The sequence below is a fragment of the Spirillospora sp. NPDC029432 genome (genome assembly GCF_040703975.1).
GTDB lineage: Bacteria > Actinomycetota > Actinomycetes > Streptosporangiales > Streptosporangiaceae > Spirillospora.
The window spans coordinates 1-42,090 of the sequence record NZ_JBEZWH010000066.1 but is presented as its reverse complement, the minus strand read 5'-3'; the positions used below and the strand labels follow the sequence as shown (position 1 = coordinate 42,090).

The 42,090-nt window shown below is 72.1% G+C and carries 40 protein-coding genes; 17 read left to right on the top strand and 23 right to left on the bottom strand.

Features of this window, described 5'->3' with window-relative positions:
* Positions 1–43 precede the first annotated feature (43 nt).
* The 11 genes from AB0881_RS34080 to AB0881_RS34030 form a co-directional block, all read right to left on the bottom strand.
* On the bottom strand, positions 44–2,536 hold the full coding sequence (locus tag AB0881_RS34080; RefSeq protein WP_366623738.1) for a PQQ-dependent sugar dehydrogenase: 2,493 nt from the start codon (positions 2,534–2,536) through the stop codon (positions 44–46).
* 127 nt (positions 2,537–2,663) lie between these two features.
* Complete coding sequence (locus AB0881_RS34075) at positions 2,664–3,818, bottom strand: Gfo/Idh/MocA family oxidoreductase (protein ID WP_366623736.1); 1,155 nt, start codon at positions 3,816–3,818, stop codon at positions 2,664–2,666.
* Positions 3,819–3,873: 55 nt separating this feature from the next.
* Positions 3,874–4,932 (bottom strand): ABC transporter substrate-binding protein, encoded by a 1,059-nt coding sequence (locus AB0881_RS34070; RefSeq protein ID WP_366623734.1) that lies wholly within the window; start codon positions 4,930–4,932, stop codon positions 3,874–3,876.
* A gap of 100 nt (positions 4,933–5,032) precedes the next feature.
* Positions 5,033–6,103 carry an ABC transporter permease gene (locus AB0881_RS34065; RefSeq protein WP_366623732.1) on the bottom strand — a complete coding sequence of 357 codons (1,071 nt, stop codon included), beginning with the start codon at positions 6,101–6,103 and terminating at the stop codon, positions 5,033–5,035.
* Positions 6,100–7,644 (bottom strand): sugar ABC transporter ATP-binding protein, encoded by a 1,545-nt coding sequence (locus AB0881_RS34060; protein ID WP_366623730.1) that lies wholly within the window; start codon positions 7,642–7,644, stop codon positions 6,100–6,102. Before AB0881_RS34060 ends, AB0881_RS34065 begins: the two co-directional genes overlap by 4 nt.
* Before the next feature lie 25 nt (positions 7,645–7,669).
* Entirely contained in the window at positions 7,670–8,851 is a 1,182-nt protein-coding gene (locus AB0881_RS34055) for an ROK family transcriptional regulator (RefSeq protein ID WP_366623728.1), read from the bottom strand.
* Positions 8,852–9,113: 262 nt separating this feature from the next.
* The gene (locus AB0881_RS34050) at positions 9,114–9,722 is read right to left on the bottom strand and encodes an ATP/GTP-binding protein (RefSeq protein WP_366623726.1); all 609 of its coding nucleotides are present in this window, start codon (positions 9,720–9,722) and stop codon (positions 9,114–9,116) included.
* Complete coding sequence (locus AB0881_RS34045; protein WP_366623724.1) at positions 9,703–10,128, bottom strand: DUF742 domain-containing protein; 426 nt, start codon at positions 10,126–10,128, stop codon at positions 9,703–9,705. The genes AB0881_RS34050 and AB0881_RS34045 overlap by 20 nt, the downstream gene beginning before the upstream one ends.
* A gap of 1 nt (position 10,129) precedes the next feature.
* Positions 10,130–10,576: a roadblock/LC7 domain-containing protein gene (locus tag AB0881_RS34040; protein ID WP_366623722.1), complete on the bottom strand. Its 447-nt coding sequence runs from the start codon at positions 10,574–10,576 to the stop codon at positions 10,130–10,132.
* Positions 10,573–13,263, bottom strand: coding sequence for a nitrate- and nitrite sensing domain-containing protein (locus AB0881_RS34035; protein WP_366623720.1), 2,691 nt, complete (start codon positions 13,261–13,263; stop codon positions 10,573–10,575). The genes AB0881_RS34040 and AB0881_RS34035 overlap by 4 nt, the downstream gene beginning before the upstream one ends.
* A 152-nt stretch (positions 13,264–13,415) precedes the next feature.
* A complete protein-coding gene (locus tag AB0881_RS34030) occupies positions 13,416–13,832 on the bottom strand; it encodes a roadblock/LC7 domain-containing protein (protein ID WP_366623742.1) in 417 nt (138 codons plus the stop codon).
* Between the two features lie 356 nt (positions 13,833–14,188).
* Between AB0881_RS34030 and AB0881_RS34025 the strand changes: the two genes are divergently transcribed.
* Positions 14,189–15,031, top strand: coding sequence for a hypothetical protein (locus AB0881_RS34025; RefSeq protein ID WP_366623718.1), 843 nt, complete (start codon positions 14,189–14,191; stop codon positions 15,029–15,031).
* A gap of 156 nt (positions 15,032–15,187) precedes the next feature.
* On the opposite strand, the gene AB0881_RS34020 is transcribed toward AB0881_RS34025, so the two are convergent.
* The 3 genes from AB0881_RS34020 to AB0881_RS34010 all read right to left on the bottom strand — a co-directional run bounded on the left by AB0881_RS34020 (position 15,188) and on the right by AB0881_RS34010 (position 17,691).
* Complete coding sequence (locus tag AB0881_RS34020; RefSeq protein WP_366623716.1) at positions 15,188–15,922, bottom strand: tyrosine-protein phosphatase; 735 nt, start codon at positions 15,920–15,922, stop codon at positions 15,188–15,190.
* A 71-nt stretch (positions 15,923–15,993) separates the two neighbouring features.
* Positions 15,994–16,785 (bottom strand): enoyl-CoA hydratase-related protein, encoded by a 792-nt coding sequence (locus tag AB0881_RS34015; RefSeq protein ID WP_366623714.1) that lies wholly within the window; start codon positions 16,783–16,785, stop codon positions 15,994–15,996.
* 3 nt (positions 16,786–16,788) lie between these two features.
* On the bottom strand, positions 16,789–17,691 hold the full coding sequence (locus AB0881_RS34010) for an SDR family oxidoreductase (protein ID WP_366623712.1): 903 nt from the start codon (positions 17,689–17,691) through the stop codon (positions 16,789–16,791).
* 231 nt (positions 17,692–17,922) lie between these two features.
* On the opposite strand from AB0881_RS34010, the gene AB0881_RS34005 reads away from it, so the two are divergent.
* A complete protein-coding gene (locus tag AB0881_RS34005; RefSeq protein WP_366623710.1) occupies positions 17,923–18,981 on the top strand; it encodes a dihydrodipicolinate reductase in 1,059 nt (352 codons plus the stop codon).
* Positions 18,978–19,859 (top strand): glutathione S-transferase C-terminal domain-containing protein, encoded by an 882-nt coding sequence (locus AB0881_RS34000; protein ID WP_366623708.1) that lies wholly within the window; start codon positions 18,978–18,980, stop codon positions 19,857–19,859. The genes AB0881_RS34005 and AB0881_RS34000 overlap by 4 nt, the downstream gene beginning before the upstream one ends.
* Here AB0881_RS34000 and AB0881_RS33995 read toward each other — a convergent pair.
* Both AB0881_RS33995 and tnpA read right to left on the bottom strand, forming a co-directional pair.
* Entirely contained in the window at positions 19,846–20,892 is a 1,047-nt protein-coding gene (locus AB0881_RS33995; RefSeq protein ID WP_366623706.1) for a serine/threonine-protein kinase, read from the bottom strand. The two genes, AB0881_RS34000 and AB0881_RS33995, sit on opposite strands and share 14 nt — an antisense overlap.
* Before the next feature lie 95 nt (positions 20,893–20,987).
* Entirely contained in the window at positions 20,988–21,413 is a 426-nt protein-coding gene (tnpA, locus tag AB0881_RS33990; RefSeq protein ID WP_366623704.1) for an IS200/IS605 family transposase, read from the bottom strand.
* A gap of 33 nt (positions 21,414–21,446) precedes the next feature.
* Between tnpA and AB0881_RS33985 the strand changes: the two genes are divergently transcribed.
* The 6 genes from AB0881_RS33985 (at position 21,447) to AB0881_RS33960 (ending at position 29,058) form a co-directional block, all read left to right on the top strand.
* Positions 21,447–22,193 carry a transposase gene (locus tag AB0881_RS33985; protein ID WP_366623702.1) on the top strand — a complete coding sequence of 249 codons (747 nt, stop codon included), beginning with the start codon at positions 21,447–21,449 and terminating at the stop codon, positions 22,191–22,193.
* 101 nt (positions 22,194–22,294) lie between these two features.
* The gene (locus AB0881_RS33980) at positions 22,295–22,966 is read left to right on the top strand and encodes an AIM24 family protein (protein WP_366623700.1); all 672 of its coding nucleotides are present in this window, start codon (positions 22,295–22,297) and stop codon (positions 22,964–22,966) included.
* A gap of 423 nt (positions 22,967–23,389) precedes the next feature.
* Complete coding sequence (locus AB0881_RS33975; RefSeq protein WP_366623698.1) at positions 23,390–27,100, top strand: multifunctional oxoglutarate decarboxylase/oxoglutarate dehydrogenase thiamine pyrophosphate-binding subunit/dihydrolipoyllysine-residue succinyltransferase subunit; 3,711 nt, start codon at positions 23,390–23,392, stop codon at positions 27,098–27,100.
* A gap of 94 nt (positions 27,101–27,194) precedes the next feature.
* Complete coding sequence (locus AB0881_RS33970; RefSeq protein ID WP_366623696.1) at positions 27,195–27,377, top strand: DUF6104 family protein; 183 nt, start codon at positions 27,195–27,197, stop codon at positions 27,375–27,377.
* A gap of 144 nt (positions 27,378–27,521) precedes the next feature.
* A complete protein-coding gene (locus AB0881_RS33965; protein WP_366623694.1) occupies positions 27,522–28,340 on the top strand; it encodes a DUF4097 family beta strand repeat-containing protein in 819 nt (272 codons plus the stop codon).
* A gap of 1 nt (position 28,341) precedes the next feature.
* The gene (locus tag AB0881_RS33960; RefSeq protein ID WP_366623692.1) at positions 28,342–29,058 is read left to right on the top strand and encodes a helix-turn-helix transcriptional regulator; all 717 of its coding nucleotides are present in this window, start codon (positions 28,342–28,344) and stop codon (positions 29,056–29,058) included.
* 87 nt (positions 29,059–29,145) lie between these two features.
* Here the strand turns inward: AB0881_RS33960 and AB0881_RS33955 are convergent, their stop codons facing one another.
* Genes AB0881_RS33955 through AB0881_RS33940 form a run of 4 tightly spaced genes read right to left on the bottom strand, consistent with a single transcriptional unit; the run spans position 29,146 to position 32,893 of the window.
* Positions 29,146–30,114, bottom strand: coding sequence for a zinc-binding dehydrogenase (locus AB0881_RS33955; RefSeq protein WP_366623690.1), 969 nt, complete (start codon positions 30,112–30,114; stop codon positions 29,146–29,148).
* A gap of 55 nt (positions 30,115–30,169) precedes the next feature.
* Positions 30,170–30,922: an amino acid ABC transporter ATP-binding protein gene (locus AB0881_RS33950; RefSeq protein ID WP_366623740.1), complete on the bottom strand. Its 753-nt coding sequence runs from the start codon at positions 30,920–30,922 to the stop codon at positions 30,170–30,172.
* 50 nt (positions 30,923–30,972) lie between these two features.
* Positions 30,973–31,986 carry an amino acid ABC transporter permease gene (locus tag AB0881_RS33945; RefSeq protein ID WP_366623689.1) on the bottom strand — a complete coding sequence of 338 codons (1,014 nt, stop codon included), beginning with the start codon at positions 31,984–31,986 and terminating at the stop codon, positions 30,973–30,975.
* A 4-nt stretch (positions 31,987–31,990) separates the two neighbouring features.
* The gene (locus AB0881_RS33940) at positions 31,991–32,893 is read right to left on the bottom strand and encodes an ABC transporter substrate-binding protein (protein WP_366623687.1); all 903 of its coding nucleotides are present in this window, start codon (positions 32,891–32,893) and stop codon (positions 31,991–31,993) included.
* A gap of 359 nt (positions 32,894–33,252) precedes the next feature.
* Between AB0881_RS33940 and AB0881_RS33935 the strand changes: the two genes are divergently transcribed.
* Together AB0881_RS33935 and AB0881_RS33930 are read left to right on the top strand one after the other, a co-directional pair.
* Positions 33,253–34,443 (top strand): NADP-dependent malic enzyme, encoded by a 1,191-nt coding sequence (locus tag AB0881_RS33935; protein ID WP_366623685.1) that lies wholly within the window; start codon positions 33,253–33,255, stop codon positions 34,441–34,443.
* 264 nt (positions 34,444–34,707) lie between these two features.
* Complete coding sequence (locus AB0881_RS33930) at positions 34,708–35,346, top strand: CGNR zinc finger domain-containing protein (RefSeq protein ID WP_366623683.1); 639 nt, start codon at positions 34,708–34,710, stop codon at positions 35,344–35,346.
* Here the strand turns inward: AB0881_RS33930 and AB0881_RS33925 are convergent.
* Positions 35,289–35,639, bottom strand: coding sequence for a S24 family peptidase (locus tag AB0881_RS33925; protein ID WP_366623681.1), 351 nt, complete (start codon positions 35,637–35,639; stop codon positions 35,289–35,291). The genes AB0881_RS33930 and AB0881_RS33925 overlap by 58 nt on opposite strands.
* A 162-nt stretch (positions 35,640–35,801) precedes the next feature.
* Here AB0881_RS33925 and sodN point away from each other — a divergent pair, with 162 nt between their 5' ends.
* From sodN to AB0881_RS33905, 4 genes are all read left to right on the top strand, one after another.
* The gene (gene sodN, locus AB0881_RS33920) at positions 35,802–36,206 is read left to right on the top strand and encodes a superoxide dismutase, Ni (RefSeq protein ID WP_366623679.1); all 405 of its coding nucleotides are present in this window, start codon (positions 35,802–35,804) and stop codon (positions 36,204–36,206) included.
* Between the two features lie 66 nt (positions 36,207–36,272).
* Entirely contained in the window at positions 36,273–36,743 is a 471-nt protein-coding gene (locus AB0881_RS33915) for a GNAT family N-acetyltransferase (protein ID WP_366623677.1), read from the top strand.
* Between the two features lie 147 nt (positions 36,744–36,890).
* Positions 36,891–37,319, top strand: a complete 429-nt coding sequence (locus tag AB0881_RS33910; RefSeq protein WP_366623675.1) for an anti-sigma factor — start codon at positions 36,891–36,893, stop codon at positions 37,317–37,319.
* Between the two features lie 71 nt (positions 37,320–37,390).
* Positions 37,391–38,149, top strand: a complete 759-nt coding sequence (locus AB0881_RS33905) for an RNA polymerase sigma factor SigF (RefSeq protein WP_026401215.1) — start codon at positions 37,391–37,393, stop codon at positions 38,147–38,149.
* Between the two features lie 21 nt (positions 38,150–38,170).
* On the opposite strand, the gene AB0881_RS33900 is transcribed toward AB0881_RS33905, so the two are convergent.
* Entirely contained in the window at positions 38,171–38,704 is a 534-nt protein-coding gene (locus tag AB0881_RS33900; RefSeq protein WP_366623673.1) for a hypothetical protein, read from the bottom strand.
* 45 nt (positions 38,705–38,749) lie between these two features.
* On the opposite strand from AB0881_RS33900, the gene AB0881_RS33895 reads away from it, so the two are divergent.
* Complete coding sequence (locus tag AB0881_RS33895) at positions 38,750–39,691, top strand: diacylglycerol kinase family protein (RefSeq protein ID WP_366623671.1); 942 nt, start codon at positions 38,750–38,752, stop codon at positions 39,689–39,691.
* Between the two features lie 292 nt (positions 39,692–39,983).
* A complete protein-coding gene (locus AB0881_RS33890; RefSeq protein WP_366623669.1) occupies positions 39,984–40,250 on the top strand; it encodes a WhiB family transcriptional regulator in 267 nt (88 codons plus the stop codon).
* Between the two features lie 154 nt (positions 40,251–40,404).
* Here AB0881_RS33890 and AB0881_RS33885 read toward each other — a convergent pair whose 3' ends face one another.
* Positions 40,405–41,976 (bottom strand): histidine kinase N-terminal domain-containing protein, encoded by a 1,572-nt coding sequence (locus tag AB0881_RS33885; protein ID WP_366623667.1) that lies wholly within the window; start codon positions 41,974–41,976, stop codon positions 40,405–40,407.
* Positions 41,977–42,090 lie beyond the last annotated feature (114 nt).

The window sequence follows — 42,090 nt, the reverse complement described above, 5'->3', positions numbered from 1 at the left end:
CGGCCGGCGGCGGCGCCTGCCGCCGCCGGCCGGGGAGGGAGGGTCATCTCGTGGTGAAGGTGAAGTCGTCGAGGTCGAACAGGGATCCGGTCCCGCCCTTGAAGACCAGGTAGAGCGGGCCGGCCGTCGCGGGGGCGCCGGCGATGGCGCCCGTGACGTCCGCGTAGACGTCCCAGCCGCCGGTGGGGGCCACCTGGGCCGAGCCGATCAGGGTGCCGTCCGGTGCGCCGGCGCGCAGTTCGAGGGTGCCGCCGGCACCGCCCGAGCTGACCCGCGCGGTGAACGAGGCGGCGTCGTCCAGCCGGTACGGCTCGAACATGATCCAGTCGCCGTTGGACGCGTTCCCGACCCGCGCCGCGCCGTGCGCGCCCGCGGCCTGGACGCGGCTCACGCCGGAGCCGGTCTTGTAGTGCTCGGCCTGCCGGTTCTTCGGCTGGGTGTAGTTGATGTCGATGCCGCGGAGCGGGACCACGCCCTTCCTGCCGCCGGTGTCGGTGTACTCGGCCGCCCAGACGCCGTAGGTGTTCTCGGACGGGCCGTGGTCGCCGTCGCCGGGCGTCCGAAGCACGCCCTCGCAGCCGTACTGCTCGGCCAGCGCGTGCGAGTGCGTGGCGTGGCCGAGGAGGTAGGTCAGCTTCACCTTGGAGCAGTCGACCGGGTCGTCCTCGCGGTCGCGGACGGTGATCCGGTACGGCACCTCGGCGCCGAAGTCGACCAGCCGGCCGTGCTCGGGCAGGTCGAGCGTCACGACCGGGGCGGTGTTGCCGACCGTGACCAGCACGCTGTCGGTGGCGGTCTTGCCGCTGGCGTCGGTCACGGTGAGCGTGGCCGAGTACTGCCCGCGCTTGCCGTAGACGTGCCGCGGGTTCGCCCGGGTGGACGGCCTCCCGTCGCCGAAGTCCCACCGGTAGCTGATCGCCGTGCCCTCCGGGTCGTGCGTCCCGGCGGAGGAGAACCGCACCTTCAGCGGGCTGCGCCCGGAGGTGGGCTCGGCGGCGATCCGCACCTCGGGCCGCCGCCCGGTGGTGCCGATGTGCTCGAACCGGAACAGCCCGGCGTGGTCGTCGGTGGAGAAGTACTGCTCGCCGTACGTCAGCACGTACAGCGCGCCGTCCGGCCCGAACTCCAGGTCCATGACCTTGTAGCCGAGCGGCCAGGGGAACGGCGTCACCGTCCCGGCCGAGCCGTCGGCGTTCACCGCCGCGTGCCGGATCCAGCGCCGCTCGAACTCGCCGAGGAAGACCTGCCCGTCGTACTCGGCGGGGAACTTGACCTGCGACGGGTTCGCCTCGTCGTACCGGTAGACCGGCCCGGCCATCGGCGACTCGGAACTGGAGCAGCCCGACTCGGGGTTCATGGCGGGGTTGTCGCATCCGCTGTAGCGGATCCAGGCGGGGACCGGCTTCGGGAGCTGCGCGACGCCGGTGTTGCGCGGCGAGTCGTTGACCGGGCCGTTCTGGCAGTCGAACTTCGCGCCGACGGTGCCGGTGGCGAAGTCGTAGTCGGCGTAGGTGTCCTCGGGGGTGTTCTCGCCCGTGCAGTACGGCCAGCCGAAGTTGCCGGCGCCGGTCACCCGCGCGAACTCCACCTGCCCGGCGGGCCCCCGCGCGGGGTCGTTGTCGTCGCCCTTGTCGGGCCCGTAGTCGCCGACGTACACGGCGCCCGTCTCCGGATCCACGGAGATCTTGAACGGGTTGCGGAACCCCATCGCGTAGATCTCCGGCCGGGTCCGCTCCGTGCCGGGCGCGAACAGGTTCCCGGCCGGGCTCGTGTACGTGCCGTCCTCGGCCACCTTGATCCGCAGCAGCTTGCCGCGCAGGTCGTTGGAGTTGGCCGAGGTGCGCTGCGCGTCGAACGCCGGGTTGCGGTCCGCGCGCTCGTCCAGCGGGCTGTAGCCGTCCGACTGGAACGGGTTGGAGTCGTCGCCGGTGGACAGCAGCAGGTTGCCCTGCGGGTCGAACTCGATGTCACCGCCGACGTGGCAGCAGATCCCGCGCGTCGCCGGGACCTGGAGGATCTTCTGCTCGCTGGCCGTGTCCAGCTCGCCCGCGGCCGTCAGCTTGAACCGCGACAGCTGGTTGTGCCCCTCGTACGGGGCGAAGTCGGCCTCGGTCCCGGTCTCCGGCGCGTCCGTGCGGGGCGTGTCGAGCCGGGGCGCGTAGTACAGGTACACCCAGCGGTTCTCGGCGAAGCCCGGATCGGCGGCCACGCCTTGGAGGCCGTCCTCGTCGTGGGTGTAGACGTTCAGCTGCGCGGCGACCCTCGTCCGGCCGTTCTGGTCGGTGAGGCGCAGCACGCCGTCGCGCGCGGTGTGCAGCACGGAGCCGTCGGGCAGCGGCTCCATGGCCATCGGCTCGCCGACCTCGTCGGGTCCCTGGGCGAGCGAGTACGGGTAGAAGTGCTCGGGCGGCGCCGCCTGCGCGGCGCCCGCCGCCGGCGGGACCGCGACGGCCATCGCGGCGGCGGTCACCGCGGCGACCGCCGCGGCGACGATGGGCGGGATGGGGTTGGCTCTGGCTCGGGTCGACCTGAACACGATGGATCTCCTCCTCACCTGGGGGGTGGGGCGCGAGGATCGGGGCGGTTCGGGACGGGCACCTCCTTCCGGTGATCACGGGCGGGGCGGGGCCCGGCGCGTTCCCGGCCGGGCCCCGTTCCGGCGTTCAGCCGTCCTCCACCGCGGTCCAGGCGCCGTCGCCCGCCGCGCTGGCCTCCACGGCGGCGAGCACCCGCTGGACCTGGAGGCCGTCGGCGAACGAGGGGCTGGGGTCGGTGCCCTCGGCGATCGCGGTCAGCAGGTCGGCGAGCTGGTGGGTGAAGGTGTGCTCGTACCCGAGCAGGTGCCCGGGCGGCCACCACGCCCCGGCGTACGGATGCTCGGGCTCGGTGACCAGGATCCGGCGGAACCCGGCGGTCGCGGCGTCCTCGGTGTGGTCGTGGAACCACAGCTCGTTCAGCGCCTCCAGGTCGAACGCCAGGCTGCCGGCCGAGCCGTTCAGCTCGAACCGCAGCGCGTTCTTGCGCCCGGCGGCGAACCGGGTGGCCTCGAACGTCGCCAGCGCCCCGCCGTCGGTACGGCCCATGAACACCGCGGCGTCGTCCACGGTCACCGGGCCGGTGCCGTCGCCGCCGACCAGCGGCCGCTCCCCGACGAACGTCTCGGTCAGGCCGCTGACCCCGGTCAGCCGCTGCCCGGCGACGTGCTGCGCCACGTCGATGATGTGCGCGCCGATGTCGCCCAGCGCGCCCGACCCGGCGCGGTCCTTCTGCAGCCGCCACACCAGCGGCGCGCCGGGGTCGGCGAGCCAGTCCTGCAGGTACTGCGCCCGGACGTGGCGCAGCGTGCCGAGCCGGCCGTCGGCGACCATCCTGCGGGCCAGCGCGATCGCCGGGACCCGCCGGTAGTTGAACCCGACCATCGAGCGGACCCCGCGCTCGCGGGCCCGCTCGGCCGCGGCGACCATGGCCGCGGCCTCCTCCACGGTGTTGGCCAGCGGCTTCTCGCACAGCACGTGCTTGCCGGCGTCGAGGGCGGCGACCGCGATCTCGGCGTGGCTGTCGCCCGGCGTGCAGATGTCGACCAGCTGGACGTCGTCGCGGCGCAGCAGCTCCTTCCAGTCGGTCTCCACCGCCGCCCAGCCCAGCTCGCGCGCCGCGGCCGCGGTGCGGTCCCGCGACCGGCCCGCCAGCGCGGCCATCATCGGGGTGAGCGGCGGGTCGAAGAACGGCCCGACGCTGCGCCACGCCTGGGAGTGGGCGCGCCCCATGAAGGCGTGCCCCACCATCCCGACGCCGACCGTCGCCCTCTCGTTGGTCATGAAGTTCCCCCTCAGGAGTCGGAACGCCGCGTACTGCCCGCCGCCGGAAGCGGCCTCAGGACTCGAAGCCGAGCGGCATGTACGTGTCGACGTTGGCCTTGGTGATGGTCTCCGAGGCGAGCGTGATCGACTGCGGGACCTGCTGCTCGACCAGGTCGGCCATGCCCTTGCCCTGCGCGATCAGCCGGGCGATGCGGACCGCCGAGCCCGCCATCGTCGGGCTGTAGGTGACGGTCGCCTCCAGCACCGACGAGCCCGCCTTGATCTCGCGCATGGCGTTGGCCGAGCCGGCCCCGCCCACCATGAAGAACTCCTTGCGGCCGGCCTGCTTGATCGCGGCGAGCACGCCCACGCCCTGGTCGTCGTCGTGGTTCCACAGCGCGTCGATCTTCTTGTGGGCCTGGAGCAGGTTGCTGGCCACCTGGTTGCCGGTCTCGACGGTGAACTTGGCGTCCTGCTTGGCCGTCACCGTGAACCCGAACGTCTTGAGCGCGTCCGCGAAGCCCTTGCTGCGGTCCTGGGTCAGCGGCAGCGTGGCGATCCCCTGGATCTCGACGATGACCGGGTTGGCCACGCCCTTCTCCTTCAGGCGCCGGCCGACGTGGTGGCCGGCCGCGACGCCCATGCCGTAGTTGTCGCCGCCGATCCAGGTCCGGTACGAGAGCTTGTCGGGGAAGACCCGGTCCAGGTTGATGACCGGGATCCCGGCGTCCATCGCCTTGCGGGCGACCTGGTTGAGCTGCTCGCCGTCGTTGGGCAGCAGCACCAGCGCGCTCACCTTGGCCGAGATCAGCGACTCCACGGCGGAGATCTGCTGGTTGATGTCGTTGGTCGGCTCGACCGGCTTCCACGTCACGTCCGAGTACCGCTTGGCCTGCGCCTCGGCGTTCTTCGTGATCGCGGCGATCCAGCCGTGGTCGGCGGCGGGCGCGGAGAAGCCGATGGTGACCTTCTTGCCGGGCTTGTCGTTCTCGCCGCCGTTGTTGCCGGCCTGCGCGGCGGGCGCCGTCTCCTCCGGCTCGTTGCCGGTGCAGGCGGCGGCGAGGCCGCCGGCCGCGACGACGCCCGCGCCGAACAGCAGGTTGCGGCGGCTGGGTCGGGTGCTCTCGGTCATTGCGTGCTCCTGGAGGGGGGTGGGGTGCGGTACGGCGGGAGCGGGTGGAACGGCGGGTCGCGGGAACCTCGGGCGGGGCCGGGCGGGGGCTAGGTGGGGGCTAGGTGGGACTTCTGAGTCCGCGGCGCTGCAGCAGGACGGCGGCCACGATGATCACGCCCTTGGCGATCAGCTGGTCGCTGGTCTGCAGGCCGTTGAGGATGAACAGGTTGGTGATGAGCGTGAAGACGAGCACGCCGAGGATCGACCCGACGAGCGTGCCGCGCCCCCCGGTGAGCAGCGTGCCGCCGATGATGACGGCGGCGATCGCGTCCAGCTCGTACAGGTCGCCGTGTGTGCTGGAGCCGGTGGTGGTGCGGGCCATGATGATGATCGCGGCGATCCCGCAGCACAGGCCGGACAGGCCGTACAGCGCCACGGTCTGCCGGCGGACGTTGATGCCCGCCAGCCGGGCCGCCTCGGGGTTGCCGCCGATCGCGAACGTCCGGCGGCCGAACGTGGTGCGGTTCAGCAGCACCCAGCCGGCCGCCGCCACCGCGGCGAAGATGTACACCACAAGCGGCAGGCCCAGCACCTTGGTGGTGGACAGCGCCTCGATCGCGTTGTTCTCCGGCCGGACCAGCTGCGTCTTGCGGTCCGACATCCGCTGCGCGAGCCCGCGCGCGGCGACCAGCATCGCCAGCGTCGCGATGAACGGCACCAGCCGCCCGTACGCGATGAGGATCCCGTTCACGAGCCCGGCGCCGGTGCCGACGAGGACCGCGCACATCACCATCACGGCCGGCCCGTACGACTGGGTCGCCAGCGTGGTCGCCCACACCGACGCCAGCGCCATCAGCGCGCCCACCGACAGGTCGATCCCGCCACCGATGATCACGAACGTCATCCCGACCGTGATGACGCCGATCGTGGCGGCCAGCGCGAGGATGCCGACCAGGTTCCCCGAGGTGGCGAAGTTGTCGGGCTGGGTGACCACGCCGACCAGCGCCAGCAGCGCGAGCGCGGCGACCAGCCCCAGGTGCCGGATCTCCCCCGGCCCCCCGGCGGACCCGTTCGCCCCGTCCGGCCGCCGCCACGGCAGCCGGTTCCACGGCGGGCGCGGCGCGGTGCCGTCCCGCTTCTCGGGCGCCGGGCCGGCGGCCGCCTCGGGTCCCACTCCGGCCTCGGTCATAGGGCCCTCCCTTCCATGATCATGTTGAGTACGCGGCGCTCGTCCAGCTCCCCGCCGGCGGCGCTGTGGATCACCCGGCCCTCGCGGACCACCAGGACGCGGTCGGCCAGCCCGAGCACCTCGGGCACCTCGCTCGACACCAGCAGGACCGCGACGCCGCGGGCGGCCAGCCCGCGGATCACCGCGTACAGCTCGGCGCGGGCGCCGACGTCCACGCCGCGGGTGGGCTCGTCCAGGACCAGCAGCTTCAGCCCCTCGCCGTTCCCGCCGGACGCGGCGCCGACCAGCCAGCGGGCCAGCACGACCTTCTGCTGGTTGCCGCCCGACAGCGTCGCGACCGGGCGGCGCGGATCGCCGGGGCGGATGTCCAGCGCCTTGATCTGGCTCTGGACGTCGGCGTTCTCGCGTCTGCGGTCGAGCCAGCCGAGGCGCGAGTAGCGGCCGAGCCCGGCGAGCGTGATGTTGCCCGCGACGGACTCCGACAGCAGCAGCGCCTGGCTCTTGCGCTCCTCGGGCGCCATGCCCATGCCGCGCCGCACCGCCGAACCGGTGTCGCCGGGACGCACCGGGCGGCCCTCCAGGAGCACCCGGCCGGCGGTGGGGCGGCGGGTGCCGTACACCGTCTCCAGGATCTCCGAGCGGCCCGATCCGACCAGCCCGGCCAGGCCGACGATCTCGCCCGCGCGGACGCTGAACGAGACGTCCTCGAACGCCCCGGCCAGCGTCAGCCCCTCCACCCGGAGGACCTCGGGCCCCTCGCCGGCGTCCGGACGGTCCGGGAACGCGTACTCGACGTCGCGGCCGGTCATCAGCGAGACGACCCGGGCGGTCGGGGTGTCGCGGGCGGGCAGGCCGTTCGCGACGGTGCGGCCGTCCTTGAGGACGGTGACCCGGTCGCCGATCTCGCGGATCTCCTCCAGCCGGTGCGAGATGTAGACGACCGCGACGCCCGCGGCGGTCAGCTCGCGGATGATCCGGAAGAGGTTGCTCACCTCGTCGTGCGCGAGCGCGGCGGACGGCTCGTCCATGATGATCAGGCGGGCCTCGTGCGAGAGGGCGCGGGCCATGCTCACCACCTGGCGGCCCGCGGCGGGCAGCCGGCCGACCTCGCGGCGCGGCGGGATCTCGCCGTGCCCGAGCCGGCCGAGCAGCTCGGCCGCGGCCTTCTCGGCCTCCGCGCGGCGGGTGAAGCCGAGCCGGGCGCGCTCGTGGCCGAGGAAGATGTTGTCGGCGACCGAGAGCCCGTCCACCAGGTCGAGCTCCTGGTAGATGGTGGCGATCCCGGCCCGCATGGCCGCCGTGGGCCCGGCCGGCGCGAACGGCTCGCCGCCCAGGGTGATCTCGCCGCCGTCCGGCCGGTGCGCCCCGGCCAGCACCTTGATCAGGGTGGACTTGCCGGCCCCGTTCTGGCCGAGCAGGCAGTGCACCTCGCCCGCCCGGACCTCCAGGTCCACGCCGTCCAGGGCGCGGACGCCGGGGAACCGCTTGGTGATCCCGCGCATCCGCAGGAGGGGATCACCGGTGTGCTTCGCAGGGCCCACAGGGCCTCCTCTGCCGGGGGTCGGGTCAGGCGACGGCGAAGACGTGATCGCTGATGAGTCGGGCGCCGCCGATCACGCCGGCGGCGCCGGCGAGCTCGGACAGCACGATCGGGAGGTTGCCGGTCGCCAGCGGGAGCGAGCGGCGGTAGACGACGCTGCGGATCTCGGCCAGCAGGGTGTGGCCGAGGCCCGCCACCCCGCCGGCGATGATGACCAGGCCCGGGTTGAAGAAGCTGACCAGCCCGGCGAGCACCTGCCCGACGTGCCGGCCGCCCTCGCGGATCAGCTGGACGGCGACCGGGTCGCCGGCCGCCGCCGCGTCCGCGACGTCCCGGCCGGTCAGCTCGCCCGCCGCCGCCAGCCGCTCGGCCAGATGCGCCGAACGCCCCGACCGCGCGGCGGCGGTGGCGTCGCGGGCCAGCGCCGCGCCGCCGAAGTACGCCTCCAGGCAGCCGGCGTTGCCGCAGGCGCACATCGGGCCGTCGTCGTCGACGCGGATGTGCCCGATGTCGCCCGCGCTGCCGGACACGCCCCGGTAGATGGCCCCGTCGACGACGATGCCGCAGCCGACACCGGTGCCGATCTTGACGAGCAGGAAGTCGTCCACCGAGCGGGCCAGCCCGGAGTGCAGCTCGCCGAGGGCCATGATGTTGACGTCGTTGTCGACCAGCACCGGGCAGCCCAGCTCCTGGCCGATCGCCTCCCGGACGGGGAAGCGGTCCCAGCCGGGCATGATCGGCGGCACCACCGGCATGCCGTCCCGGAAGCTGACCGGGCCGGGCACCCCGATCCCGGTGCCGTGGACCTGCGGGATCAGCCCCTCGTCGCGGAGCTTGCCGAGCAGGTCGAGCGCGCGGTCCAGGACGACGGTGGCGCCGTCCCGTACCTGGCACGGCTCGCTGACGTGCCCGAGCACCTCCAGCTCGCCGTTGGTCACCGCCACGTCGATCGAGGTGGCGCCGATGTCGAACGCCACGAACCGCAGCCGCGGCGACAGCCGCACGATGCCCGAGCGCCGCCCGCCCCGCGAGGCGGCCAGCCCGGCGCTCTCCACCAGCCCGAGCTCGGCCAGCCGGTCCAGCTCGACGGCCAGCTTCGAGCGGGACAGCCGCACCACGTCGCCGAGCTCGGCCCGCGACCGCGGCCCCTCGTCGCGCAGCAGCCGCAGCAGGCGTGCCTGGTGCACGTTCTGCGGTCGAGCCGTCATGCGCATCACGCCGTCCTCTCGCGCTCCACGAGCCGGTGGTGAACGAGAAGGTAACCGGCTTTCGCTCACTTGAGAAGACCTTTTAACTAGATCGTTCTAACTTTCCTCATTCAGAAGACAAAGTAGGACGCGAAAGACCCCCGCCGGGATCCGGCGGGGGTCTCCGAGCGTTCAGTGCGCGGGGATCGGGGGGATGGGGGTCAGGGGGGTGTCAGGGGGTGTCACGGGGTGTCAGGGGGTCGGAGGGTTTCAGCAGGACGGTTCAGTAGGACACGGGGTCCCGGCGGCCGCTCATCGAGCGCATGATGTGCTCGACCAGGGCGATGAGGACCTGCTTGGCCGACTCGCGCTCCCGGACGTCACAGTTGATCACCGGTACGTCCGGCGACAGGTCGAGGGCGTCCCGGACCTGGTCGGCCGTGTGCCGGCCGGCGCCGTCGAACTGGTTCACGCCGATGATGAACGGGACGCCGCGGCGCTCGAAGTAGTCCACCGAGGCGAAGCAGTCGGCCAGCCGGCGGGTGTCGACCAGGACCACGGCGCCCAGGGCGCCCTTGGCCAGCTCGTCCCACATGAACCAGAACCGGTCCTGGCCCGGGGTCCCGAAGACGAACAGCACCAGGCCGTTCGGCAGCGTGATGCGGCCGAAGTCCATGGCGACCGTCGTGGTCGTCTTCTGCGACACCGCGGTGGTGTCGTCGATCCCGATGCTCTTCTCGGTGAGCGCCTCCTCGGTGCGCAGCGGGCGGATCTCGCTGACCGCGCTCACCAGCGTCGACTTGCCGACGCCGAAACCACCGGCAACGAGGATCTTGACGGTCAGCGCGGATTCGCCGGCCACACCGGCCGGGTCAGAGCGCACGGATTCCATCGATCACTTCCTTGAGTACGCGCTCGCTCGGGAACTGCGCCACCGGCGCGGGGCGCCGTACGCTGACGAGCGAGTGGTCGAGAAGGTCGCCGAGCAGCACCCGGACGACGCCCAGGGCGAGTTCCAGCTCCGACGCTATCTCGACGACCGACAGCGGGGTGCGGCAAAGCTCCAAGATCATTTCATGTTCCGGCTCCGGGGCCCAGCCGTCGGACCCGGCCCGGACTCCGCCGGTGCCGCCGTCGCCGTCCGCCGCCGGCTCCGCGACGATCAGCGCGACGAGGTCGAGCACATCGGAGTCGTACTGCGTGCGCCCCCCGGTGAGGGCGTACGGTCGCACCACGGGGCCGGCCGCGTCGTCGTACCAGCCCGCCCCGCCCTGGCCGTAGTGCCGTGACCCGGACACCTCAGGCGCCGCCCGGCTCGGCCGCCGCGATCCGCGGGTCGGCCGACAGGTGCTGCCCGACCCGGGTCACCAGCATCGCCATCTCGTACGCGATCACGCCGAGGTCGGCGTCGGCGTCGGCCAGCACGGCCAGGCAGGCGCCCCGGCCGGCCGCGGTGACGAAGAGGAACGCGTTCTCCATCTCCACGATCGTCTGCCGGACCGCGCCGCCGCCGAACTGCTCGCCGGCGCCGCGGGCCAGGCTCTGGAAGCTGGCCGCCACCGCCGACAGGTGGTCGGACTCCTCGCGGGCCAGCCCCTTCGACGCGGCGATGCGCAGCCCGTCGCTCGACAGCACCGCGGCGTTCTGCACCTGGGCCACCCGCTGCACCATGCTGTCGAGCAGCCAGTTCAGATCACCGCCGGCTCCCGCGGCGATGTCTCCCGCTGCCTGCTGCGCTTCGGTCATGGGGTGTCGTCCTCCTCGGCTCTGGCCTGATCGCCGGGCCCGGCCTCCGCGGGCCCGGATTCGGCCTGTCCTGATTCCCTGCGTCCGCGCTCCCAGCCGCGCTGCATCGAGGACATGATCGAGCGCATCTCCTCGGGCGCGCGCGGTCGCGGGTCCGGCCAGGCCGCCTCGGGCGCGGCCGGGTCCGCCGCGCCCTCGTGGCCGGCCGGGTCCGGCACCGCCGGGTCCCAGCCCCGCGGGTTCGTCACCACCGGCGACGCCTGCGGGCCCGTACCGCCGGGGACGGGACGTCCCTCGGCCGCCAGGTCCGCGTCCACGCGCTCCTTCAGCTGCGGCGCCAGGTGGGTCTGCCGCCTGCGCCGCGGCAGCTCGCCCTCGGCCAGGGGCGGGTCCGGCTCCTTGGCCACCGGCTCCGGCCGGGGCGTGGGCGCCGGCGCGGGCGCGGGCGGCTCCCCGCCCGGGGGCGGGGTCTCCGGGCGGCGGTGCGCGCCGGAACGGGACCCGCCGCCGACGCCGCGGCGCCGCGGCAGCTCGCTGAGGCCGCCCTGGCCGGCGGGCCGCTCGGGCTCGGGCGCCCGGGGCTCGGCGGGCGGCTCGGCCACCAGCCGGACGGGGCCGGTGCCCGCCGCGGGCCGGCCGGCCCCGGACGCGCCGACCGCGGCGGGCTGCCCCACTGCGGCCATCGCGCCGGTCGAGCGGCGGCCGATCTGGTCGGGTTCGGGCGTCTCGACGATCAGCTCGGCGGGGATGAGCGCGATCGCGGTCGTGCCGCCGTACGGGGACTGCCGCAGCGTGACGGAGATGCCGTGCCGGCGGGCCAGCCGCGCGACCACGAACAGGCCCAGCCGGGCGCTGTCGGACGGGTCGAACTCGGGCGGGTCGGCCAGCCGCTCGTTGGCGGCGCGCAGGTCCTGGTCGGTCATCCCGAGGCCGCGGTCCTCGACCTCGACGACGAAGCCGTTGGCCACCGCGTGGCCGCTGACCCGCACCGGCGACTGCGGCGGCGAGAACGTGGTCGCGTTCTCCACGATCTCGGCGAGCAGGTGGATGGTGTCGGCGACCGCGGTGCCCTGGAGGGCGAGCCGGGGCAGCTGCTGGACCCGGACCCGCGGGTAGTCCTCGACCTCGGCGACCGCGCCGCGGACGACGTCCACCATCGGCACCGGGCGGCGCCAGCCGCGCCCGGCGGTCTTGCCGGCCAGGATGACCAGGCCCTCGGCGTGCCGCCGCATGCGGGTGGCGAGGTGGTCGAGGCGGAACAGGTCCGACAGCTCGGCCGGGTCCTCGGTGCGGCGCTCCATGGTGTCCAGCAGGCTGAGCTGGCGGTGCAGCAGCGCCTGGTTGCGGCGGGCGAGGTTGACGAACACCTCGCTGATGCCGCCGCGGACCGCCATCTCGCGGGCGGCCCCGGTGAGCACGGCCTCGCGGGCCCGGACGAACGACTCGGAGATCTGCCGGATCTCGCGGATCCGGTACTCCCGGTCCGGGACGTTCGCGATCTCCTCGATCCGGCCGCCCTCGCGGACCGTGTCGGCCAGCGCGGGCAGCGCCCGCTGGGTGAAGTCGACCACGCCGCGGGCCAGCGTGCGGCACTCGTCCAGCAGCCGGCGCGACACCCGCACCGCGACGAGCACCGACACCACGATCGCGACGAGGCCGAGGCCGCCGGCGATGCCGAGCCGCCGCACCACGCCGAACGCGATGCCCTCGGCGCGGCCGGTGAGGTCGTCCAGGGCCTCGTTCTCGAACTCGAACAGCCGGCCGGTCACGGTGTCGACGCTGGCCCGCCAGTCGGCGGTCCCCACGTGCGCGGTACGGGCCGCGCGGCCGGCGTTCCCGCCCGCCGCGTCCTGCTCCTGCCCGGCCTGCCGGTCGCCGGGTTCGGCGCCGCGGATGATCTGGTCCTCCAGCCGGCGCAGGTGGGCGTGCTCGGGGGTGCCCTCCAGCCGCCTGAGCCGCTCGCGCTGCTCGGCGTGCAGGCCGGGGGCGTTGTCGGCGTACAGGTACCGCTGGGCTCCGGCCAGCTGCGCGAACTGCGCGCGCTCGGCGGCGGTGAACCGGCCGCTCGGCGCGGCGCCGGTGAACAGCGCGTCCTCGCGGGCCAGGAACTCCCGCGCCCGCGCCATGGTGATCAGCGTCCGGCCCTCGCCGGCGATCTTCGCGTCCGCCGGGGCGACCGCGGCGTAGATCGCGAACGCGGAGTCGATCAGTCCGGAGTACTCCCCCAGGAGGCCGGCCCGGTCGGCGGCCCGGCCGTCCACGCTGCGCCGCATCAGCTCCAGCGAGCCGAGCCGGGTCACGAACGCGTCGATCCGCTCCCGGACCGGCGGGTCGATGGCCCCCCGCAGCCGCTTGTCCTTGCTGTGCCGGCGGACGAGCTCGCGCGCCTCGTCGGTGGCCTTCCGCTGCGCGGCCAGGGCGGTCCCGTCGGCATTGCGGGCCCCGCCGAGCCGGCCCATCGACAGCCTGCGCTCCTTCTGCAGCGCGGCGATCAGGGCCTGGGTGGGCAGCAGAGACTTCTCCTGGAACTGGTTGCTCTGCTGGAGCTGCCGGGCGTCGCCGTACGTGATGTCGGTGGCGAACGCCCACAGGCCGGCGAGAGAGATGAGCGGCACGAGGATCAGCAGGATGATCCTCGTCCGGATCGAGGAGAAGCGCCGGGACATCACCGCTGGTGAACCCTGCACCCGTCCGATGCGCTGAACTGCCGGAGGCGCGACATGCGGGGGAAACCTCTCGATTTATAGGTTAAAGGGGGGACTGCCGGAGCCTACTACGCCGCCCGGAACGGGCCCACTCAAGCGGTGCCACCGGGGCCCATGGCCGGCGCCGCGGATGATCAGGCGCCGTCGAATCCCGTGCCGGCGAACCGGGGGCTGGCCTGCAGATGCTGGCCGACCCGCTTGACCAGGACGGCCATCTCGTAGGCGATCAGTCCGGCGTCCGCGTCGGCCGTCGCGAGAACGGCCAGGCAGGTGCCGTTCCCGGCGGCGGTCACGAACAGCAGCATGGAGTCCATCTCGATGATGGTCTGCCGGACGTTGCCGCCGCCGAAGTGCCGCCCGGCGCCGCGCGCCAGGCTCTGCACGCCCGCGGCCAGCGCGGACAGGTGCTCGGCGTCCTCGCGGCCCAGCTCCTGGGACGCCGCGACGGCCAGCCCGTCGCGCGACAGGATCACCGCCTGCCGGACCGTCGGGACGCGCCCGGCGAAGTCGTTGAGCAGCCAGTTCAGTTCACCGGTCGCGGTGTTGTGCATCATCGCGCTTCCTCGTTCACACTCGTCAACACGGTCAAGTCAACACGATCCCGGCACCGGGACGCGATCACGGCCCGCACCCGATCCGGTGACGGGAGTGATGACATCATCGAACCCAGCATCGCCGTCCGGAGCAACATTCGCAGCCCGAATGCCACTTTCAGGAGCATCTTGGTCGTTCCGGGGCATCGTCCCATTCAGTGGAACGGGCCCGATCAGCGCCCCCGCAATTCTCGGCAAAACAGGACAAACACCCCGGTCGGCGACCCCACGGCGATGTGTCGATCACGACTCGTTACGGGAACAAAGGGCCGGAGAATCACCGATGTGCCCGTTACGGCGTTACGATTCCCGCCGTGAGTCCCGAAAGCCAGGCATCCGAGGCACTTCCGTCCCGGCGCCGCCGAACCCCGAGGGGCGGCCGGCACCGCGGCGACGAATCCTTCCTGCTGCCCCACGGCTCCCCCGTCCTCGTTCTCGCCGTTCCCGGCACCGCCCGGGGCGCCGGCGGGGTCCCCGAGGAGCTCGCCAGGCTCGTCGAGCTCGAGCACACCGGCCAGCCCACGCTGGTCGGCTATCTGGAGGGGGACGAGGGGAACCTGGGCGCGCTCCTCGCGACGCTCGACCAGCAGCGACCCGACGAACCCGGGGCGGTGGTGGTACCGCTGGTCACCGGCCCCGAGCACGAGACCGAGCAGGCCATCCGCAAGATCGTCGCCGCGGCGCCGATCCGGGCGGTGGCGGCCGAGCCGCTCGGCCCGCACCCGCTGATCGCCGAGGCGCTGCACGACCGGCTGGCCGACGCCGGGCTGGCCCGCGCCGACCGGATCCGGATGATGACGATGGTCACCGCCGCCGGCGGTGTCATCGTGGTCACCCCGGGCGACGCGTTCGCCGTCCGGCAGGCCGAGGTGAGCAGCGTGCTGCTGGCCTCCCGGCTGGCCTCCCCGGTGTTCACCGCGCGGGTGGACGACCAGGCCGGCGTGCAGGCCGCCGCCGCGCAGCTGCGCGGCTCCGGCGTCCAGCGGCTCGCGGTGGCCCCGCAGCTGATCGGTTTCGAACCGGACGCGCGGTACATCACCGCCGCGGCCGAGGCGGCGGGCGCCGAGCACGCCGCCCCGCTGGGCGCGCACACCGCGCTGGCCCGGCTGGCCGCCCTCCGCTACGCCGAGGCCCTCTCGGCCGCCCTCTCGGGCTGAGACGTCCCGCGCCGGGCCCACCCGACCGGGCCCGCGCGGGGCCGGCCGGAGCCGCCGCCCGCACCCGCCGCGGCCTGGGCAGCCGGATCGGCCGCCGGATCGGCGTCGTGCGCCGCCGCCGGACCGCCCCGCGCCCCGACCACGGCACGCCGGGAGTTAGGGCGCCACAGGCTCCACCAGGGCCGCGCGCAGGCGGACGGCGATGTCCGCCGGGGCGCCCAGCGAGCCGAGCAGGCCGGCCATGCCGCCGTGCCGGGCCCGCAGGTCGGCGATCAGCTCGCCCATCGTCGCGGCGTCGGCGGTCATCACGTCGCGCGGCACGTACGCGGCGGTCCGCTCGTACGCGGGGTTGCCCGCCAGCCGGGCCTCGATCCTGGCCAGGTTGCGGCCGGTCATCGCGTAGTCGGCGATCAGGTCGTCGTCGGCCACCCCGACCGCGCCCAGCACCACCGCGCTGAGCATGCCGGTACGGTCCTTGCCCGCCGCGCAGTGGAACACCGCGGCGCCCCGCGCGGCCGCGATCGCGCCCGCCGCGTCCACCAGGGCGGTCCCGGAGCTCTCCATGATCCGCGCGTACCGCTGGGCGAGGCTCAGCGACGTGTCGGCCATGATCTCGGCGTTGTGCCGGTCGATGACGGGCGCCTCGACGATGTCGGCGATCCCGCCGAGCGGGTGCGGGCCGCCGCCGTCGTGCCGGCGCTCGAAGTCCGAGCGCAGGTCGATCACCGTGGTCAGCCCGATGTCGCGCAGCGCCGCCACGTCGGCGCCGGTCAGCTCGTGCAGCGCGTCGCTGCGGAACAGCCGCCGCCAGCGCACGCGGCCGCCCTCGGCGCCGTACCCGCCAAGGTCGCGGAAGTTCACGCAGCCTTCGAGGACGATCTCACGCTGCACCCTGGGCCCTCTTTCGTCGACTCGCGGCGCGCCGCCGCGCGGGGCGGCACGCCGCAAGTCAACAGGACGGGCTAGCGGTTCCTGAACTCGGGGGGACGCTTCTCCATCGTCGCGGCCATCCCCTCGGCGAGGTCCTCGGTGAAGAACGCCATCGTCTGGATCCCGGTCTCGGCCGCCAGCTGGCGGCGCAGGCCCGGGGCGTCCAGGGAGGCGTTGAGCAGCTCCTTGGTGCGCCGCAGCCCGTACGGGGACTTGGCGAGCAGCTCCCCGGCGAGCGCGAGCGCGCCCTCCAGGTCCTTGCCCTCATCGGCGACCTCGGTGACGAGCCCGAGGTCGCGCGCCGCCGCCACGTCCAGCCGCTGCGCCCGGTAGAAGATCTCGGCCGCGCGGGCCGTCCCCACCAGCCGCGGCAGCAGCCAGGACAGCCCGCAGTCGCCCGCCGACAGCCCCAGGTTCGTGAACGGCACCACGAACCGCGTCGTCGGGTCGGCCACCCGCAGATCGCAGGCCAGCGCCCAGGAGACCCCCATGCCGGCCACCGGGCCGTGCAGCGCGGCGATGACCGGCTGCGGGATCTCCCGCAGCCGGGCGGTCACCTCGCCGCCGCGGGCGATGCCGTGGTAGAGCCGCTGGACGCGGCCCTCGCCGCCGTCACCGTCGCCGCCCTGGAGGTCCATGCCGGAGCAGAACCCGCGGCCCTCGCCGGTGAGCACGACGACCTGGGTCGAGGAGTCGCGCATCAGCTCGTTCAGGACGTCGAGCATCTCCTCGGTGAGCGCGCCGGTGACGGCGTTGAGCCGCTCCGGGCGGGCCAGGGTGATGACGAGCACCCCGTCCCGCCGGTCGATCCGGAGATCGCCCACCGGTCAGGAGCCGAGCTGCTGGATGAGCGGTCCCATCTGCGCGCCCATGTCGGCGGGCACGGTCAGCGGCTCGGTGGCGTTGATCGCCGCCCAGTTGTCGCGGATCGCCTCGACCGTGAGCGTCTCCTTCTGGCCGTACCCGGGGCCCTCGGCCACCAGGACGCGCGCCACCCGGCCGCCGCCGACGGTGTAGACCTCGCCGGAGTCCTCCAGGCTCTCGTGCACGAGGTACGCCACCAGCGGCGTGACCTGCTCGACGCCCAGCTTGTCGGCGAAGTCGGCCGGCAGCAGGTCCTCGGTCATCCGGGTCCACGCCACCGGGGCGATGGCGTTGGCCTTGATGTTGTACTTCTTGCCCTCGTGCGCGAGCGTCTTGGTGAAGCCCACCAGGCCCATCTTGGCCGTGCTGTAGTTGGCCTGGCCGAAGTTGCCGAACAGGCCCGCCGGCGACGAGGTGTTGACGATCCGGCCGTAGCCCTGCTCGCGCAGGTGCGACCAGGCGGCGCTCGCCACCAGGAACGAGCCGCGCAGGTGCACCGCGATGACCGCGTCGAACTCCTCCGGCGACATGTTCTTGAACGACTTGTCGCGCAGGATGCCGGCGTTGTTGACGACGATGTCGACCTTGCCGAAGCTGTCCAGCGCGGCCTGGATGATCGCGCCGGCGCCCTCGGGGGTGGCCACGTTGTCGGGGCTGGCGACGGCCTCGCCGCCGTTCTTCTTGATCTCCTCGACCACGTCCTGGGCCGGACCGGCCGACGACCCGGCTCCGGACCGGTCGCCGCCGAGGTCGTTCACCACGACCTTGGCGCCGCGCGCGGCCAGCTCCAGCGCGTGCTGCCGGCCGAGGCCGTGCCCGGCTCCGGTGATGACGGCGACGCGACCGTCGTAGCGCAGTTCCGACATCCTGTCTCCTCACTCGCGACGGCGGCCCGGGGGCCGCACCCTCCGGGTCCTAGATAACCATCCGGGGGTTACCCAGTGGTACCACCTGACCGAATCCCGCTCGGATTCGGGGGCCGGGAGGCACGAATCCGCGTTCGGGCGCGCCACCGCGGGAAAAACGTGGAACAAATGGGGCGGTCAACGAACGTTCGGCGTAGGCTCCTCCACCACGGACAGCCGGGAGGACCGTCGATGACCGCTCGCCCGTACCGCGTCGTGCAGTGGGCCACCGGGGCGCTGGGCCGCGCCGCCATCCGCGGCGTACTGGAACGCCCGGACTACGAGCTGGCCGGCGTGCTGGTGTACGACCCCGCCAAGATCGGGCTGGACGCGGGCGAGCTGGCCGGCCGCCCGCCCACCGGGATCACCGCCACCGCCGACCCGGCCGACATCCTCGCGCTCGACGCCGACTGCGTCATCTACGCCCCCGGCCCCGACGGCGACCCGCTCGGCGACAGCGGCACCGTCTGCGCCCTGCTCGCCGCCGGCAAGAACGTGATCGCCACGCACGGCTACGTCAACCCCCGCGCGCACGGCCCGCACCTGGCCGCCGAGCTGGAGGACGCCTGCAAGCGCGGCGGCACGTCCGTCCACGGCACCGGGGTCAGCGCGGGCTTCATGTCCGACCTGATGCCGCTCACCCTCTCCCGCCTGGCCCGCGGCATCAACCACGTCTACGTGCGCGAGTGCTCGGACTTCTCCGGCCACCCGTCCCGCCGGATGGTCCACCAGCTGCTCGGCTTCGGCAAGACCGAGGAGGCGTACCTGCGCACCCAGCGGTCGATCCGCGGCGCGATGCGGACGCTGGCCACCGAGAGCCTGCACCTGGTCGCCGAGGGCCTCGGCCTGGAGCTGGACGGGATCGACATCGACACCGGCTACCGGCTGGCCCCCGCCGAGTTCGAGATCGCCTCCGGCACCGTGCCGCGCGGCGGGGTGGCCGCGTCCCGCTGGACGTTCAGCGCGATGGCGGGCGGCCGGCCGGTGATCACCATCGAGCAGATCCACAAGGCCGACGCCGCCCGCGTCCCCGACTGGGGCGCCCCCGGCTACGCGATCCGGGTGGACGGCCGCCCCTCGATCACGCTCAGCACCGAGGAGGACTGGGTCTCCAACGCCATCTCGGCCGGCGCGGCGCACGCCCTCAACGCCGTCCCGGTCGTGTGCGCGGCCGAGCCGGGCATCCGCACGTTCCTGGACCTGCCGCCCATCTTCGGGCGGCCGTCCCGCCGGGTAGGTTCCGGAGTATGACGACGGTCGAGAAGGAGATGGCCGCCGGGCGCTTCGTCCGGCAGCCCAACCGCTTCACCGGAGAGCTCGCCCCCGAGGCGGGCCGCTACCGCCTGCTGGTCTCGTACGCCTGCCCCTGGGCGCACCGCACCCTGATCGTCCGCCGCCTCCTGGGCCTGGAGGACGCGTTCGGCGTCGGCGTCGTCGACCCGATCCGCGACGAGCGCGGCTGGCGCTTCCCCGAACCCGACCCGGTGACCGGCGCGACGTTCCTGTCCGAGCTCTACAAGGCCACCGACCCGGACTTCGACGGCCGCTACACCGTCCCCTGCGTCTGGGACGCCACGACCGGGAAGCTGGCCACCAACGACTTCCCGGCGATCACGATCGCCATGGAGACCGCGTTCACCGCCCTCCACCGGCCCGGCGCCCCCGACCTCTACCCCGAACGCCTCCGCCCCGAGATCGACGCCCTGAACGACCGGATCTACGAGACCGTCAACAACGGCGTCTACAAGGCCGGCTTCGCCACCGCCCAGGACGCCTACGACGAGGCCGTGGAAGCCCTCTTCGAGACCCTGGACGCCCTAGAGGAGCGCCTGGCGGACCGCCGCTACCTCTTCGGCGCGGACCTCACCGAGGCCGACGTCCGCCTGTACCCCACCCTGGCCCGCTTCGACACGGTCTACTACGCCCACTTCAAGTGCAACATCAGGCGCCTGGCCGACTACCCCAACCTCTGGCGCTACGCACGCGACCTCTACGCAATCCCAGCGTTCGGCGAGACCACCGACTTCGACCACATCAAGCGCCACTACTACGCAACCCAGCGCATGATCAACCCGTCCGGCGTCGTCCCGAAGGGCCCGCTGATCGACTGGACGCTCACCGCGCCGTGAACATCACCACGAGCGCCCCCGCCACCACGAGCGCGATCCCCAGATAGACAAGCACCCCGCCCACCCGCCAGGGCGTGAACACCGGCTCCGGAACACCCTCGGCCCGCAGCGCGGCGGGCGGAGCGGCGACCCGGGCCGGGACCGGGATGCCGGGACGACCCGGCACGGGCCAGGACGGTTCCGGGTCGTCTCCCCCGGCCACGAGCAGGAGCGCCTCCACCACGCCGGCCGGCATCCGCCGCGCCGGGTCCTTCTGGAGCAGGCCGTCCAGCACCGGCCGCAGCGGCCCCGCCCGCATCGGCGGGTCCGGCTCCTCGGTCAGCACCGCACCGAAGACGGCCACCGGATCGTCCCGGTGGAACGGCGTGCGCCCCTCGACGGCCGCGTACAGCGTCGCGCCCAGCGCCCACAGATCGGACTCGGGCCGCGCCCGCCCGCCGCGCATCCGCTCCGGCGCGATGTACGCCGGCGACCCCAGCACCCCGCCGTCCTGGGTCAGGGTCGCCTCCCCCTCGATCACCGCGATCCCGAAGTCCGTCAGCACCGTCCGCCCGTCATCGGCCAGCAGCACGTTCCCCGGCTTCACGTCCCGGTGCAGGATCCCCACGGCGTGGGCCGCTCCCAGGGCCCCCAGCAGCCGCCGCCCGATCCTGGCGGCACGATCGGGCGAGAGCGGCCCCTCCCGCCGGATCTCCTGCTGCAGGGAGCGGCCCTCCACCAGCTCCATGACCACCCAGGGGCGGGCCTCCTCGACCACGACGTCGAAGACGGTCACCACCCCCGGGTGGCTCAGCCGGGCGGCCGAACGCGCCTCGCGGACCGCGCGCTGCGAGAGCGCGGACCGTTCGGCCTCGGTCAGCCCGGCGGGCATGAGCACCTCCTTGACGGCGACCTCCCTGCCCAGGACCTCGTCCCGGGCCCGCCAGACGACGCCCATGCCGCCGCGCCCCAGCTCCCCCACCAGCCGGTAACGGCGCGCGACCAGGCGCTCGCCGGCCGTGCGCCCGGCCCGGGGCGCGGCGTCATCTCTCACAACCCTGATTCGCCGGGAACGCCCGCCCGGATTGCCTCGTCCGAGAATCAGTTCAGAAAGTCGCCGGCCGCCGGCACCGCCTGGCCGAGCCGAACCTAAGCGGGGTGTCTCTGCTGGTCGATGTAGTTCCTGACCATGTCGGCGGGGGCGCCGTAGGAGGCGACGAAGTAGGACGGGGACCAGAAGTGCCCACCCCACAGGTACTTGCCGATGTGGCCGGGGAACTCCTGGCGCAGGCGGCGGGCGGAGACGCCCTTCAGCGAGTTGACCAGTGTCGACAGGGCGATCTTGGGCGGGTAGTGCACCAGCAGGTGGACGTGGCCGACGTCGCCGTTGAACTCGGTCAGCTCCGCACCGAAATCGATGCACACGTCCCGCATGATCTCTTCGCATCGCGTGAGGATCTCGTCGGTGAACACCGCCCGCCGATGCCTGGGAACGAAGACCAATTGAGCATGGAGGCTGTGGACGACGCTACGACCTCGACGAATATCGGGATCCGTTCCCCATCGTGATGGCATAGACCAACCATAGAGGTGTAGGGTTCCGACCATATGAAGCTGGTGGTTCAGGTGAAGCTGCTGCCGACGCTCGAACAGGCGGCGGCGCTCGCCGCGACCCTGCCTGCCTGCAACGCGCTGGCCGACCAGGTGTCGAAGACCGCTTACGAGAAGAAGGTGTTCTCCCGGGTTGGGCTGCAAAAGCTCACCTACACGCGGCTGAAGGCGGCCGGATCCCGCTCGGCGGCCCGCCGCCTGGCACGGCGCAGGGCCCGCGAGGGGCGCCACGCCGCGAACGTCAACCATAAGATCTCGAAGGAGATCGTGGCCGATGCCCAACGCACCGGTCGCGGGATCGCGCTCGAAGAACTGAGCGGGATCCGGGACCGGGTACGGCTCAGGCGGCACCAGCGGGCCACGATCTCCACCTGGCCGTTCCACCGGCTCGGCACCTTCATCGCCTACAAGGCCCGGCGCGCCGGAGTGCCGGTGATCGAGGTGGACGCGCACTACACCTCGCAGACCTGCCCGCGCTGCGGGCACCGCGAGCGAGCCAACCGTCGCGTCCGGGACCATTTCCGTTGTCGTCGGTGCGGGCTCGCTGGTCCCGCCGACCACATCGCCGCCGTGAACGTCCGTCGGCGGGCGCGCACGGCGTGGGTATTCGTCAGCATGCCCGCCCCGCCCCCTGACCAGGGGAAAGGTGATGCGACCCCGACGCGACGGCCAGTCGCGGAGGGGAGCGCGACAAGGCGTGAACGACCTGGCCGTAGGCTCGGCCGTTCACGGCCGAGAAGCTGACGACTGGCTGCGACCTGTCGTTATGCTGGCGGGTCGCCAGGCGAAAATGACATCCCTCCGCTGAAAGCAGTCTCTCCCCGAGCAAGAAGGGCCCGATCTCAATGCGCAGCAACTTCTTCAACAACATGGACCAGGGCCAGCAGCTGCCCGGTCATTTCGCCCTCCAGAACTCCAAGATGCTCCGGATCCACCTGAACGGCGACGTCCTGGCCCGCCAGGGCTCCATGGTCGCGTTCCAGGGCCAGATGGAGTTCGACTACGAGGGCTCCGGCGGCATGGGCAAGTTCCTCAAGAAGGCCCTGACCGGCGAGGGCGTCCCGACCATGCGCGTCAAGGGCCAGGGCCTGCTGTTCGTCGCCAACGACGCCGACGACATCCACCTCTTCTACCTGGAGAACGAGGGCCTGACCGTCAACGGCGCCAACATCCTCGCCTACGACTCGCACCTGCAGTCCGACATCCAGCGCGTCCAGGGCGCGGGCATCGCCGCCGGCGGCCTGTTCAACACCACCCTCCAGGGCACCGGCTGGGTCGCCCTCACCACCCACGGCACCCCGGTGATGCTGGACTGCGGCCGCGCCCCCACGTTCGTGGACGGCCAGTCCGCGGTCGCGTGGAGCACCGGACTCCACGTGGGCGTCAACAAGACCTTCAAGGCCGGCGCCCTCATCGGCCGCGGCAGCGGCGAGGCGATGCAGCTGGCCTACCAGGGCCAGGGCTTCGTCCTCGTCCAGGCCAGCGAGGGCCCGACGGTCGCCCCTCACACGCACTGATCAGCAAGGCGAAAGGCCGACGACCCGCCCCGGGCCGTCGGCCGAGCCGCCGTCCCCTCAGTCCTCCGGCGACCGAAAGGTCGCGATCGCATGCGAAGCCGGATTCGAGCCTGCGAGAATCCGGCTGACAAGACAAGGCCGAACGCGAGCGCCGCGTCAGGAACGTCCGCGCCCACCTCAGCAGGCCTGCCGAGGTGGCACGGACCCGAAACGTCGCGATCGCGTCCGAAGGCAGGTTCGAGCGCGAGCGAGAACCTGATCGCGCAGCGAGCCGCCAGGCGAGACGGAGCGATGCCAGCGATCGCCGAGGGCCCGCCGAAGGAGGGCCGTCAAGGCCCGACGCCAAGGGCACTCTAGTAATGCGAGTAGCCTTGACCTGTCTCAGAACTCACCTGCGAGCTGCGGAAGAGGGCGATCTCCGCCGTGTCGACAGAGTCGTCGCAAACTAGTGCCGACCCCAAGATGACCGATTTCGGTGCCAACGAGTGGCTGGTCGACGAGCTGTACCAGAAGTACCTCGAAGACCCCAACTCGGTTGACGAAGCCTGGTGGAACTTCTTCGCGGACTACCAGCCGGACTCCCGGCCGGCCGCGACTCCCGCCTCCCCGGGGGCACCCCAGGCCACCGACGGTGCGGCCAAGGCCGCCAACGGCACCGCGGCCGCTCCGCCGACACCGGCCGAGCCGCCGGCGGCGAAGCCGGCCCCGAAGCCCGCTCCGAAGCCGGAGGGCAAGGCGAAGCCGGCGGCTCCGCCGGTGCCGGCCGGGGCCGAGGAGGTGCGGCTGCGCGGGGTGGCGGCGCGGACGGCCACCAACATGGAGTCGAGCCTGGCGGTGCCGACGGCGACCAGCGTGCGGGCCGTCCCGGCCAAGCTGCTGATCGACAACCGGATCGTGATCAATAACCACCTGAAGCGGGGACGGGGCGGCAAGGTCTCGTTCACGCACCTGATCGGTTACGCGATCGTCCGGGCGCTGGCGGCGATGCCGGAGATGAACGCGGCGTTCACCGAGGTGGACGGCAAGCCGGTGCTGATCAGGCCGGAGCACGTGAACTTCGGCCTGGCGATCGACCTGCAGAAGCCGGACGGGCAGCGGCAGCTGGTGGTGCCGAGCATCAAGGCGGCCGAGACGCTCGACTTCCGCCAGTTCTGGGCCGCGTACGAGGAGATCGTCCGGAAGGCGCGCGGCAACAAGCTGACGCTGGACGACTTCCAGGGCACGACGATCAGCCTGACCAACCCGGGCACGATCGGCACGGTGCACTCGGTGCCGCGGCTGATGCCCGGCCAGGGCACGATCATCGGCGTGGGCGCGATGGAGTACCCGGCCGAGTTCGCGGGCGCGTCCGCCGAGACGCTGTCGCGGATGGGGATCAGCAAGGTGATGACGCTGACCTCCACCTACGACCACCGGATCATCCAGGGTGCGCAGTCGGGCGACTTCCTGCGCCGGATCCACCAGCTGCTGCTGGGCGAGGACGGCTTCTACGACGAGATCTTCGAGGCGCTGCGGATCCCGTACGAGCCGGTCCGCTGGGTCAAGGACATCTCGGCGACGCACGAGGACGACGTCGCCAAGGTCGCCCGGGTGCACGAGCTGATCCACGCCTACCGGGTCCGGGGCCACCTGATGGCCGACACCGACCCGCTGGAGTACAAGCAGCGCCGCCACCCCGACCTGGACATCCTGCAGCACGGCCTGACGCTGTGGGACCTGGAGCGGGAGTTCGCGACCGGCGGGTTCGGCGGCAAGCCGACGATGAAGCTGCGCGAGATCCTCGGCGTGCTGCGGATGGCGTACTGCCGCACGGTCGGCATCGAGTACATGCACATCCAGGACCCCGAGGAGCGGGCCTGGATGCAGGAGCGGATCGAGGTCCCGCACGAGAAGCCGTCGCGCGAGGAGCAGCTGCACGTGCTGCGCCGGCTGAACACGGCGGAGGCGTTCGAGACGTTCCTGCAGACGAAGTTCGTCGGGCAGAAGCGGTTCTCGCTGGAGGGCGGCGAGTCGGTCATCCCGCTGCTCGACTCGGTGATCTCCGCCGCGGCGAAGGAGAAGCTGGACGAGGTCGTCATCGGGATGGCGCACCGCGGCCGGCTGAACGTGCTGGCCAACATCGTCGGCAAGTCGTACGCGCAGATCTTCGGCGAGTTCGAGGGCAACCTGGACCCGCGCAGCGCGCAGGGTTCCGGCGACGTGAAGTACCACCTGGGCGCCGAGGGCGACTTCGTCGCGGCCGACGGCTCCCGGATCCGCACCGAGCTGGTCGCGAACCCGTCCCACCTGGAGACGGTGGACCCGGTGCTGGAGGGCGTGGTCCGCGCCAAGCAGGACATCCTGGACGTCGGTGAGGCCGGCTTCAGCGTGCTGCCGATCCTGATCCACGGCGACGCCGCGTTCGCCGGGCAGGGCGTGGTGGCCGAGACGCTGAACCTGTCGCAGCTGCGCGGGTACCGCACCGGCGGCACCGTGCACGTGATCATCAACAACCAGGTCGGGTTCACCACGGCGCCGGAGTACTCGCGCTCCAGCGTCTACTCCACCGACGTGGCCCGGATGATCCAGGCGCCGATCTTCCACGTGAACGGCGACGACCCCGAGGCCTGCGCCCGGGTGGCGCGGCTCGCGTTCGAGTACCGGCAGACGTTCAAGAAGGACGTCGTCATCGACATGGTCTGCTACCGGCGGCGGGGCCACAACGAGGGCGAGAACCCCTCGTTCACCCAGCCGCTGATGTACGACCTGATCGACGCCAAGCGGTCGGTGCGCAAGCTGTACACCGAGGCGCTGATCGGCCGCGGCGACATCACGGTCGAGGAGGCCGAGGAGTCGCTGCGCGACTACCAGCTCCAGCTGGAGCGGGCGTTCACCGAGACGCGGGAGGCGGCCAAGAAGCCGCTGGAGCCGGGTGCGGTGATCAAGCCGGACGTCGAGGAGCGCATCCCGATCGACCACGGCTCGGCCGGGACGGCGATCAGCGGCGAGACGGTCAAGCGGATCATCGAGTCGCAGCTCAGCCTGCCGGAGGGCTTCAACGTCCACCCGCGGCTGCAGCCGATCCTGCAGCGCCGGGTGCAGTCGGTCGAGGACGACGCGATCGACTGGGCGACCGGCGAGATGCTGGCGCTCGGCTCGCTGCTGATCGACGGCCGGCCAGTGCGGCTGGTCGGCCAGGACACCCGGCGCGGGACGTTCGGCCAGCGGCACGCAGTGCTGGTGGACCGCAAGACCGGCGAGGAGTACACCCCGCTCAAGCAGTTCGGGCAGGGCGTGTCGAAGTTCTACGTGCACGACTCGCTGCTCAGCGAGTACGCGGCGATGGGCTTCGAGTACGGCTACTCCATGACCCGCCCGGACGCGCTGGTGGCCTGGGAGGCCCAGTTCGGCGACTTCGCCAACGGCGCCCAGTCGATCGTGGACGAGTACATCTCGTCCGGCGAGCAGAAGTGGGGGCAGCGCTCCAGCGTCGTGCTGCTGCTGCCGCACGGGTACGAGGGCCAGGGGCCCGACCACTCGTCCGCCCGGATCGAGCGCTACCTGCAGTTGTGCGCGCAGGACAACATGACGGTGGTCTACCCGACCACCTCGGCCAACTACTTCCACCTGCTGCGCTGGCAGGTGCTGTCGGGCCGGGGCAAGCCGCTCGTGGTGTTCACGCCGAAGTCGCTGCTGCGGCTCAAGGCGGCCACGTCGGCGGTCGAGGAGTTCACCGGCGGCGCGTTCCAGCCGGTGATCCCGGAGAGCGACCCGGCGGTCGACCCGGCCGGCGTGCGGCGGGTGCTGCTCACCACCGGCAAGATCTACTACGACGTGGTGAACGCCCGCAAGGCGGCCGGCGCGTACGACACGGCCGTGGTGCGGGTGGAGCGGCTGTACCCGCCGCCGGTCGACGAGATCAAGGCGGAGCTGGCGAAGTACCCGGCCGGCACCGAGGTCGTGTGGGTGCAGGACGAGCCCGCGAACATGGGGGCCTGGCCGTTCATGGCGCTCAAGCTCTCGCACCACATCGAGGGGCTGAACATGAAGCGGGTGTCGCGTCCCGCCTCGTCGTCCCCGGCGGTGGGCTCCGCCAAGCTGCACCAGGCGGAGCAGGAGGCGCTGCTCGCGCGCCTGTTCGGCGAGAAGCAGTAGGCCTGTAGGCAATAGGTACGCGGCGCGTTCCGAGGGCTCCGGCGGTCCGCCGGGGCCCTCGGCTTGTCGCGGTGGAACGGAGAGAAGCGACGGCATGTACTTCACCGACCGGGGGATCGAGGAGCTGGCCGAGCGGCGCGGGGGCGAGGAGGTCAGCCTGGGGTGGCTGGCCGAGCGGCTGCGGGAGTTCGTGGATCTGAACCCGGAGTTCGAGACCCCGGTCGAGCGGCTGGCGACGTGGCTGGCGCGGCTGGACGACGAGGACGACGATGAGTGAGACCGGCTGAGACCGGCTGAGACCGGCCGCGGCCGGCACCGGCGGAACGCGATACATCTTGACTTTCCAGAAACGCGACATATCGTGTTTACTGGTACTGGCAGCCCCGAACCGTCACGCAGGCGCTCGGAAAGGCAGGGCACGATGTCGCGCTGGACGATCGACGAACCGGCGACGCTCGACTTCGACGGCGTGGTGGCGCTCAAGGCCACCCTCATCGCCGGGAGCGTCTCCGTCCTGGCGTCCGACGACCGGCCGTCGGTGCTGGTCGGGGACGTGGAGGGGCCGCCGCTCGTGATCGGGCACGAGGCCGGGATGCTGACGATCACCCATGAGCGGCTGTGGGAGGGCGTGCTGAGCTTCCTGCGCACCCACAAGACCCGGGCGGCGATCACCGTGACCGTCCCGCGCGACTGCCCGGTGACGCTCAACCTGGTCTCGGCGGACGCCGTCGTCACCGGGATGACCGCTCGGACGTCCATCCGGAGCGCGGCCGGCGACGTGACGCTGGACGGGGTGACCGGCGACATCGACGCCAACACCGTCTCCGGGGCGATCGAGGCGCAGGGGCTGGACGGGAAGGTGTCGTTCACGTCCGTGTCCGGCGACCTGGCGCTGGCGGGCGGCGCCGTCGACACGCTCGCGGCGCGCACGGTCGGCGGCCGGATCGCCGCGGACGTGGACCTGGCCGCCAAGGGCCGGATCGAGGTCAACACGGTCTCCGGCGAGGTCGCGCTGCGGATCCCCGAATCGGCCGGCGCCGAGGTCTCGCTGCACTCGGCGGCGGGCCGGATCGAGACGTCGTTCGCCCTGGAGCGCGAGGAGCGCGCCGTCACCAGGAGCGTGAGCGGCACGCTCGGCGACGGCTCCGGGAGGCTGTCTGTCAACACCGTCTCGGGGAGCGTCGCGCTGCTCGGCCGCGGCGACCCGTCCGAGATCGGCACACCCGGAATGGAGAAGTGAGTTGAGCCCCGTCTTCGGTCACGGCCGCCTGCGGCTGTACCTGCTCAAGCTGCTGGAGGAGAGCCCGCGGCACGGGTACGAGGTGATCCGGCTGCTGCAGGACCGCTTCCTCGGGGTCTACTCCCCCTCCCCCGGCACGATCTACCCGCGGCTGGCCCGGCTGGAGTCCGAGGGCCTGGTCTCGCACGAGGTCGTCAAGGGCAAGAAGGTGTACTCGCTGACCGACAAGGGCCGCGAGGAGCTGGAGCGCCGGATGGACGAGCTGGCCGACCTGGAGGACGAGATCTCCGCCTCGGCGCAGGAGTTCGCCCGCGAGGTGCAGCAGGACGTGCGGCAGACCGTGCGGTCGCTGCGCGAGGAGCTCACCCAGGCCGCCCGGACGATGCGCGACCAGGGCCGCACGACGTCCCAGGACACCAAGGACGTCTGGAAGGAGACCACCGACCGGCAGAAGGACGAGTGGCGGCGGCAGCGCGACCACTGGCGCGAGCAGACCCTGGCGTGGAAGGAGGAGTGGCGCCGCACCTGGGAGGACGCGTGGAAGACCGCGACCGGCTCGCACGAGGACGTCGCCCGCCTCAAGCTGGACCGGCTGCTGCACTCGTTCGTCGAGGACGTCCGCGCGCAGACCCGGGAGGCCCGCCTGGACGACGACGCGCTGGACGCCGTCCAGGCGATGCTGGACGAGACCCGGGACCGGATCCGCGACCGCTTCTGAGCCCGCCTCCGAACCCGCCTCGGAACCCGCTTCCGAGCCCGACTCGGAGCCCGCTTCCGAGCCCGCCCGAGCCGCCTCCGGGACCGCTCAGGGCGTGAAGACGATCTTGCCGAAGAGGTCGCCCTCGTGCATCGCGGCGAACCCCTCGCGCGCCTCCGCCAGCGGCAGCTCCCGGTCGATCAGCGGCCGGGCGCCGCTCTTGGCCAGGAACCGCGCGAGCCGGCCCAGCTGGTCGCGGGTGCCCATCGTGGAGCCCACCACCGAGAGCTGGAGGAAGAAGACCCGGTTCAGCTCCGCGGGCGGCACCTGGCCGCTGGTGGCCCCGGAGACCACGATCCGGCCGCCGGGACGCAGCGACTTCAGCGAGTGCGACCAGGTCGCCTGGCCGACCGTCTCCATGACCGCGTCGACCCGTTCCGGCAGCCGCGCGCCGGACTCGAAGACCGCGTCCGCGCCCAGCTCCAGCGCGCGCTCGCGCTTGCCCTCGCTGCGGCTCGTCGCCCAGACCCGGTAGCCGGCCGCCGCCCCCAGCGTGATCAGCGCGGTCGCGACGCCGCCGCCGGCGCCCTGCACCAGCACGGTCGCGCCCGGCTGCAGGTCCGCCTTGTCGAACAGCATCCGGTACGCGGTGAGCCACGCCGTCGGCAGGCACGCGGCCTCCGCGAACGACAGCTCGGCCGGCTTCGGCACCAGGTTGCGGCGCGGCACCGCGACCCGCTCGGCGAACGTGCCGGGATGGGCCTCCGACAGCAGCGACCGCTTCGGGTCGAGCGTCTCGTCGCCGCCGCCCCGGTCCGCGTCGCCGATCACCGAGTGGACGATGACCTCGTTGCCGTCCTCGTCCACCCCGGCCGCGTCGCAGCCCAGGATCATCGGGAGCCGGTCGGCGCTCAGCCCCACGCCCTTCAGCGACCACAGGTCGTGGTGGTTGAGCGCGGTCGCCTTCACCGTGACGGTGGTCCACCCGGCGGGGACCTCGGGCTCGGGCCGTTCCCCCAGCGACAGGCCGGTCAGCGGATCGTCTGCGTCGAATTGCGTAGCCGTGACTGCGAACATGCCCGCACCCTATTCCGCGGCGTGCGGGAACGTCCGGACCGGGGCGCCGCGGCCTCTACAGGACCTTGGAGAGGAAGTCCTGCGTGCGGGGGTGCCGCGGGTTGGCCAGCACCTCGCGCGGCGAGCCCTGCTCGACGATCACGCCGCCGTCCATGAAGACCAGCGAGTCGCCGACCTCCCGCGCGAACCCGATCTCGTGCGTCACCACGACCATCGTCATGCCGTCCAGCGCCAGGTCCTTCATGACCTCCAGCACCTCGCCGACCAGCTCCGGGTCCAGGGCCGAGGTGGGCTCGTCGAACAGCATCAGCTTGGGCTCCATGGCCAGCGCCCGGGCGATCGCCACCCGCTGCTGCTGCCCGCCCGACAGCTGGGCCGGGTAGCTGCCGACCTTGTCGGCCAGCCCGACGCGGTCCATCAGCTTCAGCGCCCGCTCGCGCACCTGCGCCTTCGACTCCCGCTTCACCCGGCACGGCGCCTCCATGACGTTCTCCAGCGCCGTCATGTGCGGGAAGAGGTTGAAGCGCTGGAACACCATGCCGATGTCGCGGCGCTGCGCCGCCACCTCGCGGTCGCGCAGCTCGTACAGCTTGCCGTTCTTCTCCCGGTAGCCGACCAGGTGCCCGGCCACCCACAGCCGGCCCGCGTCGATCTTCTCCAGATGGTTGATGCAGCGCAGGAACGTCGACTTGCCCGAGCCGGACGGGCCGATGACACACATCACCTCGCCCGGCCGCACCGTCAGGTCGATGCCCTTGAGCACCTCCAGCCGGCCGAAGCTCTTGTGGACGTTCTCGGACCGGACCATGAAGTCGTCGACGACCTCGGTGGCCCCGGTGTCCACCGCGGACTGATCCGTCACGGCCCCTCCCCCTTCTTGAGGTCGATGCCGGCGCCCACCGGAACGGGTTCCGGGCCCGGGCCGCCGCCCTGCTTCGGCCGCCGCTGCCGCCGCCCGCCGCCCGCCGCCGAGCCGCGGGCGAAGTGGCGTTCGATGTAGTACTGCCCCACCAGCAGGAAGCTGGTCAGGATCAGGTACCAGATGCACGCCGCGATCAGCATCGGGAAGACCTGGAACGTCCGGTTGCCGACCGCCTGGAGCTGGAAGAACAGCTCGTTGGTGACCGGCACGAAGGCCACCAGCGAGGTGTCCTTCAGCATCGCGATGGTCTCGTTGCCGGTCGGCGGGATGATCACCCGCATGGCCTGCGGCAGCACCACCCGGCGCATCGTCTGGAAGCGCGACATCCCGAGGGCCGCCGACGCCTCGCTCTGCCCCGGGTCGACCGACAGGATCCCGGCCCGGACGATCTCGGCCATGTACGCGGCCTCCGACAGCGCCAGCGCCAGCAGGCCCGCCATGAAGCCGGTCAGCAGCGTCCGCGCGTCCAGGCTGAACAGCGTGCCGTTCAGGTTCACGCCCAGCAGGTCGCTGAAGAAGCCCGCGAACGGGACGCCGCCGATGTCGTACTGGGCGTACAGGATGCCCATGTTGCCGAACAGGATCGCCAGCACCAGCCGCGGCACCGCCCGGAAGAACCAGGTGTAGAGCCAGGCCACGCCGCTGAGGAGCGGATTGGGCGACAGCCGCATGACCGCCAGCCCGATGCCCATCAGCACGCCGATGACCATCGAGAGCACGGTCAGCAGGATCGTGGTGCGGACGCCCTCGATGATGTTGGGCCGGAACGCGTTGTCGATGATGAACGACCACTGGAACTTCTCGTTCGTCACCAGCATGTTGACGAACATCGCGGTGAGCACCGCGATGACCGCCACCGCGACCCAGCGCCCCGGGTGCCGGACGGGCACGGCCGCGATGGCCTCCGGCCGTGCCCGCTCCGCCGAGGGGTCCTCGGTTGTGTGCGTCATGGGATCAGGGGTTCACTGCCGAGTCGTTGATGGCGCCCGCCTGGACGTTCCACTTCTCCAGGATCTTCTTGTAGGTGCCGTCCTGCTGCAGGGCCTTGGTCGCCTCGGAGATCGCCTGCGCGAGCTGCGTCTCCTCCTTCTTGACCACGAACCCGTACGGCGCCGCCTCGTAGATGTCGCCGAGCAGCTCGAGCTGGCCGTTGGTCTGCTTCACCGCGTACGCGATGATCGGCGAGTCGGCCAGGCCCGCGTCGTCCTTGCCGGACACGATCGCGGCGGTGGCCTGGTCCTGGCCCTGGTACTGGTCGATCTGGATCTTGGGCTTGCCGGCGTCCTCGCAGGCCTTGGACTTCTTCTCGATGTCCTCGACCTGGACGGTGCCCTTCTGCACGGCGACCTTCTTGCCGCAGGCGTTGTCGGGCTGGATCCCCGCGGGGTTGCCCTTCTTGGTCGCCCACTGCGTGCCGGCGTTGAAGTAGCTCACCATCGTGACCTGCTTCTTGCGCTCAGGGTTGATCGTGAACGAGGACACGCCCGCCTCGTACTTGCCCGACTGCACGCCCGGGATGATGTCGTCGAACTTGGAGGTGACCCACTCGGTCTTGACGCCGAGCTTGGTGGCCACGGCGTCGAACAGCTCGCGGTCCCAGCCCTCGACGGTCTTGCCGTCGGCGGCGAGGAACTCGTTCGGCGCGTACGACGAGTCCACGCCGATGACGATCTTGCCGTCCGCCTTGATCGCGGCGGGGACCATGCCGGCCAGCCGGGAGTCGGCGCCGCCGGTCGGGGTGATCTTCTCGCCCGCTCCGGGCTCTTCCTTCTCCCCGCAGGCCGACAGGGCGAGGGCGCCCGTCAGCACAAGCGCGCCCGCCGTGAAGATATGGCGGCGCAGAGAACCAGTGGTCACAGGTCCCCCTCCAGTCTGGTATCGGTGGATCTCGGCGGATCCAAGCGGTGTTGCACAGTTTTGCGTACACCGGGCGTGATCTGGATAAAGGCTCCGAAACAATCGGACAACAAGGCTATTCGGACGGCTCCATGCACCGACCAAGATCTTCTCACGTGTCGCACCGGAGTCATCACTCCGTGTCACGTACGTGACGGCCACCACCCCCCGCGGCCCATGGCCGCCGGGCCGTACTGTGGCACAATCGGACAACGGGTGACCCCCGTACGTCGCGAGATGCCCTCCAGGTGACCGGCCACCACACCACACCACCGCGGCGGCATCGCCCGAAATCCCACATTTCACTGACAGGGGTCGCTGTGGCTGCTGAGCCCAATTCCACCGAACCGCATTCTTACGACGACGATCCGGCGTTCCCGCTGCACCGCGGCGGCAAGCTGGAGGTCCGCTCGACCATCCCGGTGCGCGACAAGGACGACCTGTCCCTCGCCTACACCCCCGGCGTGGCGCGGGTCTGCACGGCGATCGCCGAGCACCCCGAGCTGGCCCACGAGTACACCTGGACCTCCAAGGTCGTCGCGGTCGTCACCGACGGCACCGCCGTCCTCGGCCTGGGCGACATCGGCCCGGCCGCCTCCATGCCCGTGATGGAGGGCAAGTCCCTGCTCTTCAAGGAGTTCGCCGGCGTCGACTCGGTGCCGATCGCGCTCGGCTGCACCGGCGTGGACGAGATCGTCGACACCGTGATCCGGATGGCCCCCAGCTTCGGCGGCATCAACCTCGAGGACATCAGCGCCCCGCGCTGCTTCGAGATCGAGGACCGGCTGCGCGCCGCCCTGGACATCCCCGTCTTCCACGACGACCAGCACGGCACCGCGATCGTCACGCTGGCCGCGCTCAAGAACGCCGCCCGGCTGACCGGCCGCCCGCTGTCGGAGCTGCGCGCCGTGGTCGCCGGCGCCGGCGCGTCCGGCGTGGCCGTGACCCGGATGCTGCTGAACGCCGGCATCGGCGACATCGCCGTCTCCGACAGCAAGGGCCTCATCTACTCCGGCCGGGACGGGCTCAACCCGATCAAGGAGGCGCTGGCCGCCGACACCAACAAGGCCGGCCTCAAGGGCTCCACGGAGGAGGCGCTGCGCGGCGCCGACGTGTTCATCGGCCTGTCCGGCAGCACCGTCCAGGAGGCCTGCATCGCCACGATGGCCGAGGACGCGATCGTCTTCGCGCTGTCCAACCCCACCCCCGAGGTGGAGCCGGACGTGGCCCGCCGGCACGCCCGCGTCGTCGCCACCGGCCGCAGCGACCACCCCAACCAGATCAACAACGTGCTCGCGTTCCCGGGGATCTTCAAGGGCGCCCTGGAGGTCCGGGCGCACACGATCACCGAGGGCATGAAGCTCGCGGCGGCCGACGCGCTGGCCGCCATCGTGGGCGACGACCTGGCCCCCGACTACGTGATCCCCGGCCCGTTCGACGAGCGGGTCGCCCCGGCCGTCACCGCCGCGGTGGCCGACCAGGCCCGCGCCGAGGGCGTCAACCGCATCTGATTTCAAGGGTTTTCGGCCTGTGTCGCCCGGTTCAGGGCGACACAGGCCGTAATCATGTGCGAAGTCGGAGATCCCGTAGGAAGCGAATAACCTGCGGCGACTCCTGATCTCAACCGCGATATTCCCGTCTTGTCACGCTCCGCGCCGGACGATATTTCATATCGACCGCCGCATCGGCCGGGCCGATCCGGCGTACAGGGTGTAATACTCGTCAGGGGGGAATGACCGTACGTCCGATCAGGGTCGACTCCGTCAGGAGTGCATGTGGACCTCGCCTCTTACGCCGACCTGGCGATCGAGCTCGTCAACACCCAGGACCGCGCGGGCGACAGCCTGCGCGACCTCCAGGGCCTCACCGCCCTGCTGGCGCGCAAGCCGCATCTGAGCGGCCGCGTCGGGCACCGTGACCTCGACACCATGCAGGGCCTGCGCGACCAGCTGCGGGCGATCTTCGCCGCGGCCGGCGCGGGCGACGAGGACGGCGCCGTCGATCGCCTCAACTCGCTGCTCATCCAGCATCCGATCCACCCCCAGCTGTCCCGGCACGACGACCACGACTGGCACGTCCACCTCAACGAGGCGGGCTCCATCCCCGACCGGTACGCCGCGCGCGCCGCGATGGGGCTGGCCGTCAAGATCGGCGAGCAGGGCATCGACCGGCTCGGCACCTGCCGCGCGGAGGGCTGCGGCCGGGTCTTCTTCGACACCACGGCCAACCGCTCGCGGCGCTACTGCTCCGACCGCTGCGCCGCGAGCCGGCACGGCGTGGCCGCCGCCGACCGCCCGCAGCAGCCCCGGGTGACCGAACCGCTGGTCCCCCACCGCAACGGCCGCCAGGGCCCCGGTCACGACGGCGCGGAGCGTCCCGCGGGGAAGACCGCCACCCGCGACGGCGGCCAGTAGCGCGCCACCACGCGCCCCACCACCAGCCGGTCCGGCACGGCGCCGAAGTCCCAGCTGTCCTGCCGGCCCGGCGCGCGCTGGTTGTCGCTCTCCAGCCACCAGCCGTCCCCGTCGCGGTGCGCCGCCCGCTTGACCGTCAGCAGCCCGTCCCGTTCCGGATGGCGCGCCACCACCAGGTCGCCCGCGGCCACCTTCACGGCGCCGCCGCACCGTACGAGCAGCAGATCTCCCGGCCGCAGCGCGGGCAGCATCGACTCCCCCGCCACCGCCATCGCCCGAACCGGAGTCCGCACTCCCGCATACCTCGCCCTCTGATGGTGAGACAAGTCACTGAACAGGCCGGACCCCCGCGGTCCTAGGCCGAAATACCGAGCGCCCTGGCCGTACGGAGCCGGGGCCACAAGAGTAATGTCGAGGCCCTGAGCATGATCCGAAACGAGGGAAGGGAAACGCAGGTGCTCGTCAACCTTCTGCGTCCGAAGACCACGGTCTCCGCGCACTGCGACCTGCCGTGCGGTGTCTACGACCCGGCGCAGGCCCGCATCGAGGCCGAGTCCGTCAAGGCGATCTGCGAGAAGTACGCCGCGAACGAGGACCCGGTCTTCCGCGCACGCGCCATCGCCATCAAGGAGCAGCGCTCCGAGCTGGTCAAGGAGCACCTGTGGGTGCTGTGGACCGACTACTTCAAGCCGCCGCACTTCGAGAAGTACCCCGAGCTCCACGAGCTGTTCAACAAGACCACCAAGCTCGCGGGGGGCGGCGGCGGCACCAAGTCCAGCATGGACGTGGCCGTGGCCGAGGAACTGCTGGCCGGTATCGCGAAGATCGACAAGATCTTCTGGGAGACCAAGCAGGGCTGACGCCCGCTCCGGGGGCCGTCCGCACGCCGGGCGGCCCCCTTCGCCTGTCCGGATAGCCTGGCGGGCATGATCCGGCCTGCCACCCCCGAAGACGTCCCCGCCATCCTGACGCTGATCCGCGACCTCGCGGAGTACGAGCGCGCCCTGCACGAGGTGAAGGCCACCGAGGAGGACCTGCGGGCGAGCCTCTTCGGGGACGACCCCAAGGTCTTCGCGCACGTCGCCGAGCACGAGGGCGAGGTCGTGGGCTTCGCGCTGTGGTTCCTGACGTTCTCCACCTGGCTCGGCCGCCACGGGATCTACCTGGAGGACCTGTACGTGGACCCCGCCGCCCGCGGGACGGGGCTCGGCCGGGCGCTGCTGGCCGAGCTGGCCCGGATCGCCGACGAGCGCGGCTACGGGCGCGTGGAGTGGGCCGTCCTCAACTGGAACACGCCGGCGATCGGCTTCTACGAGTCGCTCGGCGCCCGCCCGCAGGACGAGTGGACCACGTACCGCCTCACCGGGGACGCCCTGACGAGACTCGCCCGCGGGTGATCTATTTCTCCCGGACCCGATGTTTGCCCTGCGGCAACTGAGGTCCCCGGGGACATTGCCGCCGAAGCCGCGCGCGGCGAAGTCTCCCGAAGGGCCGCGCAGGCGGTAGTTTCGAAGGAGCGGGACCCAATCCTGCGAGGGAGTGACGTGACCGAGGAGACCGCGGCCATGCCGGCCGGTACGAAGTTGTCCGTGCGTGATGTGGTGACGGTGAAGCTGCCCGCCGCCGGTGCGTATCTTTCGGTTCTGAGAACCGCCACCGCGGGGCTCGCCGCCCGCCTCGACTTTACGCTGGACGAGATCGAGGACCTGCGGATCGCCGTGGACGAGGCGTGCGCGATGCTGCTCGCCCAGGCGGTACCCGGAACCGATCTGACCTGCGAGTTCGAACTGACGGGAGAGGCGATGCGGATCGCGGTGTCGGTCCTCACCGTGGACGGCGCCGAGCCCAGCCGCGACACCTTCGCCTGGACGGTGCTGTCCTCGCTGGCCGGCGAGGTCGACGCCCAGGCGGGCGCGGACGACCGTGTCACCGTGACGCTGCAGAAGCGCCGCGGTACGGCGGGGGCCCCGTGACAGAGAAGACGACCGTGGCCAACGACGCGGGAGACGAGCGTGCCGACCGCACCGAGCGCACAGAGGGTGCCGTGCCGGACCGTGCGCGCGCCCGCGCCCTGTTCGAGCGCCTGGCGGAGCTGCCCGAGGGAGACCCGGAGCGCCAGCGCATCCGCGACCAGCTGGTCGAGCTCCACCTGCCGCTGGTGGAGTACCTCGCCCGCCGGTTCCGCAACCGGGGCGAGTGGCTGGACGACCTGATCCAGGTCGCCACCATCGGCCTGATCAAGTCGATCGACCGGTTCGATCTGGAGCGCGGGGTGGAGTTCTCCACCTATGCCACGCCGACGATCGTCGGCGAGATCAAGCGGCATTTCCGCGACAAGGGCTGGGCCGTGCGGGTTCCGCGCCGGCTGCAGGAGCTGAAGCTCTCCCTGACCAAGGCGATCAGCGATCTCGCGCAGCGCGAGGGGCGGGCGCCGACGGTCAGCGAGCTGGCCGCGCACCTGCAGATGAGCGAGGAGGAGGTGCTGGAGGGACTGGAGTCGGCCAACGCCTACTCGACGGTCTCGCTGGACGCCCCCGACTCCGGCGACGAGGACGCGCCCGCGGTGGCCGACTCGCTCGGGATGGTGGACGAGTCGCTGGAGGGCGTGGAGTACCGCGAGTCCCTCAAGCCGCTGCTGGAGAAGCTGCCCGCCCGCGAGAAGAAGATCCTGCTGCTGCGGTTCTTCGGCAACATGACGCAGTCGCAGATCGCCGCCGAGCTGGGGATCTCGCAGATGCACGTCTCCCGGCTGCTGGCCCGTACGCTGGCGCAGCTCCGCGAGGGGCTGACCGCCGACGAGTGATCGGCGGGCGGCCCCTGGACGTCAGGTGGGCCGCTTGCCGGTCCCGTCCCGCCCCGGCTGCGCCGCGGTGTCGGGGACGGCGTCCGTGGCAGGGTCCTCGTCCACGGCGTCCGGGCCGCCTGTGCCGCCTGTTTCGGCTGAGCCGTCTGTGTCGGCCGTGTCAGCCGTGTCATGCTCAGGGCGTTCCACGAGCCAGCCGGTGCTTGGCGGGCTCAGGGCGAGCACCAGCGTGACGACGGCGGCCAGGCCGAGCGGCACCGCCACCAGCGGCTGCTCGCTCTGCCACAGCGACCACGCCACCGGCAGCGCGAACAGCTGCGTCAGGACCGTCGGAGCCCGGCTCCACGGCTCGGCGCGCAGCAGGCCGCGCGCGCACGCGAGCATTCCGGCGCCGCCGGCCAGCGCCAGCACGGTGACCCCGATCGCGGTCGCCGGATCCACCGCCTCGCCGATGAGCGTCTCGAAACCGACGAAGAGGCCGAATCCGATCGCCGTGACGCCCTCGGCGGCTTCCAGCGCGGCGGCGGCGTTCACGGTCATGGGGCGTTTCGTCACAACTCGAAACCCTACTCGTACCGGCGCGGTGGATACGCTTGCGCCGTGCGCGCGATGCTCATCGCCAACCCCAAGGCGACCTCGACCTCCCGGCGGGCCCGCGACCTGATGATGCGGGCCGTGTCCGGCGACCTCGACGTGGACCTCGCCGAGACCGGCCACCGCGGCCACGCCACCGAACTGGCCCGCCGCGCGGCGGTGGAGCGCTACGACGCCGTGGTGGCCGTGGGCGGCGACGGCACGGTCAACGAGGTCGTCAACGGCCTGCTGGCCAAGGGCCCGTCCCCCGACCTGCCCGCGCTCGCGGTGCTGCCGTGCGGGAGCGCGAACGTGTTCGCGCGCGCCGTCGGCCTGCCCGGCGAGCCGGTGGGCGCGACCCGCGCCCTCCTGGCGGCGCTGCGGGCCGGCCGGCACCGCACGGTCGGCCTCGCCACGGCCTGCGCTCCCGGCGAGCCCGAGCGGTACTTCACGTTCAGCGCGGGCGTCGGGCTCGACGCGGAGGTCGTCCGCGAGGTCGAACGGCGGCGGCTCGCGGGCGCCAAGGCGGACCCATCGCTCTACGTGCGCACCGCGGTCCGGCAATTCTTCGCCGGCACGGAACGGCGCCGGCCGCCGCTGACCGTGGAAGTTCCCGGCCGCCCGACGATTTCCGGGCTCTTTCTCGCGTTCGTCAGCAATACCTCGCCGTGGACATTCCTGGGTCCCTATCCGGTGAATCCGAGTCCGCGCGCGCAGTTCGGGCGCGGGCTGGATGTGTTCGGGATGCGTTCGATGGACGTGGCCCCGGTGCTGGGCGCGCTGGCCGGGATGCTGTCCCCGCGATCCCGCCCCGTACGCGGCCGGGACGTCCTCAACCTGCACGATGCGGCCCAGGTCACACTGCGTGCCGACCATCCGGTGGCGTTCCAGCTCGACGGCGAGTACCTGGGCGAGCAGGAGACCATCACGTTCCGATCGGTGCCGAGGGCGGTACGGATCGTCATATGAGGGCGACGCGGGTGTTGTTTAACCGGAAAGCAACATCGCCGACCCACTGATGTGACACATGCGACATCCATACTTTGAGAAACAGTTCTCCAAGGTCTTGCGTCTGGCGACGGCCCCCTGACACGCTCAAAGTGCGTTCGCCGACAGGAAGCCCAGCGCAGTCCGCCTCCTGATCGCAGCGTCGCACCGACTTCCGTCCCGCGGCCCCCACCCAGCGGCTCGGGCGGTCGTGACATGTGAACCAGTTCACAAGTGGAGTCGTCTTCCTCCACCTGACGAAGGAGTGGACCGCATGGACTGGCGCCACCGCGCAGCCTGCCGTGACGTGGACCCCGAGCTGTTCTTCCCGATCGGCAACACCGGGCCCGCGATCCTGCAGATCGAAGAGGCCAAGCAGGTTTGCCGCCGCTGCGACGTCAGCGACGCCTGCCTCGCCTGGGCCCTGGAGTCCGGCCAGGACTCCGGCGTCTGGGGCGGCATGGGCGAGGACGAGCGCCGCGCCCTCAAGCGCCGCGCCGCCCGCATGCGGGCCCGCGCCAACCTCAACGCCACCGCCTGACCCGAACCCCCGAACGGTCCACTCCTCCGAAGACGCAGGAGCCCGACCGGAACGGCGCCCGCTTCCGAACCCCCGGGTCGGAAAGCCCCGCGCCCCGGCGGCACACCCGGCGCCCATGGCCTCGCCATGGGCGCTCGGCGTCGCGGGACCCCGGTCACGGGCGCGGCGCACCCGGACGGTGCTGCTCCAGCGGCACGTCCACCACGACCTCGGTCCCCCCGGCCGGCCGCCGCCGGAAGTCCAGCCGGCCGCCCAGCTCCCCGACGATCAGCGTCCGGACGATCTGCAGCCCCAGGCTGTCGGTGCTCTCCACGTCGAAGTCCGCGGGCAGCCCGACCCCGTCGTCCGACACCACCACCGCCAGCCGCGGCGCCTTCTCCGCGCCCTCGTCCTCCTCGTAGCGGTGGGCCACCACCTCCAGCGTCCCGAACCGGTTCGACAGGCCGTGCTCCAGCGCGTTCTGCAGCAGCTCGGTCAGCGCCATCGCCAGCGGCGTCGCCACCTCCGCCGGCAGCACCCCGAAACTCCCCGTCCGCTTGGGCGTCACCCGCGTCTCCGGCGTCGACACCTCCCCCGCCATCATGATCACGCGGTCGGCGATGTCATCGAAGTCGATCAGCTCGTCCGGGGTGAGCGACAGCGTCTCGTGCACGATCGCGATCGACCCCACCCGCCGGACCGCCTCGTCCAGCGCCGCCCGCCCCTCCGGGATCTGCAGCCGCCTCGCCTGGAGCCGCAGCAGCGCCGCCACCGTCTGCAGGTTGTTCTTCACCCGGTGGTGGATCTCCCGGATGGTGGCGTCCTTGGTCATCAGCTCGCGGTCCCGCCACCGCAGCTCGGTCACGTCCCGGCACAGCACGATCGCGCCGATCCGCGTCCCGCCGACCACCAGCGGGATCGTCCGCAGCTGCATCACCGAACCGCGCGTCTCCACCTCCACCTCGCGCGGCGCGCGGCCGCTCAGCACCGCCGTCAGCGCCTCTTCGAGGGGCTCGCCCGTGTCGCACAGCCGCGTCGTCACCGCGCCCAGCGACTCCCCGACCAGATCCGCCGGGAACCCCAGCCGCCGGTACGCCGACTGCGCGTTCGGGCTCGCGTACGTCACCCGCCCCGCCCGGTCCAGCCTGATCAGCCCGTCCCCCACGCGCGGCGACCGGACCATGTTCGGCTCCTCGCCCGGAACCGGGAACCGCCCCTCCGCGATCATCTGCGCCAGGTCGCTCGCGCTCTGCAGATACGTCAGCTCCAGCCGGCTCGGCGTCCGCGCCGAACTCAGATTCGTGCTCCGCTGGATGACCCCGAGCAGCTTCACGCCCCGCCGTACCGGAATCGACTCCTCCCGCACCGGGATGCCGCTCCCCCACTCCGGATCGCCCTCCCGGACGATCCGGCGCTCCCGCCACGCCACGTCGATCAGCCCGCGCCGCCCCGTCCGCACGATCTTGCCGACCAGGTCCTCCGGATACGCCGTCGGCCCCGTCGTCGGCCGCATCTGCGCGATCGCCACCCACCCGTGCACCGCCCCCGGCACCCCCGGATCCCGCCGCCGCGACGCCGCCTCCGCCGGCGGCAGCGCGTCCGGCGACCGCAGCGGCACCCAGAGCAGCAGATCCGCGAACGACAGGTCGGCCAGCAGCTGCCAGTCCGAGACCAGCGCGTGCAGCCACTCCAGATCCGCATCGGTGAGATCGGTGTGATCCCGCACCAGATCACTCAACGTAGGCACGGTTCATTATGGGGGGACGACCCCCCATACCCCCCGCGTGGGGGGGGGGTGGTGGGGGGGGGGCGGAGGGCGCGGAGGGGGCGGCGGCCCCGCGCCCCCGGGGGGGCGGGGCGC

What these genes read in the sequence shown, in the direction of transcription:
- tnpA (WP_366623704.1), bottom strand. Translation starts at nt 21,413, where the DNA reads ATGCCATCACGATGGGGAACGGATCCCGATATTCGTCGAGGTCGTAGC.
- AB0881_RS34010 (WP_366623712.1), bottom strand. Translation starts at nt 17,691, where the DNA reads ATGTCGGAACTGCGCTACGACGGTCGCGTCGCCGTCATCACCGGAGCC.
- AB0881_RS33955 (WP_366623690.1), bottom strand. Translation starts at nt 30,114, where the DNA reads ATGTTCGCAGTCACGGCTACGCAATTCGACGCAGACGATCCGCTGACC.
- AB0881_RS34030 (WP_366623742.1), bottom strand. Translation starts at nt 13,832, where the DNA reads ATGCACAACACCGCGACCGGTGAACTGAACTGGCTGCTCAACGACTTC.
- AB0881_RS34065 (WP_366623732.1), bottom strand. Translation starts at nt 6,103, where the DNA reads ATGACCGAGGCCGGAGTGGGACCCGAGGCGGCCGCCGGCCCGGCGCCC.
- AB0881_RS33945 (WP_366623689.1), bottom strand. Translation starts at nt 31,986, where the DNA reads ATGACGCACACAACCGAGGACCCCTCGGCGGAGCGGGCACGGCCGGAG.
- AB0881_RS33950 (WP_366623740.1), bottom strand. Translation starts at nt 30,922, where the DNA reads ATGGTCCGGTCCGAGAACGTCCACAAGAGCTTCGGCCGGCTGGAGGTG.
- AB0881_RS33890 (WP_366623669.1), top strand. Translation starts at nt 39,984, where the DNA reads ATGGACTGGCGCCACCGCGCAGCCTGCCGTGACGTGGACCCCGAGCTG.
- AB0881_RS34005 (WP_366623710.1), top strand. Translation starts at nt 17,923, where the DNA reads ATGACCGCTCGCCCGTACCGCGTCGTGCAGTGGGCCACCGGGGCGCTG.
- AB0881_RS33970 (WP_366623696.1), top strand. Translation starts at nt 27,195, where the DNA reads ATGTACTTCACCGACCGGGGGATCGAGGAGCTGGCCGAGCGGCGCGGG.
- AB0881_RS34075 (WP_366623736.1), bottom strand. Translation starts at nt 3,818, where the DNA reads ATGACCAACGAGAGGGCGACGGTCGGCGTCGGGATGGTGGGGCACGCC.
- AB0881_RS34040 (WP_366623722.1), bottom strand. Translation starts at nt 10,576, where the DNA reads ATGACCGAAGCGCAGCAGGCAGCGGGAGACATCGCCGCGGGAGCCGGC.
- AB0881_RS34055 (WP_366623728.1), bottom strand. Translation starts at nt 8,851, where the DNA reads ATGACGGCTCGACCGCAGAACGTGCACCAGGCACGCCTGCTGCGGCTG.
- AB0881_RS33985 (WP_366623702.1), top strand. Translation starts at nt 21,447, where the DNA reads ATGAAGCTGGTGGTTCAGGTGAAGCTGCTGCCGACGCTCGAACAGGCG.
- AB0881_RS34050 (WP_366623726.1), bottom strand. Translation starts at nt 9,722, where the DNA reads ATGGAATCCGTGCGCTCTGACCCGGCCGGTGTGGCCGGCGAATCCGCG.
- AB0881_RS34000 (WP_366623708.1), top strand. Translation starts at nt 18,978, where the DNA reads ATGACGACGGTCGAGAAGGAGATGGCCGCCGGGCGCTTCGTCCGGCAG.
- AB0881_RS34070 (WP_366623734.1), bottom strand. Translation starts at nt 4,932, where the DNA reads ATGACCGAGAGCACCCGACCCAGCCGCCGCAACCTGCTGTTCGGCGCG.
- AB0881_RS33965 (WP_366623694.1), top strand. Translation starts at nt 27,522, where the DNA reads ATGTCGCGCTGGACGATCGACGAACCGGCGACGCTCGACTTCGACGGC.
- AB0881_RS33980 (WP_366623700.1), top strand. Translation starts at nt 22,295, where the DNA reads ATGCGCAGCAACTTCTTCAACAACATGGACCAGGGCCAGCAGCTGCCC.
- AB0881_RS33915 (WP_366623677.1), top strand. Translation starts at nt 36,273, where the DNA reads ATGATCCGGCCTGCCACCCCCGAAGACGTCCCCGCCATCCTGACGCTG.